Below are 56,223 nucleotides of genomic sequence, written 5' to 3'. Positions count from 1 at the left end.
CGACTCCGCGGCCCGTGACGCCGAAGGCCTGAACCGCTACGTCGAGACCGTGTTCGGCCTGGTGCCGGAATGGGTCGCCCTGGAAGAGAACGGCGTGAAGTTCGAAGCGCCGGTCATGGAAGGCCAGAAAACCGGCTGGTTCTACGACCACCGCATGAACCGCGCACGGCTGGCCCCGTACGCCAAGGGCAAGCGTGTACTGGACCTGTTCAGCTACATCGGCGGCTGGGGCGTGCAAGCCGCAGCGTTCGGCGCCAGCGAAGTGTTCTGCGTCGATGCCTCGGCCTTTGCCCTCGACGGTGTCGAGCGCAACGCGGCGTTGAACGGCTTCGCCGAGAAGCTGACCTGTATCGAAGGCGACGTGTTCGAAGCCCTGAAAGAGCTCAAGGCCAGCGACGAACGTTTCGACGTGATCGTGGCCGACCCACCCGCTTTCATCAAGCGCAAGAAAGACCTGAAAAACGGTGAAGGCGCCTATCGCCGCCTCAACGAACAAGCCATGCGCCTGCTCAGCAAGGACGGCATCCTGGTCAGCGCGTCGTGCTCGATGCACCTGCCCGAAGACGACCTGCAAAATATCCTGCTGACCAGCGCCCGCCACCTGGACCGCAACATTCAGCTGCTCGAACGCGGCGGCCAGGGCCCAGACCATCCGGTACACCCGGCCATTGCCGAAACCCGCTACATCAAGAGCATCACCTGCCGGTTGTTGCCCAACAGCTGAGGCCGGACGGGGCCAGGGCCGTAGCGCTGTGCCCCGCAGACTCCAATTGCATCCTGATCGCAGCCTTGGCTGCGATTTTTTTTGCGCGTTTGAATAAGTCTGTAGGAGCCTCCCCACGCAATTACCAGAGCCTTCCTACTCAATCTCCCCCGCGCCTGGCCGGCATGACGCATTAGGATTGAAAGCGACCCTCAGGTACGTCTTGGAACTGTTCGATGACTGATTCGCAAAACCACCTGGCCGCCCGTAAACCTGCCACCGTCGGCCTATTGCTGACCCTGACATTGCTCGGCGTCTTTCCAATCGACGTCGTGCTGCCTTCGTTCCCCGCCCTGTCCGAGCAGTTTGAACGTCCATCGTCGGACATTGCCCTGTCTGTCAGCCTGTACGCAGTGGGCATCGCCTTTTCGCAACTGCTGGTTGGCCCACTCTCCGACACCATGGGGCGAAAAAACCTGCTGCTGATCGGGATCGCCGTCGCAGCCATCGGCGCAACAGGTTGCGTGCTCGCCGACGATTACTGGTCCTTTCTGTTATTCCGTATCGTTCAAGCCTTGGGATGCGGTTGCTTCGTGCTGTCTCAAGCGCTGATCCAGGATCTGTTCACTGGCCGGGAACAGCAGCGACTGCGGATATTCCTGGTCACCTGCGGAGGGGTTTTCATTTCCGTTTCGCCCCTGGCCGGCACCGGGCTGCAAAGCTGGATGGGCTGGCGTGGCAGCTTCCTGGTGTTCATTGCCCTGGCCATGGGTGTATTCGCAAGCGCCTGTCTTTTACTTGAACGCTCCACGGCAGGTAGCCAACCCAGGCGCCTGAACTTCATCGCAGCCTATCGAACGGTCTGCGCGGACTTCAGTTTCATGGCCTATTGGCTAACCTCGGCGCTGGCTTTTTCCTGCCACTTCTCGTTCATCGTCATTTCACCATTGGTCTTGATCGACCAGTTGCACCTCTCACCCGAGGCTTTTTCACTGGCGCTGCTGGGCTATGGGCTGGCCTACATTGGCGGGGGCGCGGTGGCGTCCGTGCTGAGCAATAGAATCGACTCGCAGACACAAATCATCACGGGCCTGGTCCTGATCCTCGCGGCTGGAGTGCTGATGTTGGTGCTCTCCAAGCCCCTTGGCTTGTCGGTCACGTCCCTGCTGCTGCCCATGATCGTGTGCACCGCCGGAACGACCATTGCCCGCGCAGCCGCCCACACCCAAGCCATGAATAGTTTTCCCGAGCGGGCCGGCACATCGGCCTCGGCCGGTAGCGTGCTGATCTTTATCGTCGGCGGGCTGACCAGCGCCGCGATCAGCCTCACCCCGCTGGACTTGCAGCTCACCCTGGCCCTCTGCCTGGTCCTGCTCAGTCTGCTGGGGCTGGCACTCAATGCCCTGGTCCGGCATCGCTACCGCGGGTTGTTGACCGACTGAACCCTGCCAGTCGTCATCCCGCGCACGACATTGGCGTCCGATCAGCGCTTTGCGTCATTTCATCCTGGCGCCAGCGGTGTAGAATCGCGTCATTCATCGCCATTCATCCCCGGCGGGTTTATGAGCTCATGCTGAGGCGCGCAGCGATCCTGCAAAGTCATCAGCCACTTCCGGACACACGGCCAAACCCGGGTGTTCCAGACGTCGACAGAAGCTCACTTCCCCATTGATACCTGATAAGTACCTGATTAGCCGCCCGGAGTGCTCCATGCCTGATTACCGCTCGAAAACATCCACCCATGGCCGCAACATGGCCGGCGCTCGTGCCTTGTGGCGCGCCACGGGGATGAAGGATGACGACTTCAAGAAGCCGATCATCGCCATTGCCAACTCCTTCACCCAGTTCGTACCGGGTCACGTCCACCTCAAGGACCTCGGCCAGCTGGTTGCCCGGGAAATCGAGCGCGCCGGCGGCGTTGCCAAGGAATTCAACACCATCGCCGTGGACGACGGCATCGCCATGGGTCACGACGGCATGCTCTATTCGCTGCCGAGCCGCGAGATCATCGCCGACTCCGTCGAATACATGGTCAACGCCCACTGCGCCGACGCCATCGTGTGCATTTCCAACTGCGACAAGATCACCCCGGGCATGCTCATGGCCGCCCTGCGCCTGAACATCCCGGTGATCTTCGTCTCCGGCGGCCCGATGGAAGCCGGCAAGACCAAGCTCGCCAGCCACGGCCTCGACCTGGTCGACGCCATGGTCATCGCCGCCGACTCCAGCGCCTCTGACGAGAAGGTTGCCGAGTACGAGCGCAGCGCCTGCCCGACCTGCGGTTCGTGCTCCGGCATGTTCACCGCCAACTCGATGAACTGCCTGACCGAAGCCCTGGGCCTGGCCCTGCCGGGCAACGGTTCGACCCTCGCCACCCACAGCGATCGCGAACAGCTGTTCCTCCAGGCCGGCCGGACCATCGTCGAGCTGTGCAAGCGCTACTACGGTGAGAACGACGAGTCGGTGCTGCCGCGCAACATCGCCAACTTCAAGGCGTTCGAAAACGCCATGACCCTGGACATCGCCATGGGCGGTTCCACCAACACCATCCTGCACTTGCTGGCCGCTGCCCAGGAAGCCGAGATCGATTTCGACCTGCGCGACATCGACCGCCTGTCCCGTCACGTGCCGCAACTGTGCAAGGTCGCGCCGAACATCCAGAAGTACCATATGGAAGACGTGCACCGTGCCGGCGGGATCTTCAGCATCCTTGGCTCCCTGGCCCGTGGCGGCCTGTTGCACACCGACCTGCCGACCGTGCACAGCAAGACCATGGCCGAAGGCATCGCCAAGTGGGACATCACCCAGACCACCGACGAGGCCGTGCATCACTTCTTCAAGGCCGGCCCGGCGGGCATTCCGACGCAAACCGCGTTCAGCCAGTCGACCCGTTGGGAAACCCTGGACGACGACCGTGAAAACGGCTGCATCCGCAGCGTCGAACACGCGTATTCCAAGGAAGGTGGCCTGGCCGTGCTGTACGGCAACATCGCCCTGGATGGCTGCGTGGTGAAAACCGCCGGCGTCGACGAGTCGATCCATGTGTTCGAAGGCAACGCGAAGATTTTCGAAAGCCAGGACAGCGCCGTGCGCGGCATCCTCGCTGACGAAGTGAAGGCCGGCGACATCGTGATCATTCGCTACGAAGGCCCGAAAGGCGGCCCGGGCATGCAGGAAATGCTCTACCCAACCTCCTACCTGAAGTCCAAGGGCCTGGGCAAAGCCTGCGCCTTGCTGACCGATGGCCGGTTCTCCGGCGGCACCTCGGGCCTGTCCATCGGCCACGCTTCTCCGGAGGCAGCCGCTGGCGGCGCCATCGGTCTGGTGCGGGACGGTGACAAGGTCCTGATCGACATTCCGAACCGCTCGATCAACCTGTTGATCAGCGACGAAGAACTGGCCGGGCGCCGCGTCGAACAGGACAACAAGGGCTGGAAACCGGTGGAAGTTCGTCCACGCAAAGTCACCACGGCCCTCAAGGCCTACGCCCTGCTCGCCACCAGCGCCGACAAGGGCGCGGTGCGTAACAAGGCGATGCTCGACGGCTTGTAAGCGTCTACAGCGACAATAAAAATGCCCCGCCAAGTGCGGGGCATTTTTATTACGGGAAACACAGAACACCAACCACCACATGTGGGAGCGAGCTTGCTCGCGATGGCGGCGTATCAATCAACAGTGAGGTTGAATGTGACGCCCTCATCGCGAGCAAGCTCGCTCCCACAGGGGGGTGTGGGTCTTACTGGATGTCTTCGGGTTTGACGATCACCCAGTTTTTGTCCGCCGTCACCGGCAGTCCTTCCTTGGCTTGGGCCGCGGCGTGCTTGGCCATCATGCCGTTAATCTGGGTCATGTATTTGTCCTTGCGGTTGACCCACAGGTGGATGCCGCCCTTGGCTACATCCACATCGTGGAACAGCATGTAACCATCGCTGCTGGGTGTGTCGCCGCCCACCAGTACCGGTTTTTTCCATTCGTCGATGTACGTCAGGATCGCTGCGTGCTTGCCGGCCATCCAGGTCGCCGGGGTCCACAGGTAAGGCGTGTACTCCAGATCGAGGTTGGCCTTCTCGTCATATTTGCCGGCAGTGATCTGCTTGCGCGCGGTGGTCAGTTCGCCGGTCTTGCGGTCCTTGAGCAGGGTGGTCACGCCGATCACGTTCTGCGGCTTGAGGTTGTAGCCATACTTCGAGTCGGAGGCGACCATGCGCACCAGTTCTTCGGAAGCGGCGGTCATGACATAGACCTCGATGCCGTTTTCCATCAGCTTGTTGTACAGCTCGGCCTGGCCGGTAAAGACTTTCGGCGGGTTGACGTTGTACTGGACCACCTTGTCGCCGTCGTAATAGGTGGTCGGCACTGGCTTGCCGGACGCCATCAACTCGTCGACATAGCCCTTGAGCTCCTTGAGGGTAAAGCCGGAAAACACCTGGGCCACCCATGGGTAGCAGACCATGTCATCGACTTCGCACAGGCGGTAGTAGTAGCTGAACAGGCTTTCCTTGTGGTCGGCGGTGTCCTTGAACGGCATCAGCTTCAAGGACGGGTCCAGGGTTTCCCGGGTGATGAGGCCCTTGTTTTCCATGAACGGCAGCAACGATTCCTCAAGGTCGTAGCGGTAACTGGTGTTGTCCATGTCGAACACCGCGTAGTTACCCTTGTTGGCGTTGGCCGCGATCATCGTCTCCAGGGCCTTGGCTTGTTCCGCCGGCCAGTGTTTGAGATCGGTGGCGAGTGCCTGGCCGGCGAGACCAAGGCTCAAGGCGACAGCGAGAAAACGAGGTGCGAGTTTCATCGGCATTTCTCCCGGGTTCAAAAGAACTCGACGCTAACAAATGCTTGTGACAGTCCTCGCCTACCCGCGACCGCTTGCGTCTTGATTGCGCCAGCGACATATCCGTAAACGTCGCTGCCTTATTCCATAAACGACAATCTACATGCGTTTTTAGTATTAATTCATTAGTTATCAGGCTGTTAGGCTTCCCGGCTCACAGTCGCGGCTTCGGGCGACTGGCACGTCTTATCGGAGTCTCTTTTGATGAATCTGCCTTTGATCCTCAATCTTCTGGTGTTCCTCGCCTTGCTGTTCGGCCTGGCACAAACCCGTCACCGCACCTGGAGCCTGGCGAAAAAAGTGCTGCTGGCACTGGTGCTGGGCGTGGTGTTCGGTCTCGCTCTGCACACGATTTATGGCGCCGGCAACCCGGTGCTCAAGGCCTCGATCGGTTGGTTCGACCTGGTGGGCAACGGCTACGTGCAGTTGCTGCAAATGATCGTGATCCCGCTGGTCTTTGCCTCGATCCTCAGCGCCGTGGCCCGCCTGCATAACGCCTCGTCCCTGGGCAAGATCAGCTTCCTGACCATCGGCACGCTGCTGTTCACCACCGCCATCGCCGCGCTGATCGGCATTGGCCTGACCAACCTGTTCGGCCTCACCGCCGAAGGCCTGGTGGCCGGCACCCAGGAACTGGCGCGCCTGCAAGTGATCCAGAGCGACTACGCCGGCAAGGTCGCCGACCTGAACATCCCGCAATTACTGCTTTCATTCATCCCACAGAACCCCTTTGCCGACCTGGCGCGGGCCAAGCCGACCTCGATCATCAGCGTGGTGATCTTCGCCGCGTTCCTCGGGGTCGCGGCGTTGCAGTTGCTCAAGGACGACGTGGAGAAAGGCCAGAAAGTGATCAACGCCATCGACACCCTGCAAAGCTGGGTGACGCGCCTGGTGCGCCTGGTGATGAAGCTGACGCCGTACGGTGTGCTGGCGCTGATGACCAAGGTGGTGGCCGGTTCCAACCTGCAGGACATCATCAAGCTCGGCAGTTTTGTCGTGGTGTCGTACCTGGGGCTGGGCCTGATGCTCGTGGTCCATGGCCTGCTGGTGTCCGCTGCCGGGATCAACCCGTTGCGCTTTTTCCGCAAGATCTGGCCGGTGCTGACCTTCGCCTTCACCAGCCGCTCCAGCGCAGCCACTATCCCGTTGAGCATCGAAGCCCAGACCAGCCGCCTCGGCATTCCACGGGCGATTGCCAGCTTCAGCGCCTCGTTCGGCGCCACCATCGGCCAGAACGGTTGTGCCGGCCTTTATCCGGCCATGCTGGCGGTGATGGTCGCGCCGACTGTGGGCATCAACCCGTTGGATCCGGTGTGGATCGCGACGCTGGTGGCGATCGTGACGTTGAGTTCGGCCGGGGTGGCCGGGGTCGGTGGCGGCGCGACATTCGCCGCACTGATCGTGCTGCCGGCCATGGGCTTGCCGGTCTCGCTGGTGGCATTGCTGATTTCCGTCGAACCGCTGATCGACATGGGCCGTACGGCGTTGAACGTCAGCGGCTCGATCACCGCCGGGGCGATTACCAGCCAGGTGATGCAGCAGACCGACAAGGCGTTGCTCGATGCCGAGGAGCATGGGGAGTTGGTGCACGCTTGATTGCCCTGATACCTGTGGGAGCAAAGCTTGTGGGAGCAAGGCATTGCTCACACAGGGCTTACAGCTTCTCCCACACCTCAAAGCTATAGGCCGGTTTGTCCCCTTCGGCCGGATTCGGCTGGTTCGAGACCAGCGTCCACTGGCTCGCATCAAATGCCGGAAACCACGCATCCCCTTCCGGGCTCAGCGCCACGCGGGTCAGGTACAGTCGATCCGCCTGTTCCAGGGCCTGGGCGTACAGTTGGGCACCGCCGATCAACATCAACTCGTCGACGCCCTGCTCCAGTGCCCACGCCTCGGCCCTCGCCACCGCAGCTTCCAGGGTGGAGAACACTTGCGCGCCCTCCAACACCAGGCCCGACTGGCGGCTGACCACGATGTTCAGGCGTCCCGGCAGCGGTCGACCGAGGGAATCCCAGGTCTTGCGCCCCATGATGATCGGCTTGCCCAGAGTGGTGGCCTTGAAGTATTTGAAATCCCCCGGCAGGTGCCAGGGCATGCTGTTGTCGATGCCGATCACACGGTTTTCACCGAGGGCTGCGATCAGGCTTAAAGGGAGAGTTTTGTTCATGGCCGCGAGGATACCAGAGGCTCGGCGTACCCCGACAGGCATCACAGCGGTTATGCTCAACCCTCATTCGAGCAACGGAAGCACTCGTGACAGTACTGCAAAACCTCTGGTTGACCGAGACGATACGCCTGCGTGAAGAACACGCCGGCCCGCTCGAGGACCAGGAAGCCAATCGCCTGGCCCGTGCAGCCGGCGGCGACTTAGCCACTCGCATCCGCCACCGTGCCCGCTGGCTGGCCGAGCGCGATGGCCTCACCGAGGCCCTGCGCCATTGGCTGCAAGGGGCGCGCCTGGCGCTGATCGCATTGGCGCTGCTCGCCGTCATCAGCGGCGCCGGCCTGGGCTTTGCCGCACTTGGCAACGGGCAGGCACCGGTCAATGTGTTCTGGGCCTTGGGCAGTCTGCTGGGGCTGAACCTGATCCTGCTCATCGGCTGGGCCCTGGGCCTGATATTCGCTGGCGAGCAAGGTGCCACGCTGGCACGCCTGTGGTTGTGGCTCAGCGAAAAATTCGCCCGCGACGCCAAGGCCGCCCAACTGGCGCCGGCCCTGCTGCTGTTGCTGCAACGGCACAAACTCAATCGCTGGGCCCTCGGCGTGCTGGTCAATGGCCTGTGGCTGCTGGCGATGCTCAGCGCGCTGGTCATCGTTCTGCTGCTGATGGCGACCCGGCGCTATGGCTTCGTCTGGGAAACCACCATCCTCGGCGGCGAGACCTTCGTCGCCATGACCCAGGCCCTCGGCGCGCTGCCCGCCCTGCTGGGCTTCAGCGTGCCGACGGTGGAAATGATCCGCGCCAGTGGCGATGCCGCCCTGAACATCGAGAGCGCGCGCCAGGCCTGGGCTGGCTGGCTGATCGGTGTGCTGCTGGTCTATGGCCTGTTGCCGCGCCTGGGCCTGGCACTGCTGTGCCTGTGGCGCTGGCGTCGCGGCCGCGCCACCCTGCGCCTGGACCTGAACCTGCCGGGCTACGCCCAATTGCGTGAACGGCTGATGCCCAGCAGCGAGCGACTGGGCGTCAACGACGCTGCCCCCGCGCAATTGAATCCCATTGAAAGTGCTGTCAGTGCCATGAACAGCGACGGCGCGCTGCTGGTGGCAATCGAGTTGGACGATCGGCCCTGGCCGCCCAAGCTGCCCGAAACCGTGAAAAGCGCCGGCATTCTCGACAGCCGCGAATCGCGCCACAAACTCCTCGAACAACTGTCACGCTTTCCGCCGGCACGCCTGGCAATTGCCTGCGACCCACGCCGTTCACCGGACCGCGGCAGCCTGGCGCTGATCGCCGAGCTGGCCCGCAGCGCCAGCGCCACCCGCGTCTGGCTGTTGCAGGCGCCGCCCGGCGAAGCGCTGGACGCCGAGCGCCTGGGCGACTGGCACACCGCACTGCAACAGTTGCAGTTGCCCTTCGCCGACTGCATGCCCTTGAACTGGCTGGAGACCGGCCATGACTGAGCCCATTAAGCCGCTGAAGCTGGCCGTGGTCGGCCACACCAATGTAGGCAAGACCTCGCTGCTGCGTACCTTGACCCGCGACGTCGGCTTCGGCGAAGTGTCCCATCGCCCGAGCACCACCCGGCATGTCGAAGGTGCGCGCCTGTCGGTGGACGGCGAAGCGCTGCTGGAGCTGTACGACACGCCGGGCCTGGAGGACGCCATCGCCCTGCTTGATTACCTCGAGCGCCTTGAGCGACCTGGCGAACGCCTCGACGGTCCGGCGCGCCTGGCCCGCTTCCTCGAGGGCAGCGAGGCGCGGCAACGCTTCGAACAGGAAGCCAAAGTGCTGCGGCAACTGCTCGCCAGCGACGCCGGGCTTTATGTGATCGACGCCCGGGAGCCGGTGCTGGCCAAGTACCGCGATGAATTGGAAGTCCTTGCCAGTTGTGGCAAGCCGCTGCTGCCGGTGTTGAATTTCGTCAGCAGCGCCCACCATCGCGAGCTCGACTGGCGCGAAGCCTTGGCACGACTGGGGCTGCACGCCCTGGTACGTTTTGACAGCGTCGCCCCGCCCGAGGACGGCGAGCGACGTCTGTATGAGAGCCTCGCGCTGTTGCTGGAAAGCGCCCGTGGGCAACTGGAACGCCTGGTCGCCGATCAACAGGCCCAACGCCTGGCCCGCCAGCAGAGCGCGGCGCGCTTGATCGCCGAACTGCTGATCGACTGCGCCGCCTGCCGACGCAGCGTCGCCAGCGACGCCGAACTGGAACGCGAGGCCATCAGTGAACTGCGCAACGCGGTGCGTCAGCGCGAGCAGCGCTGCGTCGAGGCCCTGCTCAAGCTTTACGCTTTTCGTCCCCAGGACGCCGCCGCCAGCGATCTGCCGCTGCTCGACGGGCGCTGGGGCGATGACCTGTTCAACCCCGAGACCCTCAAGCAACTGGGCGTACGCGTCGGTGGCGGGATCGCGGCGGGCGCAGCAGCCGGGGCCGGCGTCGATTTGCTGGTGGGCGGCCTGACCCTTGGCGCCGCTGCCCTGGCCGGGGCCATTGTCGGCGGCACCCTGCAAACGGCCCGCAGCTATGGCAACCGGCTGATGGGCAAGCTCAAGGGGCAACGGGAATTGACGGTGGACGACAGCGTGCTGCGCCTGTTGGCTCTGCGCCAACGCCAACTGCTGCAAGCCCTCAACCAGCGCGGCCATGCGGCAATGGACAGCATCCGCATCGCCACGCCCCAGGACAAGACCTGGCGCGAGGGCAAGCTACCCGAAGCCTTGAACAAGGCGCGGGCGCATCCGCAATGGTCATCCCTGAATACTCAACCGCGATTGAGCCAGGCAGAACGCCAGGAGCTGATTGAGCAGTTGGCTGAGCAGCTATAACCCAGTAGCAAGCGATTTTGTGGGAGCAAGGCTTGCCCGCGATGAAATCGATGCGGTCCTTCAGAGACCGAGGCGTCTGTATCGCGGGCAAGCCTTGCTCCCACAGAGAGTTCCTTGCCGCTGAGAACTGCGCGGCTCAAGGTTACTCGTTGCTCAGGGCCTTGAGGGCCGCCGCCGCTTCAGGCAACTCCAACTCACTGAACACCTTCACGCCATGCCGCTTGAGCAACGCCGCCGTCACGCCTTCGCCGCTGACCTTCACACCCCTGAACGTTCCGTCATAGGTCAACAGGTTGCCGCACGACGGGCTGTTGGCCTTGAGCACGGCGATGCGGATGCCGTGTTCACGCACCCGTTCCAGCGCTTGATACGCGCCCGACAGGAACTGCGCACTCACATCCTCGCCGTCGGTGGTGATTACCGCCGCCTGACCGTCGAGCACTTGCCCGCCCTGCCCGCCAGGAATCTCCGCCGCCGCCCGAGGCGTGGGCAAGCCGCCGGCGACTTCCGGGCACAGCGGCACGATCCGACCTTCGTCGAGCCACTGCTGAAGTTGATTGAACGGCCCGCTGGCACTGCCGTCGTAACGCACGCGATGCCCGAGCAGGCAGCGACTGACCAGGATCTTTTCCATCTCAGAACAACTCGTTGCCGCGACGGCGGAACCAACCGGTCAAGGACAGGCGATCGCGCGTGGCCGGCAGTACTTCATGGGGAATGTCCCCCGACAGGAACACCACCAGGCAACCGCCAATGGGCACCACGTCCTGTTCGAGGCTTTCGTCCAGGTACATGCGCAACTGGCCGCCGTATTCCGGCAACCATTCGTCATTGAGGTAGAGCACCGCCGACACCATGCGCCGGTCGTCATCGCGGAAGCGGTCGACGTGCCTGAGGTAGAACGCGCCGGGTGGGTAGAGGGCAAAGTGACTTTCGAAGTCTTCCAGGCCCAGGAACAACCCGCGATTCATCGCCTCGCGCAGGCTGTCCATCAGCGCCAGGTAATGGTCGCAGGCTTGCGCCTGGCCGGGTTCGATCCATTGGATGTGATCTCCCCGGATCCCTTCGCGGATCTCCGAGAACGGCCCGCGCCCGACCGCTGCCGGGGCCAGTTCGCCCTCGGCGGCCCGCTGGCGGCATTCGGCCGCCAGGGCGCGGGTCAGCGCATCCGGCAGGAAGAGGTTCTGCTGCGACCAGCCGTGCTCGGCCAGGTCGTCGACGATACGTAACAGCAGCGAGTGATCAGAAGGTATTTGCATGGCGCGCATAGTATGCCTGTGCCTACAAAACCGACAGCGCCACGCAGCGGGTTCGCTGCGTCAAATAGCACCGCCGTACGAACTTGATACGAATTCTCGACAAGACCCCACACCCCACGGAGAATAGTCGGCTGCTGACAGGAGTCCCTATGCGCCGTTTGCTTTTCTCACTGTTGATGTTCTGCGTTTTGCCCGCCTGGGCAGACAGCTACGACCAGTTGTACAAGGTCGCCGGCTGGCCGGAACAGCGGGCGCATTTCAATGACGCCTTGAGCGCCGCCCAGCAGCGCTACCAGAGCAGCCTGCCGCCGGCGGTGTTCCAGGCCCTGGTGAACAACAGCAATCAACGTTTCGCCCCCCAGGCCATGGACCAGCGGGCCGAGACGCAGATGCGCAAGAATCTGCGTGACCCCAGCCCGGCCCTGAGCTTTTTCCAATCACCCCTGGGTCGCAAGGTCGTCGCGGCCGAGTTGCTGGCGACCCGGCGTGATCAATTGGCGAAAAACGCCAAGGGCCTGCCGAAGATGCCAGCCAGCGACAACCGCCTGTTGATCATCGGCCACCTGGCCCAGGCCCTGCCCGCCCGCGAGGCCGGCGCCGAAGTCAGCCTGGCGATCGCCGGCGTGGCGGCCGACAGCCTGAGTTCGATGATCCCGGGACTCTTGGGCGGTGGCCAGGCCCAGGGCATGCTCAACGGCCAGCGCCAGCGGTTAATGGAACAGATCGGCGCGGACCTGAACAACACGCTGCTGTACGTCTACCGTGACCTGACGGATACCGAGCTGGAAGAGTTCGCCACTTTCGCCGAATCGACCGAGGGCCAAGCTTATTATCAAGCAGCCCTGGCGGCGATTCGGGCGGGGTTGGCGGTGGGGCAGAATCTCGGACAGTAGTTCAGCGCCGCCATCGCGAGCAAGCTCGCTCCCACATTGGATCTAGCAGCTCAATACCCTGTGGGAGCGAGCTTGCTCGCGATAGCAATAACCCAGTCACCGCCGAACCCGGCTCATCCGCTTCGTCAGAAAACCAAACATCTCCTGCCGCAACGCCAGCGCCTCATTCGCCAAATGATGGTGTCCCTCGGGCAACATCAACACCTGCGGCCGATCGAACTTGCTGCGCAGCACTTGCAGGTTGTGCACCCAATCCACCGTCATGTCCGCCTGCCCCTGCACGATCAATGGCTGGCGCGGGCTGCTCGGGGCGGCTTCGATACGCTTGATCCATTGCCCCAATGCACCCACCCAGGCGGTGGGCAGGCGCAGGGGTTGCAGCGGGTCGGCTTGCAGGAAGGGCAGGAAGTCCGGGTCGGTGGAGTTCTCGCTGAAACGTCGGGCAATACCGCTCACGAAGGGCTTGAGCAGGTAATAACTCAGGCGCGACCAGCCCCAGGCACGCGGCCGCACCAGGGGCGACAGCAGGATGACCCGGCCCTGCGCCGGGCTCTGTGCGCCCTGGTTGAGCACGTGATCCACGACGATCGCCCCGCCGGTGCTTTGCCCGCACAGATGCCAGGGTTGCGGCAGGTCCAACGTACCGGCCTCGGCCAACAGGCCCTGCAAGGTGGCCTGGTACTCGGCAAAATCCCCGATGCTGGCGCGCTCGCCACTGGATAGCCCGTGGCCCGGCAGGTCGCAGGCGATCACCGCGAACTTCTGCTCCAGGGCCCACTCGATCAAATGGCGATACAGCCCCATGTGATCGTAGTAACCGTGGAACACAAACAAGGTCGCCACGGCCTTTTCCGGCCACCAGACCTGGCTGACCAGCTCATACCCAGCCACCTCGAAACGCCCCAACCCCTTGCGCACGCTGCGCTGGGGAAAGTCCAGGCCATAGAACCGCTGGTAGGCCTGGGCTTGCTCGGACAGGGCTTGCCACTGGGCCAGCGGTTGCAGGCTGGCACGCAGGAGATCGGGGTCGAAAGTGGCAGGCATCAAGATTTCCAGGCATAGGCGCATCGCGCGAAACAGACTTTGTAAGCCTGCGATATTCATCTGTCGCGGCAGGCATGGCAAGCTACGCGGCTTCAGAGGATCGACTCCATGCGCCCGTCCCACCGCACGACCTTGCTCGCCAGCCTGCTCGCCCTCGGATGCGCCGTCGTATTGTGGATGGCCTACGACTGGTTCCAGGGCCGTTTCCTGCGGGCTTTCAGCCAACACACCGCGGTGTTTTCCGGCGACCCTCTGCGCCTGCCTGCCGATCTGGCCGGACCCGGCGCAATACGCCTGGTGCATTTCTGGGACCCGGCGTGCCCGTGCAATGTCGGCAACCAGCAACACCTTGCCGAGCTGGTCGATAAATATGTACCGCAAGGCGTCGAGTTTTATGCGGTACAAAAAGCCGGCAGCCAAGGTCAACTGCCGGCCACATTGAGCCACTTGAAAAGCCTCCCGGCGCTCCCCGGTTCAAGCCAGATTCCTGCAAGCCCAGCCGTGGCGATCTGGGATCGCAGCGGCAAACTGGCGTACTTCGGCCCCTACAGCGAAGGCCTGACCTGCAACTCGAGCAACAGCTTCATCGAGCCGATTCTCGAGGCGTTGAGTGTCGGCAGGGAAGTTAGTGCGACTCACACGTTGGCGGTCGGCTGTTATTGCCCATGGTCGGTTTCAAACTGACGAATTAACTACAACACGTATTGTCAGCCGCCTCTAGGCTGACGCCACTAAGTTATGCCTAGTGTTTGTTTTTAGAGCTCTTGCTCAAAGTAAGGGCTTGGGCTGAACCGTTTGTCGGATCCAATTTTTCCAAACGGCGCCATTACCGATCCTTTTCGGCCTGTGCCCCATGCCAGACGGGTTGTGCAGGGCAATTGAGCTCCGTTGACCGTTTAGCTGAATCGATTAACAGCGGCCGTGCCAGCATGAACTTTTTTTTAATCTCTTCTCTAAACCTCGTGACCAGCAAAATGTTCATTACCAGTGCAGTCGCGCGGCGGCGCTAACTAGAGGAAGTTTCACACGCCTTTTCATCGTTCAACTTGTCGACCCTCCTAACCAAACAAGAAATGGAATCGTCAGTGATGCAAAAGCTGCTATGCGCTGCACTTTCCAATCCCTATAAAGAAGATGCCCTCAATCTTGAGGCGTTCGTCCAAAGCGTCGCTCCGCTCATGATCGACGTGTTGCTGCGCGGCGAGACGGGTACCGGTAAAGACACGCTGGCAGAAAAGATCCATCGCATGTCCGGCTGCTCCGGCAAGTTCGTTGCCATCAACTGCGCCGCCATTCCCGAAACCCTCGCCGAGAGCCAGCTTTTCGGGGCCAACACCGGCGCGTTTACCGGGGCCAACCAAAATCGCGCGGGGTTCGTCGAAGCCGCGCATAACGGCACGCTGTACCTGGACGAAATCGACAGCATGCCGTTGGGCCTGCAAGCCAAGCTGCTGCGAGTCCTGGAATCCAGGACGGTCCAGCGCCTGGGCTCGACCCAGAGCATCCCGGTGAACATGCGAGTGATCGCCTCCGCCCAATGCCCTCTGGGGGAAATGGTCGAACGTGGTGAGTTTCGCAGGGACCTTTATTTTCGCCTGAACATCATCAGCCTCAAGCTGCCTCCACTGCGCAGCCGCAAGGAGCGCATCGTGCCGCTGTTCCAGTCGCTGGTGCGCCGGGAGGCCCAGGTACTTGACCGGCCCTACGTCGCACCGTCGCCAGCGCTGTTGCGCCAACTGCTCGGCTACGCCTGGCCTGGCAACATCCGCGAGCTGCAATCCGCCGCCAAACGATACGTGCTCGGCTTGCCGGCACTGCCCCGCGCCGAGCAACTGGAACACAACAGCTCGACGCTCAAGTTGAAAGAGCACCTGCAGCAGTTCGAAAAAATCCTCATAGAGGACTGCATGCGCCGCCACCATCATTGCATCGACAAGGTCATCGCCGAACTGGGTATCGCCCGGCGCACGCTGTATTACCGGATGAAGTGCCTGCAAATATCGACGAGTTGAGTGGGATCGGTGGAACCGTTTACACAACGGTCGCCACTTAACCATCGAGACGTTCACGATCGTCTTGCCATTCCACAACCCGGAGATACGACTATGAGTTTTGGTGGAGCTTCTCTCGCCGCTTCCACGGCTGCCATGCAGCAGATGGATGCGACCTCGGCTGCGATGACAACCATGAAATCCCAATTCGACCAGAAAAAACTGGTCGCCGACACCATGAACGCAATCGCGGCAGGGTCGATGGACACCGCAACCAAAGCCATCACCGCCATGGGGGAGGCCTCGAAAAACATACGATTCTGACCCTCTCGCTTCAGCCCCGCTCCGGCGGGGTAACTTCAAGCGCGATGCGAGGAGGCCCCTATGCACATCGACTTGCCAGACAGCCTTCGTGCCCAGAGAGACCTGCCCCATGACGAGTCCACGCGGCGCCCCGCCCCGACCCCGCCGGGCCTGGCGAACGTGGTCGCCGAGCATCTGGCACTGCACGGGACCGGCGACCGATTGAGGGAGTCGCTCGTCCAGTGGGGCGCCGAACACGGTTCGACGGGCGGACAGTCGCGGTTCGGCTGGCCCAGCCCCCAGGACAGATTGGCCGCAGAGACCGACGACCCTTTGCGACTGGTCCTGGAAGACATCCTGGAGGAGATCAACGGTGGCACCGGTTCCAATCTCGACGTCGACATCGATGATGCCTATTCCAATGAAGACCTGTTCAACGATCTGGCGCAGATGTTCGCCCATCGCCGACAGCCCATCGGTGACAACGATGTCGACAGCCAAAGTGATTTCGGCAATGCCAACAACCCCTTCTGTGGCGCGCTGTTCGGCGCCTGGGAGATGGAGGGCGATCACGCCACGCGGCGCAGTCGTCATGACGCGAGCCTGTCGCTGCTGCTCAAGATAATCGCGGTCCTGGGCCGCAGGAAACTGCTGACGCTGCTGGACATCGAGGAAGGTGACGGCCAGGCGCGGTATGAACCAGACGACCAGGACCTGTTGTTCGAGATCGCCGCGTTCATGGACCAGCACCCGGCGCGCTATCCCCCACCGACGCCCCCCGACGCAGAACGCTGGACATGGACCGAACGCATTGCCCGCGGCACAGCGCTGGATGCTCGCGAAACCCGGTTGTTCCAGCTTGCCCTGGAAGAGCTGGACTTCGCCCTTGCCCGCCTGGCCGGCCAGCAGCCCCCGCTGCGCCAGCGTGCCCGGCGCAACCGGGAGGAAATCGAGTTTCACCTGAGCGTCACCGGTAGCGCTCGCAACGTCTTGAGGCTGATGTGCGCCTGAAGGCACCCGCCCTTTGAAACTGACACTTTGAAGCAAGCCTTTGAAACAGGAGAAACGCCATGGACGTACAAGCCATCGACCCCAGCAACCTCGCCTCCACCGCTGCCAAAACCAGCGCCAAGCCACACGCGAGCGCCGAGACCAGCGATGTCAGTTGGTTCAACGCGCAAATGCGCGACAAAGCCCCCGCCCCGGACAGTGAAAACAATGTCGCCGCAAGAATCATCGATTCGTTGTCGAGCCGCTCCGGCGAATTGCAGCGACTGGATGATCGCGCCAACCGGGACATGCTCAAGGCCATCCGCACCGCCGACCCGAAAGACATGCTGCAGTCGAACCGCTCGTTGTCATCCTTTCACCTGGAAAGCCTGATGACCGCGAAAATCGTCAGCAAGGGCTCCCAGGCAATCGAGAAGCTCACCAATCTTCAGTAAAGGGAAAGCCGGTCATGTCCATGCGCGCATTCTCAACACTGTTGCTGTGTCTGCTGCTCACCGGTTGCGATGAACGGACGGCGCTGCACAGCCATCTTTCCGAGCAGGATGCCAACGAAGTGATCGCCGAATTGGCGAACAAGAACGTGGAAGCGAGCAAGCAGGTCGATAAAGACGGGCTGACCGTACTGGTCGAGCCTGCCGACATGAACAGCGCCGTCCAGGTACTTGAAGCCGCCGGCCTGCCGCGTCGCTCACGCTCCAGCCTGGGGGAGATCTTCCGCAAGGAAGGGGTCATTTCCACGCCGATGGAAGAGCGTGCCCGCTACATCTATGCGCTGTCCCAGGAACTCGAGTCGACGCTTTCACAGATCGATGGCGTGGTGCTCGCCCGGGTCCATGTGGTCCTGCCGGAGCGGGTGGCCCCGGGTGAGCCGGTCCAACCCGCATCGGCCTCGGTGTTTATCAAGCACACCAATGCCCTGGACCCCGACAGCATTACCCCACGCGTGCGCAACCTGGTCGCCAGCGGGATCCCCGGCATGGCCGATGCTACCCAGAACCCGACCAAATTATCGGTGGTCTTCGTTCCCGCCGCACCGTATCAGGAGCGGCGCAAGATGGCGTATTTCGGCCCGTTCCTCATGCAAGCCGACGACATCGGCTATTGGCGGGCGGTGACCGTGACGGCAAGCATCACCTTGCTTGCCATCCTGATGGGCGTCTTGTATGGCCTCTACCGGCTATGGCGCCAAGGCGTGTTAGTGCTGCCACGACTTCTCGATCGCAAGTTCAGCAAACCAGCCAGGACGCCCGCCGCCCCCCAAAGCAGCGCGACACCTGGGCTGTTCGCCGTGAAAAACCCGGGGACCAAACCCGACAGTAACGGGACCGCCGCATGACGGCGGAAATTGCATGGGTTCGCTGGTGGAACCTCGCGTGGCGCGAAGCAGACCGGGGCTGGTATTCGCCGGCGCTTGGCCTGCTGACCGCGCCACAGATCGAAGTCCTCGCCCGAGGGCAACATGCCGCGCTTGCCCACAGCTTCGGTATGACGCCATGCACGCCACCACCACCCAGCCCGGCGCTGCAATCGCTGTTCTGCGGCACGCCCCGGACCTTGGCCCTTGCCTGCGAATTGGTGGCGAGCACTTGCGCACCGTTAACGGCAACACAGGCACTTTCGGTGCAGGACCGGGCCTGGTGCGAGCGCACCGCCAAAGCCCTGCGCCCGGGGCACTGGCTCGAACAAGACCAGGATCCACTCGCCCTGCTGCGCGCATGGCTGGACGAACGGGCCTGGGAACGCGCGCGCCTGGCGTTCCCACGCGACAGAATCATCGCCATCGAATCGGCGCCAGCCCCTCAACCGCCAGCCGCCAAGCTGAACACGCTTTGGCAGTCCGCCTGCTGGAAAGCTGAGCAAAGCCTGGCACCCTCGGCCCCTATCCAAACGGAGAGACACGATGCTCGCTCGGCGTTCGCTTGAACTGCGCCCCGATGGCCAGGGCCTGTCGCAGCCCTACATCGCGCGCGAAACCCTGGTTGATTGTGCCCGCGCACAGGTCGTCCTCGAACAGGCCCAGGCGCAGGCGGGGCAATTGCTTGAACGCGCCAACGCAGAGGCGGACGCGACCGTGCTCGAGGCTCAAGCGCAATTCTGGGAAAAGGCCGAAACCTTGCTCGCCGCATGGGACACCCAGCGTCAAGCCATGTGGGAGCGGATCGAGAGCAGTGCTGCACATTTGGTCAACGAGGCCCTGGGGACGCTGTTGAACGAGGTCCCGCAGCAGGCACGCATCGATGCGCTCGTCCGCCAACTGGCGTCGCGTCAGGACGACCCGATCAGCGCCACCCTTCGCTGTCATCCTGAAGACCTGGCAAGCCTGACCCGGAGCCTGGGCACCGACAGCCGACGCCCCTGGACGCCAGTGGCCGATGCCGACATGGAACGACATCAACTGAAGCTGGAAACACCAGGCGGTACATACCAGCTCGACTGGCCCACCGCCGTCGAGGCCCTGCGCCTGCCCGAACCACAAAACATCACCGCAAGCTGACCCTCCGCCATCGCGAGCAAGCTCGCTCCCACAGGGGATTTGGGGTGACTGCGATGCCTGTGAACAACCCGGAAAAAACTGTGGGAGCGAGCAAGCTCGCTCCCACAAATGGATCGAAGTACGACCGGGAGAACCAGGTCGGCTGTCAGGCCGCCTCGCGAGCAAGCTTTACTCCCACAAATCTGATGGGTGTACGACCGGGAGAGCCAGGTCGGCTACTAGGCCGCCTCGCGGCGGACGTTGATCTCGGCGCCCCGTTAACCACGATGGCCGAACGCAGGCATTGCGTAGTGGGCACCTCGGCATGGATGCCGAGGTAGCCGCGGGCCATGGATGGCCCTTCGCGGCGGGCCCACGGAGCAATGCCTTCGTTCGGGCATGCCGAGCCTAGGCGAGGCACCGAGTGGTGGGGCAAAGCCTTTTTGGTTACTTTTTTGGCGTCTGAAAAAAGTGACCCGCCGTAAGGGCGGAACCCTAAGCAGCCGTTACCGCAGCAACGGATATGTACCCGGTCAAAGAAATCCTGTCCGGATACTAAGGCCACCATCACCCCGTCAGTTTTTTTCCTCATCCGCGCGGAACCGCCAACGGCATACCCACCACTCACACCGTGAACATGCCTAGCCCAGAGGAACCGCCCATGTCTTCCGCCGATGCCGTCCAGCGCCGCCTCGACACCTACTTCCAACGCGCGACCGACAACGTCAACAACGCTGCGATGAACGCAGCAGAAAGTCAGTCACTCGACGACATGCACTCATTCGTGACCAGCATGAACGGCATGTCCGTCGCAGTGAACGCCGCCACTCAACAGACCACGGCCCATCACAACCTCGCCAAGGCGATCATCGATGCAATGCCATGAGCTGCGCACACAGCTCACCCGCTGGAGCGCCATCGTCGATGGCCCGGAGCACTTCACCGTTGTCATCGACGATGGCGACGCAACGTTCAGCAAGCTCGAAGAGGGCCTGCTGGTATCGGTCGAGCTGAGCGTCCCGGCGACACGCGAGGTGGCTCTGGAAGACCTGCTTCGGCTGGCGCACCCAAGCCTCTCGCGATTTCCCGGCGCGCTGGCCCGTTCGCCACAAGACGGCCGGTTGTGGCTACTGGCGCAACTGCCGCCGGACAGGCACATCGACGACTTGATCGAGGTGCTCGAAGCACTGCTCAACCAGCGTGACACCTGGCAATCGATTCTCAATAAAGACCAACGAGCCGTTGCCGCGCCAGTGGCGCGACGCCTCTCGCACTCTCACTTGCTCGGAACAGGAATCCGTCATGCCTAACAGGTGGCTTGCACCGTACCGCTTGATGACCGCAGGCAAAGTACACCTTCGCCAGTTGATCGCACACCGCTGGACGGGACCTTCGCTGATCGCACTGGCGCTGACCGGTGCCCTGGGTGCGAGCCTGCCGGCACAGGCGGCAGTCCCGACCGACTGGAAGAATACGCCTTACGCCTATGACGCCCAAAACACGCCGCTGGCCAAGGTACTCGGCGACTTCGCCAATACCTTCGCGGTGCAACTGGTGATCGATGGCGCCGTGAAGGGCACCGTCGACGGCCGGATGCGCGCCGAAAGTCCCCAGGCGTTCCTCGACAGGCTCGGCCTGGAAAATCGCTTCCAGTGGTTCATGTACGGCAACACCTTGTACGTCAGCCCCTTGCAGAACCAGGACTCCACGCGCCTGGAAGTATCCGCCGATGCCGTGCCGGACATGAAGCAGGCCTTGACCGACATCGGCCTGCTGGACCCGCGTTTCGGCTGGGGTGAATTGCCCGACGAAGGCGTGGTCCTGGTCTCTGGCCCGGAGCGCTACGTGCGCCTGGTGGCGCAGTTTGCCGAAGTGCGCAAGACACCCGAAGAGAAGCAGGAAGTGATCAGCTTCCCGCTGCGCTATGCCACCGCCGCCGACCGCAACGTCAAGTACCGCGGAGAAACGCTGGTCATTCCCGGGGTCGCCAGCATCCTGAAAGGTTTGCTGGAAAGTCGCAGCGCCGTGTCGGGGGGCATGCAGACAGCCTCGCCCCAGGCGTCGTTCCAGAACATGCAGAACCAGCAGTCCATGACCATGGGCAATATCGAACAGTTGGCAATGAACGGCATGGGTCGTCCAAACACCAGCCGCGTACCGTCCGGCGCGAACAGCGGTGGCGGCGGTCGGGGCAAGATCCGCGTCGAAGCCGACGTGCGCAACAACGCGGTGCTCATCTACGACGCGCCCAAGCGACGGGAAATCTACACGCCGCTGATTCGCGATGTGGACGTGCCGCGCAAGCTGGTGGAGATCGATGCGATCATCCTCGACATCGACCGCACCCAACTGGCCGAGCTGGCCTCGAACTGGAACGTCGAGAGCGGCGACCTGATCGGCGGCGCCTCGATGATTCGACCTGGCGCCAGCTCGACGGTGTTCATTCAGGACTACGGCGATTTTTCCGCGCAACTGCGGGCCCTGGAGGGCCGTGGCCTGGCCTCGGTGGTGGCGAACCCGTCGGTACTGACCCTGGAGAACCAGCCGGCGGTCATCGACTTCAGCCGGACCGAGTACATCTCGGCCATCGGCGAGCGTGTAGCCACTGTCGAACCCATCACGGCAGGCACCAGCTTGCAGGTCGTGCCCCATGCCATCGAGACCGGGGGCCGCAACCAGATCCAGATGTCCCTGGACATCGAGGACGGCCGTATCGAACCCTCGGAGGTCGGCCAGCAGACGCCCAGCGTGCGCCGGGGCGTAGTCAGCACTCAGGCTGTCATGGGGGAAAGCCGGTCATTGGTGGTAGGCGGTTTTCATACCGAAGAGACCGGCGACAACCTCGAACGGGTGCCATGGCTGGGTCGCATCCCGCTGATCGGGCCGCTGCTGTTTTCCTCGACCACCCGCGAAACCAGTCGCCGCGAGCGGGTGTTCATCCTGACGCCGCGCCTGATCGGTGACCAGGTCGACCCGGCCCGCTACATCTCCGCCCTTGACCGCGAACAGGTCGACAGCGCCATGGCCCGCCTGGAAGAGCGTCGCAACGGCACCCGCCCCGTCGGTCGTATCGAGGTCAGCGACGTGCTCGCCCAACTCGCCGACGGCAACATTCCGGCCACGTTCAAGCAAGCCCCATCGATTCCCTATTCGCCCGACACATTGTGCGCGTTGCAACCCGGGCTATCGCTGGACGCCGCCCGGGCCCAATGGTTCGCCGGCCCCGATTACGGCATCGCCGTGGGCGTGATACGCAACGACGATCAGCGGCGCTTGCGTTTCGACGAGGCAAGCTGCGGCAGTCGCTGGACCCTGGCCACCTCCGCCTGGCCGAAGGTGTGGCTTGAGCCCGGCGAGGAAACGGAAGTGTTCGTGGTCATGAAACAACCCACGCGCACGCCAGGCGGCGAGCGCCCTTCTCTTCTGCAAACCAGCGCGAGGACCCTGCCATGAGTCGCACGCCACTGCTGCTCGTTTTATTGCTGAGCCTGCCGGTGTTCGCCGGCTGCGCGAACCGCTCGGGTTGCCAGGGCGATGCCTGCAGCCGCGCCGAACCGGACAACGGTCGGCTGGTGATCTGGTGGTCACCCGGTATGCGCGGCGGCCTTGGCTCCCCCGAACACCCACTGGACCATTCGGTCGTCCCATTGGAGAACTGAAACGCTATGTCTTTTTCGGTACACAGCGTAAGCACTCGCCAGGCCTTCCAGAAGAACATCATCGCCGGCATCGCAACGTATTGGGAAATAGCCCCAGGCATTGAGTTCTGTCTGCGACGCGAGCCTCACAGCGTGGGGCTCGCCTTACAAATACAAAGCCAGGCGCTGCGTGCAAACCAGATCCAGCATGCCCTCGAACGGCGTTTCGCCCACCCGACCGACTACGCGCAGTTGTTCGTATTTCTTGATCCGCAGCGAGCACTCGTGGTCTGGCAGGCGCTGCCGGACTCGTCGATATCCATTGAACTGCTCGATGAAATCCAATCCCGGCAATTGTCACTGCTGGGCCTGGAAGACCTCGACGACTACTCAGCCACGTATTGAGGAAAACACAGTGATTCATACAGGCTTTATTCAGGGAGGTTTTCCATGACCGTCGCACCGCTTGCCCAGCGCTTGATCTCGGCCCTCGCGGAACATTTGCATGCGGACTTGCAGTTGGAAGGTGGCGTGTGCGCGCTGTATGACGCGAGCAACCGCGAAGCCGTGGTCATCGAGCTGCCCGATCACGGCGATGTCGCCATCCTCCATAGCTCGATCGATGTACCTGCCCACGCGCCCGGTTTGCACAAGCGCTTGCTGGAACTCAACTTTCGCTTGGATCTGCTCGGCGGCAGCTGGCTGGCCCTGGACGATAAGGGCAGCGTTCGCCTGTGTGCCCACTGTCCGCTGGCGATGCTTGACGAGGCGCGGTTCTGCCATTGGGTCGTCGGCTTCATCGCCCAGGTCGGCGACGTTCGGGCGCGCTTGGCGGTGCCTGCAACGCCGGGCGGTCCGCGTCCGGCGTCGCTCAACATGAGCCGCACCCGATTGGGATAGGCACTCGTGGCCTGGAATTACTACCGCGGGACTCTGTAGGAGCTGGCGAAGCCTGCGATCTTTTGATCTTTCGCTTGAGATTCAAGTGTCTTTGAAAAGATCGCAGCCTCGTTGCACTCGACAGCTCCTACACAGGGTTATGCAGGCTCATCGCTTTATCGAAGCTTCATCGCCTCGCCACCCTCCTGCATGACTTTCCTTGCGCTGTCCATGAAGCCCTTGGTGACCTCCGTCACCGTATCGCTCATCAGCTTGGCCATGTCGGCGGAGCTTTTAACGAGCAACATGGCGCTCTGGCGTTCCTCCATGCCCATTTGCAGCTGGAACTGCTTTTCCATCAACTGCTTCTGACGGGTTTCCATCTCGCTCATGAAAGAGTCCGGTGTGCGGCTGGGCGTTTGCGCGTCATCCAGCGGTTGCGTGTCATTCGGTGCCGCCGTGTGGTTGGTGTCTCGCGTTCGGGTGCGGCCGCGCTGATGCACCGCCGGTGGTGTCGAGGAAGAACGTCCCCGATCATGCAGGCTCTGGGTGCCTTGGCGCTGCTGCGCCTCACGGGGTCGTTGGCTCAGCGAGGGTGAGCGCGATGGCGATAAGCTGTCGGTACCCCGCAGGGCACCTGTGCCCCCTAAGGGGCTCGTCAGGGGTCTGGGTTCGGGCATGGGAATCCTCCACGAGTCGATGTCTGTGTGGTGGGCACTGTCGGCAGGCCGGTATCCTCCGGACGAGCCTGGCTCATTCCCTGAGTGGCAAGCGCATGTGCATCGGTTCCATCGACCTCAACGCTGGTTCAACTCCGGAATCTCGATGACCTCGCCCTTGGCCTCGTCATCCAGTTCGCGCAACACCCGATAAATGTGGGCAACCGCCTGGAGCGTTTCCCGAGGGATATAAGCGCCGACGTCTTCACGGTAGATCGTGCGCGCCAGCCAGATGCACTGGATGACCGGAACCCGCGCCGCCTTGGCCCGCTCGATCAGCGCCCGGGCCTCGGCATCGACACCTTTGACGATCAACTGCGGCAGCGGCGTTTCCTCGGGGCGATACAACAGCGCGACGGCAAAGTGGGTGGGGTTGACCACCAGCATGTCGGCGTCTTCCACCGGTTTGGTCTCTTTGTTGACGGGCTGGTCGACCAATTGCCGGGCCAAGCTGCGGCGATGCATTTTTACGTGGGGGTCGCCTTCCATTTCCTTGAACTCCTTGCGCACCTCTTCCTCGCTCATGCGCAGGCGCTTGGCAAAGAAATATTTCTGCAGGCCGAAGTCGAGAAGCGCCAGCACCAGCAACACGCCCAGGCAGATGTGCATGATGTGCCGAAACAGGCTGGCCAGCCCGCGCCAATAGCTGTTCAGGTCGCCGTTGACCAGATTGATCAACGACCCGAGTGCAGGCAGGGTCACCAGATAAATCACGGTGCCGATAAACACGGCCTTGACCAGCCCCATGAACAGGTTGATCAGCGCCTGGCCGGAGAACATCTGCTTGGCCTGGTTCATCGGGTTCAAGCGGTTCGGGTCGGGCTGAAGGGCCTCGGGGGCAAACAGGAAACCGAACTGTATCCAACCGGCCACCAGGCGCGTGACGATCGCCAACCCCACGGTCATCAAGGTGAAATTGAGCAACACGCCACCGGCATGAGCCAAGGTCTCCTCGAAGGCACGCACGAAATCGACATCCAGCCGATGCAGCGGGAATGTCACCATGTCTCCCAAGGCCTGCATGCTGTCGTCGGCCTGGGTCAACGCCACTTCGGTGATCGCCGCAAGCACCAGCAGGCTGCTCAAGTCCTGGCTTTGGCCGACCTGGCCCTTGTTGCGCGCGTCGCGAATCTTCTTCGGCGTCGCCCGCTTGGTCTTTTCTCCACTGTCTTCGCTCATGCCCGAAGCCCTCCTTCAGGGTGACGGCAACAACAGGTGCAGCAGATGCCGGATTTCGCCATAGCGACCAAGACGGCCGGTCATCGCATCCCACAGCGTGGGCAGGTAGAACAGCAGGAAGCCCAGGCCGATCAGACTCTTGGCCGGCATGGCGAGGACGAACACCTGCAATTGCGGGCTGTACAGGCTGAGCAACGCCAGGCTGAACTCCACCAGCAACAGCAAGCCGATAAAGGGCGCCGCGTAGAGCATCATGTGCATGAACATTTCGCCGAGCAGCCCAAGAAACACGCCGAAGCCGTCCGCGCCAGGCAATGGAAACCAAACGGTGGGCGACCACACCAGGTAGCTGTCCCAGATCACCTGGGTCAAAGTGCCAATGCCCAGGGTGGTGACCAGCAGCAAGATCGTCATCTCCTTGAACAGCAGGCCCAGGGGCGTGGTGTCGCTGCCGAGCGCCGGGTTCAACTGGCCACCAATGAGCGCACCGCGCTGGTTGTCCAGCAAGGCACCCACCGACTCGTACAACCAGAACGGCATCGCCAGCAGCACCCCGAGCAAGAAGCCCAGCACCAGCTCCTTGAACATCAACCCGGCCAGCGACAGCCAATTGACCTGGGCGTCGATCAGCGCCTGGCGAATACCCGGCGCCGGCAACATGCCCAGGGCAAACACGACAGCATGGCGCGGCAAGCCTCGCAGGTGCTGGAAGCAAAATACCGGGACCAGGTATGCGACCGGGTAAATGCGCGCCATGCCAAGCGCGATCGACAGCAGCAAGTCGAAATACGGGCCGAAAGCCTGGGCCGTCATCAGGTGTTGGCCATCATTTCGAATGCCCGGCGCAGCAGTCCCAGCAACTCCACGCCGATCCAGCGCCCCGTGACCAGCAAGGTCAGCCCGACCGCCACCAGCTTGATGCCGAAGGGCAAGGTCTGGTCCTGGATCTGCATCAAGGCCTGCACCAGGGAGGTCAGTACACCGACGATCACCGCCACGATCAAGGGCGGCGCGGAGAGCAGGACCACCAGCAACATGCCTTCCTTAAACAACGTCAGCGCGTCCATCGCACATCCTCAAAGATAGGAATAGAAGAGGCTGTCGAGCAATTGCGTCCAGCCCTGCACGAGGACAAAAATCAGCAGCTTGAGCGGCAACGAAATGGTCATGGGCGCGACCATCTGCATGCCGAGCGCCAGCAGCAGGTTGGACACGATCAGGTCGATGACAATGAACGGGATATAGATCAGGAATCCCATCTGGAAGCCGGCCTCGAGCTCCGACAGCATGAAGGCCGGGATGAGCAGCATCAGGTCATCGCGGCTGGCCTGCTCGGCGCGTTCCTTGGGCCACATCCGCTGGGTGTTCTCCAGCAAGTGGGCGAGGATGTCCGGGTTGGTATTGCGCGACATGAAGGCCTGCAACGGTTTTATCGCGTTCAAGGCAGAACCTTGCAACGCCTCGGTATTGCTGAAATCCAACGGCCGTTCTTTCAGCTGTTCGGCGATGTTGTGGCCCACCGGCGCCATGATGAACAGCGTCGCGGCCAGGGCAATGGCATACAAGGCCATATTGGGTGGCACCTGCTGCACGCCGATGGCGTTACGGGTGATGGTCAACACGATGGCTATCTTGAGAAAGGCGCTGCAGATGATCAGCAGCAAGGGGACCAACGAAATCCCACCAATGAACAGCGCCAGCAGAAAGGGGTCGACCCCCTGGAAGCTCATCCAGCCACATCCACGTGAGCGATTTGCAGGCCCAACCGGCCATCGACCTCGACCAGCTCGCCATGGGCCAGGGCACGTTCGCCATAGAACAGCGCCGCTGTCCCCGGTGCCACGCCTTGCACTTGCAGCACCGCGCCGGGTGCCAGATTGCGCAGCTCGCCCAAGGTCAGCTGCAAATGACCGCAGCGTATCGTCAGCGCCAGCGGCAGGTCGTCGAAGCGCTCGGGGACTTCGGCCGCGACCGGCTCCGTCATCGGCGCTTCCTCGGTGTCAGCGGCAGCATAGGCCGACTCCGGGTGCTCGGCCGCCTCGGCGGCTTGGGCGTCAGGTTCGTAGCCGGTGCTATCGTCCCAGTCCGGCGTCAGGATGTCGGTGTCGGCGGTGGTGCTCATAACGGTCTCCTCCAGAGCGAGCAAGGTCAGGCGCAACGGCGCGGCACGGCTGTGAACCCGCACCTGCAAACAATGCCGGCCCAGGCGAATCAGCCCTTGGCCGGATGAATCGAACAGAGCGGTTTGCGGCACCAACACATCACCGGGGCGCAACGTCGCCAACTGCCCGGCGGCCAGCGCCAGGTGTCCCAGTTCCAACGGAACATGCAGCACGAAGCCCGCGATCCCTGGCGCTGCCGGCCGCTGCCAAGGCGTAGCGCGAAGCAGCCCCAGCAGGGTCGCACCGGTCATTTCCAGATGGCTCGTGACGCGGGCCGCGCCCACCCTCACGTCGAGCCGGCAGGCAATGCCCTGCACCGCGGGCCCGGCCGCTGGTTTGATAAAACCGAATGCCTGGCGCAGGGGCTCGCCCAGGGTTTGCTGGAACAGCGACCAGAACCACGCGTCATCCGGTCCGGGTTCGGCAGGCAGGACCACCGGGCATTCACCGAACAGACTGAGCACCGCGCCGGGCTCGTCCAGGGTAAAGACACCATGGGCACACGCCAGCACACACGGCGTCCCCCCAGCGGTGCCACCCGGGGTCAGTTCCAGCAGGCCCGCCTCGCCCGCCACCTCGAAGGGCAACCGGACGCCAATTCCCAATAGTCGCCGGGCGGTGGCGTCCTCGCTGCCTACAGTCGGCAGCGCCAATGCATGGACTGTCATGTCGCGCTAACCTCTTCTTCCCGCGCCACACGCACGCTCACCGGCTGGCCCAGGCTTTGGGTCAGTGCCTCTTCGAGACGCCCGGATCGACTCGACAGCCGCGCCTGTACGTCGGCACTTTCGCTGCTCAGGCCGATGTCCCACCCGCACGCCTCGCCTAGCCGCCGGGCGGATACCTTTATGCGGCCCAGGTTGGGAAGATGCAGCAACAGGTCCAATTGCTGGTCGAGCGTGGCACGCAAGCGTGGCGTGAGCTGGTCGACAAACGCCTCCTCTTCACCGCCCGGAAGATTCACCAGGCCCGACAGCGAACCGGTGCCGGCGCTGTCATCCTGCGTGCCGCCCCGTGGCGCATCGACCCATTGGCGGAACCAGTAACCGTCACTGCTTCCTGCCGTCATGTCGGGGTCACGCCCGGTGGCAGGGGCGGACTCGCGTGCCGCCGGACGGCTTGCCCGGCTCACCTGGGCAGGCGGTTGCTCATACGCCCGCGGCGGATGCCGGACGGGGGTCGCCGAGGGATTGCCGTGCGGTGTCGGCGCACCGCGCACGCTGCGTTCATTCATCGCTGGGGGTCTCCACCAGGCACTCCATCATTGCGTTGAGCTTTTCCAGATCTCGCCGACGCCCTTGTAGCTGCTGCTGGGCAGCGGCCGTGTGCTGTGCCTGTTGCGCCTGTTCATCGTCCAGTGCCTGCACTGCCCGCGCTTGCTCGGCCAGCTCGCCGATCAAACGACGTTCCTGGGTACTCCAGGCGTTCAGTTCGCACACGCTCAACGCCCGGCCACGGTGCTCGCCGTACAACGCCTCGCGCTGCACCACCTGCTGCTCACGAGTCGCCTGCATCTGCGCGCGCGCGGCGGCAACCGCGGCTTCACGCTCACGCAAAAGCTCACGCTGCTGGCGCCACGCCCGCTCGGCTTGCGCTTCGCGGTGGCGGCGTATCGGCGCCAGGGCGTCCAGATCAGCCCGGGACATAAGCGGTCAACTGCTGCAGGTGGGCGAGCGTGGACGCAAACGGCTCCGGCTCACGCAGGTCCTGGCGCAGAAAGGCGTCCAGGGCCCCTCGCGACTCCACCGCCAGGTCGGTCAAGGGGTCGGCGCCGGCCTGGTATTCGCCCAGGCGCAACATCAATTCGATTTGCTCATAGGCCGACAGCAATCGACGCAGATTGATGCCCGCCCGCAGGTGCTCCGCCTCGGCCACGTTGGCCAGGGTTCGCGACAGGCTGGCCAGCACATCGATTGCCGGGTAGTGGCCGCGTTCCGCGAGCTTGCGTGACAGCACGATGTGACCGTCGAGCAGCGAACGCACTTCATCCGCCACGGGATCGTTCATGGAGTCCTGCTCGATGAGCACCGTATAAAAAGCGGTGATAGCGCCCTCGTTGGTCAGGCCGGCCCGCTCGACCAGACGCGGCAGCAAGCCGTAGACCGACGGCGGCAAGCCACCGCGCCCCAACGGCTCGCCAGCGGCCAGGCCGATCTCACGCTGGGCCCGGGCGAATCGGGTCAGCGAATCGATGAGCAGCAGCACGCGTTGGCCCCGGGCCCGGAAACCCTCGGCCAATGCCGTGGCGGTGAATGCCGCGCGGGCGCGTTCCATGCTGGAGCGGTCAGAGGTGGCGCACACCAGCACCGCGCGGGCCCGCAGTTCATCATCCAGCTCATGATCGAGAAATTCGCGCAGTTCGCGCCCACGCTCGCCGATCAGGCCGAACACGATGACATCGCAGTCAACGTTCCGGGCAATCTCCGCCAACAGCGTGGTCTTGCCACAACCGGCGCCGGCGAACAGCCCCACACGCTGGCCTTCACCGAGCGTCAGCGGGCCGTCGATGGCCCGTACGCCGGTCATCAAGGGCCGTTGGATACGCGGTCGTGCGGTGGGTGCAGGCGCCTCGCCAATCACTTCCGAGGCATGCAGTACATGCGGGCCGGCGAACGCCCCCGTCCCGCCGTCCAACAGGGGCCGGCCGAAGCCATCCAGCACCTGACCCAGCAGCTCCGGTCCCACGCACACCCGATGCGGCATGCCCAGCGGCTCCACCGCCGCACCGACCCGGATCCCCTCCAGGCCGCCCAGGGCGCTGAGCAGGGCATCGTGCTGGTCGAAGCCGACAATCTCGGCGAGCAGCGGCTCGCGTGTGTCGCGCTCGACCCGGCAGAGGTCGCCGATCTGCGCCCCCGGCAGTCGGCACTGCAGCAAGATGCCGCTGACCCGCTGCACCCGCCCGCGCACCATGACCGGCGCGAAGCGACGCAAGTGCGCCAATTGCCCGGCCTCCCAGGCCTCCAGTCGCGCGATGGCCGCCTGCGTCATCACCAAGTGACCTCGTAGCGTTGGTCGCCCTCGAAGGTGACTTTGCCGCTGTCGATGGCAGTCAAGCGCAGGCCATCGATCTGGTCACCCAGGAACAACCGACGTCCATCGGCCGTGACCACATGACCATGCTTGCCGCCCACGATCTGGGCGATCTGAAACGGCAGCTTCGTCAGCCGTTCCTTGACGTTGGCCGTGATCCCGACCGGCGTTTCGTAGCGGTCGTGGAAGCGCTCGATCAGCCGTTCGACCATCGCCAGGCGTTGACGCGGCAACTCGCCCACCAGGACCAGCCGGTCGCCCTGGCTCTCGACCCGCACACCGGCGCCCAAATCACGTTCCTGGAGCATGCGATCAAGCTCCAGGCGGACCGCCTCGACATTGTCCAAGGCCACCTTGCTCTGCTTGAGCTGCTGGGCCGGGCTGCGCGCCACGGTTTGCGCCGGCTGGCTGGTAAAGGCCCAGGCGCTGGAGGCAACGGTGATCACCGCTGCGGCAATGGCCAGGCGCTTGGGCCACGACGGCCGTGTCGCGGGCTTCAGGGTTTCCCGTTCCGCCGCCAAGTGCGCGGCGTCATCCAGCGCCGCCTCTTCGGGCCAAGGCTGATCGGCCGGGGCCAGGCACAGCCAGACGCCTGCCACGGCAAATGGGGCATTGCTCTGCAAGGGCTCGGCCGCAGCCCAGGGCTGGCCTTGTCCATCGCAAACCGTGCCCTCCAGCAGTTCCAGCAGCCACTGGCCCTGCACCTGCCGCAGGCCCACGTGACGCCCACAGATGCCCGGATCGTAAAGCGCCAGGTCGGCATCCTCGGCCGCCCCGACCACCCATTGCTCGCCAACCAGCGGCAACGCCGCACCTCGGTGCAGACCACTCAAGACTCGCAGTTCGAACATGGTCAATTCCTCAAGGGGCGACAGATGCTCGCCCACGGTCCGGTTGTACGACGGGGCACCGGCGGCCCCCGTCCTCTGTCACAGCCAGGCCATCGAACGCACCTGGATTTGCATCGTTACGTGGAGACACCGCTGCTGGCGTGCCAAGACAAGCCCCTCACGCGGCATCCTCCATCCGTAGTTTTTCCTGCTCGAGGTCAAAGCGCCCCAGCACGGTGACCTGGGCGTTGCTGTGCAACTCGCTGAAGGCGAGTACAGGCACGTGATTGAACTCGTCGCGCAACAGATCGCGCAGCGGCGCCCGCAAGTCTTGCGCCACCAACAGCACGGCCACGCGCTTGGCGCGCAACGGGAAACCTTCGCGCAACTGCATCACCAGGGCGCGGGTATGCAGGCTTTCCAGGGCAAAGAAGGTTTCCGTCTGGGTCTGGCGCAACGCGTCGCGCAGCAGGCCTTCGGTTTCCGGCGTCAACAACCACACGTGCAGGCCGTTTTCGTCGCGGTACTGGTGATAGATCTGCGACTTCAGGGCGATGCGCGCGTAGTCGGTCAGCGCACCGACGTCACGCTCATGCTGCCCATGCTCGATCAACGACTCGGCGATCAGGCGCACTGCACGCAGCGGGACGCCTTCGCCGGCCAGGCGCTGGAGCACGGCGGCAAACCGCGCCAGTGGCATGGTCCGCTGCAGCTCCTGCACCAGCTCTGGCTGACCTGCTTCGAGCCAACTGAGAATCGACTTGCTTTCCTGAAGCCCCAAGAATTGCGGGCCCGTGGCGAACATGGCGCGGCTCATCCGCTCCACCAGCAACTCGGCAGCCGGCACCGCCTCCACGCGTTCGTCCGCCAGCAGCGGATCGTCAGGCGTCAGCCATAGCCACTGCTGCTCGTCACGCACCTCGTCGCCGACCAGCCCGTCGCGCGGTTCGAACGGCAGCGGTCCGCGCGCCACGGCCACACGTTCGCCGAAAGTGGCCCGCAACATCGGCACCTCGTGCACACAGAAGCGGAACTCGTCGTCTTCCAGCAGCACGCTGTATTCGATCTCGAAGGGCGGCAAGGTCAGGCCAAAGCCGGCCACCAGCGCGTTACGCTTCTTGCGGATCGCCTGGATGACTTCCTCGGCGGCCGTGTTGCCTTCCATGGCTTTGGAAAACTGCAAAAGATAGGCGCGGGTCGGGTCGAAGCTGCGCAGGTCTTCAGCGCCGTTCTGTGCCGGGGCCACGACCTCCGCTGGCTGGTCGCCCTGGCGTGCCTGCCGGGCGAGCGAGTACAGCTGAACGATGCCGGCGGTGCCGGTGATCAACGCGATGACGATGAATACCAGCGTGGGCATGCCGGGCAAGGCCGCGAAACCGAGCATCCCCACCGAAGCGATCACCCAGGCCTTGGGTTCGGCGGTCAACTGCTGAGCGATTTCCTTGCCAACGCTACTGCCCGCTGGCTGCCCTTCCGGCGACACCCGGGTGATGATCATGCCCGCAGTGAGGGAAATCAGCAGTGCCGGAATCTGCGCGATCAGACCGTCACCGATGGTCAATACGGCATACAAGTGCATCGATTCGGACGCGCCCATATCGTGCTGCATCATGCCGACCGTAAAACCGCCGATGAGGTTGATCACCACGATCACCAAGCCCGCGATGGCATCGCCCTTGACGAATTTCATCGCCCCGTCCATCGCACCGAACAGCTGGCTTTCCTTGTTCAACTCCTCGCGGCGCCGCCGAGCTTCAGTGACATCGATCAGGTTGGCGCGCAGGTCGCTGTCGATGGACATCTGCTTGCCCGGCAGTGCGTCCAGCGTGAATCGCGCCGCCACTTCGGCGACCCGCTCCGAGCCCTTGGTGATCACCAGGAAGTTGACCACCGTCAGAATGAGGAAGATGACCAACCCAACCGCCAGGTTGCCTCCCACCACAAAATTACCGAACGCCTGGACGATATGACCGGCGTCGCCCTGGAGCAGGATCAATCGGGTGGTCGCCACCGACAATGCCAACCGGAACAGCGTGGTCAGCAGCAGCACCGCCGGAAATGAGGAAAATGCCAGCGGCCGCGGCAGGTACAGCGAGATCACGATCAGCAGGCAGGAGATGCAGATGTTGATCGCGATCAGCGCATCGACCACCGAGGTCGGCAAGGGCAGGATCAGCATGAACACGATGCCGAGCACCACGAACGCCCCGACCACCTCGATGCGCCGCACCGCTTCGTTGGCGACTTTGTTCAACAGGGCGATCATGAGCGCGCTCCAATCACCGGGGCAGCGGTCTGGCTTCGGGGCTCGCCACGGGAGCGCTCATCGAGCAGCACCAACAGGTTCTTCAGCGCGGTCTGGCGACTTTTGCTATCGCGCCAGAGGGGCAGCGGCAAACGCTTGAGCAAGGGGTACAGGCCATTCAGGGAGACCAGTTGGTCCCGCTCCTCTTCTCCACCCAATTCACGCCCGATACGCCGTACTTCCGCCGCCGACAGGCCACTGCTGACAAACCCCAGCATGCGCTGGAGCAACAGCACCGCCGTGAGCTGGCTGGCCGGGCAACTGTAGGCCAGTTGCTCGAGCAAACCGCGGCAGCTGTGCAGGACACTGCCCAGTTGCGTCGAGGCGGCCAGGCCGATCAACAACGTGCGCAACAAGGCGGTAGGACGTGATGGTGTGTGCGCAGCGATGTCGTCAGCCAGTGCCCGGCGCATCATGTCCAGCCCCGGCACGAACGCCGCCTCGCCGAACAGGCCAAGCAACGCCTGCATCATGGTGGGCAACGACTGCTTGAGCACCACGGTGTCGTAATAGAGTCGCCGTACCGCCTGGCGCAGTTCGGGATCGCCCCCCGCAGCGCGCAAGGCCTCGGCGATGTTCATGCCCGCCTGGATCTGCGCGCCATAACGCTCGCGCAACAGCTGCAGGTAGTCGCGAGCACGCTTGGCCTCGACAAGACGACCTTGCACTTCGGCCTCGCGCAACGCTTGCTGCAGGATCAGGTCGGTACGGGCCGGGTCACCACCGGTGGACTGCACCACCTCTTCAAGCACTGGCTCGCCACACAGCAACAAACCAGCCTGGGCGGCCATTGCCCCCAGGCTCTGCTTGCCTGGGTGGCCAAGTTGGTCGTACCACTCCTCCAATTGCTCACGCGTCTCGACCCGCGTCTGACCCACTTCGCTACGAGCATTGCGGATGCGCCGCTGGCTCAGCGCCTTGGTATTGCGCTCCACGTGATGGCTGAAGGTCATGCCGACCTCCTCCATCGAATTGGACTGCACGGCCTGGAACGACTCGACAGGCGTGCCTATGCCCACGACGGCCGAAACGGCCTGGGCAAGGTTGGCGGCAATATGCGCATTTGTCGGGGCTTCTACTTTCATGATGGCCGTGAGCGTGGTTTCGGACGCTCAGTGGGTGGTGGCGATTCAGCATTCAGTTCCATCACGGTGATGACCTTTTCTGGCCGATTCCAGTGGGTTGGCCACAGGCCTCTTCCCGAGCGTTTGCTCGGTGCAATTTCATGCAGTGGGACTTGGGACGCCTGTGCATGACCTTGCACAAATAGAGCAAAAGCACTAGATAAAAATGCTTGTTTATCAACAAGATAACTCGTTAAACGGGCTTGGCACAGGTCCTGCTGATGGGAGGAACGTCGACATGTGGATCGACGCTATGGAACCTACCCAGAGGGATTTATTGATGAACAGCCTGAATCTCATGGCCCCACCGCAAACCTCCCCGGCACCCACCGGTGCGCCAGGCATCTGCTTCGGCGAGGAACGCAAGCTGCGTCTGTTTGTGCAAAAACGTGTACTCAATCAAGACGACGCCGATGACATCATCCAGCTCACGTACCTGGAAGCCTGGCGCAACCAGCAGAAGTTCAAAGGGCTGGCAAAGCAGGACACCTGGTTGTGTGGCATCGCCCTGAACCTGATCCGCAACCACTTCCGCCGCTTCTATGCACAGCCGCCGCTGAGCACGTTCGATGAAAGCGAGTTCAGCGAGTCCAGTGACGACATTGACCTGAGTGAACTGTGCGACAACCGTCGGCTGTTGGACCGTACGCTGTTAGCCATGGACGCGCTGTCCAAGGACATGCGCGATACCCTGTGGACCGCCGTGGATACCGAGAGCAGCTACCGCGATGCCGCCGAACGTCTGGGCGTCCCCATTGGCACCGTGCGCTCAAGGTTGTTTCGCGCGCGTGAACAACTCAAACGAAGCGTCTATGGAGAAGCCCGGCCATGACCAATAATCGCTTGAACAGCCGGCCCGACCTGCCACGTGGCGTGCGCCGCTACACCCCCGACGACTTGCCGGTGATGACAGATATCTTCAACGAAAGCGCTCTGGGAGGTACCAGCTCCCCCGTGCTCAGAGCGTTTTCCCTGAAGGAAATGACGTTTTTCGTCGACTGTTTCGTCAAGGAGGGTGATCCGATCTACGTGCTCGAACGCGCTGGCGAAGTCGTTGCCTGGTTGATCGTCAACCGCTTCTGTTGGGGCGCCCAGGCCTGCCGATTGACCGGTGAAGTATCGATCTACGTACGCGGCGACCACATTGGCAGTGGCGTCGGCATCCGCCTTGGCCAAGCCGCGGTGGTGTTGGCCAGGCAGTATGGTTTCGAGACGCTGGTGGCCTGGATCATCGAGCACAACGAGGCCAGCAAACGCGGCGTACAAGGGCTTGGTGCGACCCAATGGGGACGCTTCCCAGGGATTGCCCGGTTCGCTGATAACCGGGCGGATGTCGTGCTCTATGGGCTGCACCTGACGCCAGGCGACACGGCATCCTCCACCCTTTCAGCGCCGGCGCAAAACGAGGAGGCCAGCCTGGCGTAACTCCACGGCTCGTCCGGCTGGACAGTCGGGCGAGCCGCCTTTTTTTTCGGCATGGGCCTGCGCTCATTCGAGCCGATGCCATTTTTTGCACAGCCCTCACAGCCCCTGCTGTTCAATCGATAAACCCGTGGCGAGGGAGCTTGCTCCCGCAGGGCTGCGCAGCAGCCCCTTTTTCATGAACACCTCAGCCCACCGACCAACACACCGGCAACGCCTCCGGCCCCCTGAAGTTGGGCACATAGCGCCAGCGTATCGCGCCGGGATCGACCGCCAATTGCAGCCCAGGGCAGCACCGAAGAAGTGTGTTCAATGCAATTTCCAATTCCTGCCGGGCCAACGAGGCGCCCAGGCAATAGTGCGTGCCTTTGCCGAACGACATGTGCGGGCAGGCCGGGCGGGTGATGTCGAGCGTGTCAGGATTAGCACACAGCGCTTCGTCACGATTGGCCGAACCCACCACCGCCATCAGCAGTTGCCCACGCAGCAAACGTTGTCCCGCCAGTTCGGTGTCCCGGGTAACGAAGCGAACCATGGCCCGCTCCACCGAGGAGTCATAGCGCAGAAACTCCTCGACCGCGCCAGGCATCAATGCCGGTTCGTCACGCAATCGCGCCAGCGCCTTCGGATGCTGCACGAGCATGTGCACCGCATTGCCGATCATCGATGCCGACGTTTCGTGCCCGGCGATGATCAGCAGCGCGATCATGCTGCACAGCTCACTTTGGCTGAGCATGCTGCCCTCTTCCTCGACCTGCGCCAGCGCCGAAACCAGGTCATCGCCCGGCTGTGCTCGACGCTGGTCGATCAGCGCGAGCATGTAGCCCGCGAATTCGTTGTAGCAACGCTGCAACTCGCTCAGGTCGTGCCCCACCTGCTGGACGATCATGTGGGACCAACGGCGGAAATCGTCACGATCTTGTGCGGGGACGCCGAGCAGCTCAGCGATGACGGTGATCGATAAGGGGAATGCATATTGGCCCACCACGTCCATTTGCCCGCTCGACCGCACGGGCTCCAGCAAGGTCTCGGCGATCTGTTCGATACGCGGCCGCAGGGCGTTCACCGCCTTCAAGGTGAACGCCTTGTTGACCAGGCGACGCAAGCGGCGATGACTGTCGCCATCGCGGTTGAGCATGTGGTCGTTAAGAAACGCGATGGATTGCTCGCCGCCGAGCATCGCAGCGAACTGCGCATCGATCCGCGACGGGTCACGGGCGAAGCGCTCGTTGTCCAGCAGCACCTCCTCGACTTCCCGAGCGCCGGTGACGTACCACATCGGTAGCTGCCCTTCGGCCTGGCTGAAGAACACCGGAGACGCCTGGCGCAGCGCCGCATAATGCCGGTAAGCCTCGCCGCGAAACGCGTCGCTATTCAAATCAAGGGTACGTTCGTAAGCCATGAACACTCTCCAGGGGCATCAATCATTGCTCCTGAGTGGCAGGGCTCGCCAAAAAAGATCCCGTGGGAGCGAGCTTGCCCGCGATGGCGGGGTATCAGTCACTTCAATGTTGGCTGACGTACCGCTATCGCGAGCAAGCTCGCTCCCACATGGGGTCTACCTGTCGGTGAACCGTTTGCACGGCCACGGTCACTCAAAGGAAACACCAACCCGTATGTGGAGCTGACATGACGCGTGCACTTGCTATCCATGGCCAATGCGACACCCGTTTCGAACCGGTCAAAGCGGCGTTTATCCAGCTGATGCAAAGCCCCTTCGAACGCGGCGCCGCCCTTTGCATCCAGATTGACGGCGAAATCGTTATCGACCTGTGGGCCGGCATTGCCGGGCCGGAGCCGGACAGCCATTGGCAGCGCGACACGCTGCTCAATCTGTTTTCCTGCACCAAGCCCTTCACGGCGGTGGCGATCATGCAACTGGTCGGCGAAGGACGCCTGGACCTGGATGCGCCGGTCTGCCACTACTGGCCCGAATTCGCCAACGCCGGCAAAGCATCCATCACGGTGCGCCAGGTGCTTTGCCACCGCGCCGGACTGCCGGCGCTGCGCACGCCCCTGGCACCGGAAACCCTCTACGACTGGCACACCATGACCGACCTGATCGCCGAGGAAACCCCCTGGGCCGCGGCCGGAGAACAGCAGACCTATTCACCCTTGCTGTTCGGCTGGATTCTCGGCGAACTGCTTCGCCGGGTGGATGGCCTGACGCCGGCGCAAAGCATTCACCAGCGAGTGGCGGTGCCGCTCGGGCTGGACTTCCACCTCGGCCTGGACGACGCGACTATCGCGCGCTGCGCCTACATGGCACGGACCAAAGACGAGATCGACGACGAAGCGTTTGGCCGGGTACTGACGGACGTGCTCAACGAGCCGACCGCCATGAGCACACTGGCCTTCGCCAACCCACCCATGGTGCTGGGGCGCAGTAACGAGGCGGGCTGGAAACGCATGACCCAACCGGCGGCCAACGGACACGGCAATGCCCGCAGCCTGGCGGCGTTCTACGCCGGTCTGCTCGACGGGCAACTGCTGGAGTCGCCGCTGCTCAACGAAATGCTGCGCGAGCACAGCGCCGAATACGACCCGACCATCCAGACCCCAACACGTTTCGGCCTGGGCATCATGCTCAACCAGCCGGACGTGGCGAACGGCAGTTATGGCATGGGTAACGAGGCGTTCGGCCACATGGGCGCCGGTGGCACCATCGGCTTCGCCGACCCTGAACGCGGCGTGGCGTTCGGCTTCGCCTGCAACACCATTGGTTCCTACGTCTTGATGGACCCACGCGCACGCAGCCTGGCCAATGTCGCGATGGGCTGCCTGTAGGCCCTGGATGATCAGCTCAATGCTATTCACTTAAGCGAAAGATCAGGTTGTAGGGAGTTGTGGAAGATCGTTCCTCACGCTCCGCGTGGGAGTGCCGCCAGGGACGCTCCGCGTTCCGCTTCTGGAAGCAACCGGCTCACACCCCTGGCGGCACTACCACCTCCGCCACCTGCGGCTCGACCGTATCGGTATCGGTATCGGGTGAGGCAACCACTTGTTCTTCGCTACCGGCCACGCGGGGCAGCGCGGCCTTGGCGATCATGTCCGGCTGGGCCAGCAACCTGTGCGACGCATCCAGGGGCATCAGCAAGCGTCCCCTGGCCCGGCCACGCACAGCAGGGTTGAGCATGCGCAACTCTCGCTCATGAACACCGGACAACTGTGCCAGGTGCGCCAGGTCCACGGGCTGCGCCAAGGCGACCATCTGGAAATACGGCTGGTCGGCGATGGGCGCCAGGCTCACGCCATAGTCGGCGGGCGTATTCACCAACTGCGACAGCGCCAGCAGCCGCGGCACATAGTTCTGGGTCTCGCCGGGCAACGACAGGTTCCAATAGTTGGTCGCCAGGCCGCGGGCGCGATTGCGCGTGATCGCGTCGCGTACGCGCCCCTCCCCGGCGTTGTAGGCGGCCAGCGCCAGCAGCCAGTCGCCGTCGAAGTAATCGTGCAGGTAGGACAAATAATCCAGGGCGGCCCGCGTCGATGACGGAATGTCCCGGCGCTCGTCATAGTCCCCCCGCTGCTGCAATTGATAACGGCGCCCCGTGGCGGGAATGAATTGCCAGAGGCCCAGGGCCTGGGCAGGCGATTGGGCGTTCGGATTGAACCCGCTCTCGATGGCTGGCAACAGCGCCAGTTCCAGCGGCATGTTGCGCTTGTTCAGTTCACCCACGATGAAGTGCAAGTAACGGCTGCCGGCGCGCCCGGTCTGGGTGAGAAAAGCCGGGCGATCCATCAGCCAGCGGCGCTGCTCATCGATGCGCGCCACACCCTGGGTCTTGGCCTGCAAGGAAAAACCCTGGCGCATGCGCGTCCACAGGCTGCCGCCACCGTTTTGCGGGGATGACTCGCTGATCTGGATGATCGTGTCCGTAGGCGCCGGTTCAAGCCAGCGCAGTTGCGAGCGGTAAGGCTCGTTGGCGAACGGATCGCCGATGGTCAACTGCGGTTCGAGGTGCTGGCAGCCATACAGCAAGGTCCCCATGGCCAGCATGGACAACCCTTTAGGGACGAATCGAAGGGCCGGCAAAGGTGCAAGTGATCGGGGCATGGGCGGTCAACCTTGAATGAGGTGGCGCCATTGGGTGGCAGATCACCGGACAGCGGTTCCACGCCGATCACCTCGATCATCGCCATCGGACGGCAGCGGCGTGCAGTTGGAACCGAAATGCCGCAGGTGTCACTCACCATGGGCAGCAGGCGCTCGTCGGCGCCTGGATGACAATGCGAGGTCACTCATGGCGTCACCCACCTATTGCAAGCTGATCGATCAGCTCTGCGAACTCACAATGATTCCTACCCCGTCAGCGTTCTACGAGCAGGCGAACCTGTCGGTCAAGGATGTGGACTTTTCCCTGAAGCACACCCCTGGCGTGGGTGAGGGAGACGTCTTTATCTACTGCAGCTTCGGGCCATTGCCGGTGGCGAATCGGGAAGCGGTCCTGCAACGGCTGCTGGAAACCAACCTGTACCTGCTGAGCGGCGCGTTCTGCCCTTCCCTGTCCTACAACCGCGACAGCGAACAGGTGATCCTGATCGGCCACGTCCCCCTGGAAACCCTCACGGCCGAGCGCCTGCTCGGGCTGATGGGCGGTGCCGCCGACATGGCGTTGATTTGGCGAGAGGGCTACTTCTTCGACGGCGCCAGCCCAAACGGCACCGCCAAGACCACCCAGCACAAACCCACCCCCCGCAGCACCGGGCTCAACAGTGCCCTGTCAATCTAGGAGAGCACGACATGCAAGATTTATCGGTAGGACGAAGCACCAGCGCGGCGGCGTTGCGTCAGCAACAGGACGATCAGATCACGCCGGTGGGAACCAGCCTCTCGGGGCAGGTTCGGCCCTCCACGAATCCCCTGGTGCCTTATCACTTCGAAGGAAAACCGACCGAGCAGACCCAGCAAACGCTCAAGACCAGGCAACATCGCCTGACGGGACAGCTCAGAAACCTCAGTGACATAAACCCCAACAGCGACCCCATTGGCTACGCACGAGCGCATATGAGCCTGGAAGGTACAGTCTTGGACTTCGCGCCAGGCACAAGCTATCAAGACGTACAGAAGCACCTGACCGAACTCGGCGGCACGCCTCACCCGATGCTGTCGGGCCACGAAGAAACCGAAGCATTCGTCAAGGACTTCAACGAGTACCTGGGCAAGAACGAGGACGCCAGGAAAGAGGACGGCGGTTTCAAAGCCGTCTGGGACAAACACTGCGAGCGCATGGGTAATACCCTTGGCGCCTATCATTCGTTGTGCCAGGAAGTCATCGATAGCACCACGGAAGAGAAGGACCTTGCGCCTCTGCAAAACAGCCATGAAGCCTTCCGCGGTTATGCCAAAGGCATCATGCAAGCTATGACGCAAGACATGCCCACGCGCTTGAATACCTTCATGGAAAGCCGAATCGAGCATGCGCGCAGTGCAATGACCAATCAGAGCCTTTCCCAGCCCGAACGAGACCAGGCGACTGCTGAACTGAACCAACTGATCACGGTTCAGGAGGAGTTTGACGATTTCCAGGAACAGGAAGACAACAGCCCTAGCGAACTGGCAAAGGCGACGAAGAAAAACGACACTTTGGACACCGCGCTGAAGAACGTCGGACGCCAGGACTATGTCGCTGACCTCAAGACCCACAGTGGATTCCTGACGGGCCTGGCGGTATTTGCCGACGCAGGCATCCCGCAGGGCCTCGCTTCCTCGGCTCACTTCGGTGCCGCCACCGCGGCGATCGACGAGAAGCTGGCGGGTACGCACCTCGCCGGACATGCTGCAGGAACATCGGCGGTCCTGGGTGCAGCCCATAAGGTGGTCAGCGACAGCGCCCGTCCCATAATCCAGACCATCGTCGACAAAACCATCGGCAGTGGCCTGGAGAAGGTTGATCCGCTGTCGGTATACCCCAAGGCCCTGCAGGACATTACGGTGGGTGGACGTCGGGTCGCTAATCCTCAACGCGCGGCCATCGACAAGACGCAGGAAGACAAGCGCACCGGTTTCCTGCTTAAACAGAATGCCAATAACTTTGGCACCATCAGCGGCGACTTCACCGGTTACCTGGCTTTCGGCGCGGCTCACGCGGTACGAGAGACCCTGAATCAGTTCACGAGCGTGAGTGCCTCGGGCATCGGCGCTCGCAGCCTCGCCTCCGCCGTCGGTGGCGCCTTCATGGCCGGCGGCCAGGCAGTGGCCAAATACTCTCAAACCCACGGTGACGAGAAGATTCCAACCTATCGGGTCAAAAACGAAACACGCGAATGGAAGGAGCTGCTGCCCAAGGCGCTGGCCGAATCAAGCAAAGTGCTACCGACCAACATGACCAATATCAGTGACTATGCCAACCGGATCGTTGGCGTAAGCGCAGGTATTACCATGCGTACCGCAGTGGGAGACGCCGCCGCGGTAGGGGAAGATGCCGAGACGCTGGAAAAAATGCAGCAGATCATCACGACCTTCTTCTCCTCGGGCCTGACGCTGCTTCCGTTCTTCGCCAACAGCGTGGCGGCACCGCTGGAAAACAAAGCGCTGAACGACGGCAAGGACGACCTGACCGCACGCGCAAACGTACCGTGGCAGAACATCACCAATCCAAACCGGGACAGCCTGCCCCATACCCAACCCCCAGGTGTGAGACGCGCTGGCGAGAACCTCTATACCGCCGCTCGCGGCGCTAGCCAGCTGGCTACGCAAGCCACTGTCGCGGGGCTCAACGTAGGAGCCGAGTGGATTCAGAGCTTGGCCACGAGGCCTAAAGACCCTGGCGCTGGCGACAATATGGAGCTGGCGGAACGCGGCGAAGCGCGGCCCCAGGGCGGACCGTCCAACGAACCTGCACCCACTACCCGGCCAAGCTGACGAAACCGCCGGGCCATCGTTCGATGGCTTGACGATCACCGGTTGAAACGCCCTCCTACGCCGGTCGCAGGAACCTCCTGTGGCCGGCCCTCGCGACACACGCCGACTCATATCCCTTTGCGCTTCGACGACGGCCGACGTGATTGCCGTGCCGATCGACGATAGCCTTCCGATTCAAGGCGCCGGCCTCCAAAGCCCAGCCACTGCCCGAGATCGTCCACCGCCTATACTCCCGCCCGCGAAGCGACTTGGAGAAAATCCCTCCGACGGACGATGCACCGGGAAGCAGCCATATGCTAAACAGGGAATCAACAGCGGGACCATGGAGCCGCTGTCACCAGAATAAGGAATCACCATGAAACGCACCCTCATCGCCTTCCTGTCATTGATCGTCACCGCGATCATCGTCGCGGGCGGCTACCTCTACAGCAAGCAGCCCACCCGCCAGGGCACGGTGCAGCTGCAAGGGCTGCATGGCTCGGTGACGGTGCGCTACGACGAGCGCGGTGTGCCGCATATCCGTGCCGAGAACGAAACCGACCTGTACCGCGCCCTCGGTTACGTCCATGCCCAGGATCGGCTGTTCCAGATGGAGATCATGCGCCGCCTCGCCCGTGGTGAACTGGCCGAGGTGCTGGGGCCGAAACTGCTCGACACCGACAAGCTGATGCGCAGCCTGCGGATCCGCGAGCGTGCCGCGGCCTACGTGACCGAGCAAGACCCGCAATCCCCGGCCTGGATCGCCATGCAAGCCTATCTGGACGGCATCAACGCCTATCAGGACAGCCACACCCGCCCCGTGGAATTCGATGTGCTGGGCATTCCCAAGCGCCCCTTCACCGCCGAAGACACCGTGAGCATTACCGGCTACATGGCCTACAGCTTCGCCGCGGCCTTTCGCACCGAACCCCTGCTGACCTACGTGCGCGATGTGCTGGGTGCCAACTACCTGAACATTTTCGACCTCGACTGGCAGCCTCAGGGCGTGCTGGCCGAAGGTCGCAAGGGCGGCCTGCCGCTGGCGGCCGCCGACTGGAAAGACCTCAATGCCCTGGCCCGCCTGAGCGAGCAGGCCCTGGCTGATAACGGCCTGCCGCAGTTCGAGGGCAGCAATGCCTGGGCGGTTTCCGGCAGCCGCACCCACAGCGGCAAGCCGTTGCTGGCGGGTGACCCGCACATCCGTTTTTCCACACCTTCGGTGTGGTACGAGGCGCACTTGTCTGCCCCGGGGTTCGAACTCTACGGGCAGTACCAGGCGCTGCTGCCCTTCGCGACGCTGGGCATGAACCGGGATTTTGGCTGGAGCATCACCATGTTCCAGAACGACGACCTGGACCTGATCGCCGAGAAGGTCAACCCGGACAATCCCGAACAGGTCTGGTATCGCGACAAATGGGTGGACATGACCCGCAGCGAACAGCAGATCGCGGTCAAGGGCCAGGCGCCAGTGACGCTGGTGCTGCGCCAGTCGCCCCACGGTCCGATCGTCAACGACGCCCTCGGCGCGAATGCCGGCAAGACCCCGGTCGCCATGTGGTGGGGGTTCCTGGAAAGCCGCAACCCGATCCTCGAGGCTTTTTACCAACTCAACCGCGCGGACACCCTCGCCAAGGCCCGTGGCGCTTCGGCCAAGATCCACGCACCGGGGCTGAACGTAGTGTGGGCCAACGCCAAGGGGGACATCGGCTGGTGGGCCGCCGCGCAACTGCCCAAGCGGCCGGCCGGCGTGAAGCCCGGCTTTATTCTCGATGGCAGCAGCCCGGAGGCGGAAAAGGAAGGCTTCTATCCGTTCACCAGCAACCCGCAGGAAGAGAACCCGGCGCGGGGCTACATCGTCTCGGCCAATTTCCAGCCGGTGCCGGCCAGCGGCATCGAGATCCCGGGTTACTACAACCTCGCCGACCGCGGCCAGCAACTCAACCACCAACTCAGCGACAAGCAGGCGAAGTGGGACATCGAAACCACCCAGAAACTGCAACTGGGCACCACCACCGCCTACGGCCCTCGCCTGCTCGCGCCTTTGCTGCCGGTGCTGCGTGAAGTGGTCAGCGACCCACAGGAACAAAAATGGGTGGAACAACTGGCTCAATGGCCGGGCGATTACCCCCTGGAATCCACCAGTGCCACGCTGTTCAACCAGTTCCTGTTCAATCTGGCCGACACGGCCCTGCACGATGAACTGGGCGATGGCCTCTTCGAAACCGCGCTGTCGACCCGGGTGATCGACGCAGCCCTTCCACGCCTGGCGGCTTCAAAGGATTCACCGTGGTGGGATGACCGCACAACCCTTGGCCCGGAGACCCGTGCCGATACCGTGAAAAAGGCCTGGGACAAGAGCCTGGCGCACCTGAAGGTCACCTTCGGCGACGATGCCACGCAATGGCAATGGGGCAAGGCCCACACCCTGACCCACGGCCACCCGCTGGGCCTGCAAAAGCCGCTGGACCGGATCTTCAACGTCGGCCCGTTCGCCGCACCGGGTACCCACGAGGTGCCCAACAACCTCTCCGCCAAAATCGGTCCGGCGCCCTGGCCGGTGACCTACGGGCCTTCGACGCGGCGCATCATCGACTTCGCCGACCCGACCCACAGCGTCACCATCAACCCCGTCGGCCAGAGCGGCGTGCCGTTCGACAAGCATTACGAGGACCAGGCCGAGGCGTACATAGAGGGGCTGTATCACCAGGCGCACCTGGCCGAGGAAGAAGTGACGGCCAATACCCATGGCACCTTGAAACTGTTGCCGGCCCGGGCGCCCTGAAGCGGGCGCAAGTCTTTTTTCATCGCCACACGGGCTTGATCGTCATTGATGGTCAAGACTACAAGGGCGCAATCCCGCCTTTCCCACTAGGAGTCAACGCTATGTTCAATAACTGGTCCGAGCTGCTGCCTACCATCAAGAGCGCCTTTGGCGCCCTGGGCAAAAGCAATCCGAAGATGGTCAAGGCCTACATGGCCCTGGACGAAGCCGCGGCTGAAAACGACGTGCTCGATGCCAAGACCCGTGAGCTGATCTCCATCGCCGTCGCCATCACCACGCGCTGTGACGGTTGCATCGGCGTACACACCGACGCCGCCATCAAGGCCGGCGCCACCCGCGAAGAAATCGCCGCCACCCTCGCCACCGCGGTGTCCCTGAACGCGGGCGCGGCCTACATCTACTCCCTGCGCGCGCTGGAGGCCCATGACGCGTTGAAGAAGTGAGAGGCCAATAACCTGCCGGCCGCTATCGCGAGCAAGCTCGCTCCCACAATGGGATCTGCGTTTGGCCGCGGATTTATAGGCGCCCCAAAAAACTGTGGGAGCTGAGCTTGCTCGCGATGGCGGCCTGGCATTCAACCTCTTCATTGACTGCCACACCGCTATCGCGAGCAGGCTCGCTCCCACAATGGGATCTGCGGTTGGCCGCAGATTTATAGGCGCCCCAAAAAACTGTGGGAGCCGAGCTTGCTCGCGATGGCGCACGGGCATTCAACCTCTTCGTCGACTGCCACACCGCTATCGCGAGCAAGCTCGCTCCCACAATGGGATCGGCGTTTGGCCGCGGATTTATAGGCGCCCCAAAAAACTGTGGGAGCCGAGCTTGCTCGCGATGGCGGACGGGCATTCAACCTCTTCATTGACTGCCACACCGCTATCGCGAGCAAGCTCGCTCCCACAATGGGATCGGCGTTTGGCCGCGGATTTATAGGCGCCCCAAAAAAACTGTGGGAGCCGAGCTTGCTCGCGATGACGGACTGGCATTCAACCTCTTCATTGACTGCCACACCGCTATCGCGAGCAGGCTCGCTCCCACAATGGGATCTGCGGTTGGCCGCAGATTTATAGGCGCCCCAAAAAACTGTGGGAGCCGAGCTTGCTCGCGATGGCGCACGGGCATTCAACCTCTTCGTCGACTGCCACACCGCTATCGCGAGCAAGCTCGCTCCCACAATGGGATCGGCGTTTGGCCGCGGATTTATAGGCGCCCCAAAAAAACTGTGGGAGCTGAGCCTGCTCGCGATGGCGGCCTGGCATTCAACCTCTTCGTCGATTGCCACACCGCTTTCGCGAGCAAGCTCGCTCCCACAGATTTAGACCGGCGCGGTCTCTGCCCGGCGTACTTCCGGTTGTTTCCAGGAGTCGGCGGCGCTTTCTTCGATGGCTTGCTGGATCGCCCGCTTACGGCTTTCTTCGGCGCGGCGGCTGAAGAACCAGACCAGGAAAGTCACCAGCGACACCGCCAGCAGAATCAGGCTCGCCACGGCGTTGATTTCCGGTTTTACCCCCAGGCGCACCGCCGAGAACACTTCCATCGGCAAGGTCGTCGAGCCGGGGCCGGAGACGAAGCTCGCCAGCACCAGGTCATCCAGGGACAGCGCGAACGACATCATGCCCCCCGCTGCCAGTGACGGCGCGATCATTGGGATGGTGATCAAAAAGAACACCTTCCACGGCCGCGCACCGAGGTCCATCGCCGCTTCTTCGATGGACAGGTCCAGCTCACGCAAGCGCGCCGAGACCACCACCGCCACATAGGCCGCGCAGAACGTGGTGTGGGCGATCCAGATCGTGACGATGCCACGCTCCTGAGGCCAGCCAATCATCTGGGCCATGGCCACGAACAGCAGCAACAGCGACAGGCCAGTGATGACTTCCGGCATCACCAACGGCGCGGTGACCAGGCCGCCGAACAGCGTGCGCCCCTTGAAGTGGGTGATGCGGGTCAGCACGAAAGCCGCCAGCGTACCCAGGGCCACCGCGGCAATCGCCGTGTAGCAGGCGATTTCCAGCGAGCGCATCACCGAGCCCATCAACTGGCTGTTGTCCAGCAGGCCGACGTACCACTTGATCGACCAACCGCCCCACACCGTCACCAGTTTCGAGGCGTTGAACGAGTAGATCACCAGGATCAGCATCGGTGCGTAGATGAACAGCAAACCCAGCACCAGCATCAGGCTTGAAAAACTGAAGCGCTTCATTCCTTGCCCTCCATTTCTTTGGCCTGACTGCGGTTGAACAGGATGATGGGCACGATCAGGATCGCCAGCATCACCACCGCCAGGGCGGATGCCACCGGCCAGTCACGGTTGTTGAAGAATTCCTGCCACAGCACTTTGCCGATCATCAGGGTTTCCGGGCCACCCAGCAGTTCCGGGATCACGAACTCGCCCACCACGGGGATGAACACCAGCATGCAACCGGCGACGATGCCGTTCTTGGACAGCGGCACGGTGATTTTCCAGAAACTGTTGAAGGTGCTCGAACCCAGGTCCGACGCGGCTTCCAACAGGCTGGGGTCATGCTTCACCAGGTTGGCGTACAACGGCAGGATCATGAACGGCAGATAGGAGTAGACGACCCCGATATACACCGCCAGGTTGGTGTTGAGGATTTGCAGCGGCTCGTTGATCCAACCCATGCTCAGCAAAAAGCCGTTGAGCAAGCCGTTGTTGCTGAGGATGCCCATCCACGCGTAGACGCGGATCAGGATCGCGGTCCAGGTCGGCATCATGATCAGCAGCACCAGCACTGTCTGCATCTCTTTGCGGGCATTGGCGATGCCATAGGCCATCGGATAACCGATCAGCAGGCACAAGACGGTGCTGATCAGCGCCATCTTCAGCGAGCCAAGGTAGGCGGCAATGTACAGCTCGTCCTCGCTCAGCATCGCGTAGTTGGCGAGGTTGAGCAGCACCTGCAGCTTCTGGTCGACGTAGCTGTAGATCTCGGTGTACGGCGGGATGGCCACGTCGGCTTCGGCGAAGCTGATCTTCAGGACAATGAAGAACGGCAACATGAAGAACAGGAACAGCCAGATGAAGGGCACCCCGATGACCAGTTGGCGGCCACCGGGCGTTATTCGATCGAGTCGGCGTTTGAGTTTGCGCAGGTTCATGAGCGAAGCACCACGCCGCTGTCGTCTTCCCACCAGACGAATACCTGGTCGCCCCAAGTCGGACGCTGGCCGCGGCGTTCGGCGTTGGCGACGAAGGACTGCACCAGCTTGCCGCTCGGCAACTCGACGTAGAACACCGAGTGGCCACCCAGGTACGCGATGTCATGGACCTTGCCGCTGGACCAGTTGTTCTCGCAGGTCGGTTGTTCGGCGGTGACCAGCAGTTTTTCCGGGCGGATGGCGTAGGTCACCGACTTGTCCTGCACCGAGGTGCTGATGCCGTGGCCCACGTAGATGTTGCGGTCCAGGTCCTTGCAGGTCAGCACCGCGTGGCCTTCGGCGTCGTCCACCACTTCAGTCTCGAAGATGTTGACGTTGCCGATGAACTCGCAGACCAGCCGGCTGGTCGGGGTTTCGTAGATGTCGATCGGGCTGCCGATCTGGGCGATCCAGCCCAGGTGCATGATCGCGATGCGCTCGGCCATGGTCATGGCCTCTTCCTGATCGTGGGTCACCATGACGCAAGTCACGCCAACCCGCTCGATGATCTCCACCAGCTCAAGTTGCATTTGCGAGCGCAGCTTCTTGTCCAGGGCCCCCATCGGCTCGTCGAGCAACAACAGCTTCGGCCGCTTGGCCAGGGAACGGGCCAGGGCCACGCGCTGGCGCTGGCCGCCGGAGAGCTGGTGTGGCTTGCGCTTGGCGTACTGGCTCATCTGCACCAGCTTGAGCATTTCAGCCACGCGGGCATCGACCTCGGCTTTCGGGATCTTGTCCTGCTGCAAGCCGAAGGCAATGTTCTGCGCCACGGTCATGTGGGGGAACAAGGCGTAGGACTGGAACATCATGTTGATCGGCCGCTCGTAGGGCGGCATGTCGGTGATGTCCACGCCATCGAGGAAAATCCGTCCCTCGGTGGGCCGCTCGAAACCGGCCAGCATGCGCAGCAAGGTGGATTTGCCCGATCCCGAACCGCCGAGCAAGGCGAAGATCTCGCCTTTCTTGATTTCCAGGGACACATCGTCCACGGCAATCGTCTCGTCGAACTTCTTCGTGACCCGGTCGATTTTGACCAACACCTGCTTGGGTGTCTGGTCGCCCTCGAGGGCTTTCTTATAGGCGCCGGAGGCAACTGCCATTTACGAAACTCCCACAGAATTTGCAGTTCGCCCCACGCGGACGAACCTAAGAGTGTTGACGTTATTTACCCGACTTGACCTTGGTCCAGCTGCGGGTCATGAGTCGTTGGATCTTGGGCGGCAACTCGGAGTTGACGTAGAGCTTGTCGACGACCGCTTGCGGTGGGTAAACCGCTTCGTCGGTGCGTACTTTCTGATCCATCAGCTCGCCAGCCTTGGGGTTCGGGTTGGCATAACCGACGGTGTCGCTGACCTGTGCGATGACTTCAGGCTTGAGCACATAGTTGATAAAAGCATGCGCTTGTTTGATGTTGGTGGCGTCGCGCGGGATCGCCAGCATGTCGAACCAGAGGTTGCCGCCTTCCTTGGGAATCACGTAGGCGATATTGACGCCCTTGCCGGCTTCACTGGCACGGGCGCGGGCCTGGAAGATGTCGCCGGAGAAACCGGCGGCCACGCAGATCTCGCCGTTGGCCAGATCGGAGATGTACTTGGAGGAGTTGAAGTAGGTCACGTAAGGCCGGATCTTGAGGAGCTGAGCCTCGGCCTTCTTGTAGTCTTCAGGGTCTTCGCTGTTGGGGTTCAGGCCCAGGTAATTGAGCATCGCCGGGATCATCTCGTCGCCCGAGTCGAGGAACGAAACACCGCAACTGGACAGCTTCTTGATGTTTTCCGGCTCGAACAGCATGGCCCACGAATCGATCTTCTCGACACCCAGGACCGCCTTGATCTTCTCGACGTTGTAGCCGATGCCGTTGGTGCCCCACAGGTAAGGCACGGCGTACTGGTTGCCTGGGTCGTTCTTTTCCAGGCGTTTGAGCAGCGCAGGGTCGAGGTTGGCGTAGTTGGGCAACTGCGCCTTGTCGAGCTTCTGGAACGCCCCGGCCTTGATCTGCTTGCCCAGGAAGTGGTTGGACGGCACCACCACGTCGTAACCGGTACGCCCGGCCAGCAACTTGCCTTCCAGGGTTTCGTTGGAATCGAACACGTCATACACCGGCTTGATGCCAGTGGCTTTTTCGAAATCCGCCAGGGTGGTCTCGCCGATGTAGTCCGACCAATTATAAATATGCACGGTGGAGGCGGCCTGGACGCTGACGGCGAGCGTCAGGCCGGCGCCGACCAGCAAGGCGTTACGTAACAAAGAAAAGACTGGCACGTGGAGGTCCTCTTAAATAGTTGGGCCCAAGTTGCCCCCGTTACTTGGCCAAGAGAGGCCCTGCAACAAAACCGGCGCGCAACTTACCCTCGATAAACCGATCCAGCAAAACTTTTAGTTATTTAATTGCTCCTGTTGCCGCCGCCGCGATGGCAGCGACAACAGGAAGACGCTTCAGGCCGGCTTATTTACCGGATTTGATCTTGGTCCAGCTGCGGGTCATGATCCGCTGGGTCGCGGCTGGCAGGTCGGCAATCGCGTAAAGCTTGGCTTGCACGTCTGCCGGCGGGTAGATGCCCGGGTCGCTGGTGATTTCCTTGTTGACCAGCGGCGTAGAGGCCGCGTTGCCGTTCGGGAAGCTCACGGTATCGGTGATTTCAGCCATGATTTCCGGTTTCTGCAGGAAGGTCATGAACTTGTAGGCACCCTCGACGTTCTCGGCATCCTTGGGGATGGCGACCATGTCGAAGAAGCTGCCAGCACCTTCCTTCGGAATGTTGTAGCTGACTTTAACCTTGCCGCCGGCTTCGGCCGCACGGGACTTGGCCTGGTAGATGTCGCCCGAGTAGCCGACCGCTACGCAGATGTTGCCGTTGGCCAGGTCGGAGATGTACTTGGAGGAGTGGAAGTAGCCGATCGAAGGACGGATCTTGAGGAACAGCGCCTCGGCTTCAGCCAGTTGTTTCTTGTCCTGGCTGTCGGTCGGGTAGCCCAGGTAGTGCAGTGCCACCGGGATCATCTCGGTCGGCGAGTCGAGGAAGCTGATACCGCAGGATTTCAGCTTGGCCGCGTTTTCCGGCTTGAACAGCAGGTCCCACGAGTTGGTCGGCGCGTCGGCACCCAGGGCCGCCTTGACCTTCTCGGCGTTGAAACCAATGCCGATCGAACCCCACATGTACGGGAAGGCGTGCTCGTTGCCCGGGTCGCTCACGGAAACGGCCTTGAGCAGGTCGGTGTTCAGGTTTTTCCAGTTGGGCAACTTGGACTTGTCGAGTTTCTGGTAGACCCCGGCCTTGATCTGCTTGGCCAGGAAGTTGTTCGACGGCACCACGATGTCATAACCGGACTTGCCGGCCAGCAACTTGGCTTCCAGGGTTTCGTTGCTGTCGAACACGTCGTAGACGACTTTGATCCCCGATTCTTTCTCGAACTTGGCGACGGTATCCGGCGCAATGTAGTCGGACCAGTTATAGACGTGCAGCACTTTGTCGTCCGCCTGAACAGCGCCCGCCATCACGCCCATCAGGGACATGGCGAGGAGGGTCTTGCCAGCTATCTTCATACCTAATGCCTTCATGAAAAAATGCTCCAGTTATTCTTCTTAGCCACAGTTCAGTAGCCGGCTCGCGGGCAACTTGAACAGCCGGTAGTCTGGCAAGTTACAGGCCAGGCTTTCAACACAAGCCCAGCCTTTTATTCTCGCTGGGCGAGGCCCTTGCAGGCACCTCGCTCAGAGCCTAGCACTTAGCCTTGCAACGCACTGAGCGTCAGGTCCAGGCACTGCCGCGCCTTGGTCACCAATTCATCGATCTCGGCCTTGCTGATCACCAGCGGCGGCGCAATGATCATTGTGTCGCCCACCGCGCGCATGATCAGCCCGTTATCGAAGCAGAACTGCCGGCAGATCATGCCCACACCCTTGCCTTCGTAGCGCTTGCGCGTGGCCTTGTCCTGAACCAGCTCGATCGCCCCCAGCAAACCGACACCGCGCACTTCACCCACCAGCGGATGATCGTTCAGTTCCCGCAAACGTTTCTGCAAATAGGGTGCCGTTTCAGCATGGACGCGCTCGATGATCTTTTCGTCGCGCAGGATGCGGATGTTTTCCAGGGCCACTGCCGCGGCTACCGGATGACCGGAATAGGTAAACCCGTGGTTGAAGTCGCCGCCTTCGTTGAGCACCGCGACCACGTCGTCACGCACGATCAGCCCGCCCATGGGGATGTAGCCGGAGGTCAGGCCCTTGGCGATGGTCATCATGTGCGGTTTCAACCCGTAATAGTCGGTACCGAACCACTCACCGGTACGACCGAAGCCACAGATCACTTCGTCGGCCACGAACAGGATGTCGTACTTGGCGAGGATTTCCTTCATGCGCGGCCAGTAGCTGTCCGGCGGCACGATCACACCACCGGCGCCCTGGATCGGCTCGGCGATGAAGGCGCCGACGTTGTCCACGCCGAGCTCCAGGATCTTTTCTTCCAACTGGTTGGCCGCCCACACACCGAACTCTTCGGGGCTCATGTCGCCGCCTTCACCGAACCAATAAGGTTGGGCGATGTGGACAATGCCCGGGATCGGCAGGTCGCCTTGCTCGTGCATATAGGTCATGCCGCCCAGGCTCGCGCCGGCCACGGTCGAACCGTGATAACCGTTCTTGCGGCTGATGATGACTTTCTTGTTCGGCTGGCCCTTGATCGCCCAATAGTGGCGGACCATCCGCAGCATGGTGTCGTTGCCCTCGGAGCCGGAACCGGTGAAGAACACGTGGTTCATGCCTTCAGGGGCGATGTCGGCGATGGCTTTGGACAATTCCAGCACCGGCGGGTGGGCGGTCTGGAAGAACAGGTTGTAGTACGGCAGCTCGCGCATCTGTTGGCTGGCGGCATCGGCCAGTTCCTCGCGGCCATAACCGACGGCCACACACCAGAGGCCGGCCATGCCGTCGAGGATCTTGTTGCCTTCACTGTCCCAGAGGTAGACACCCTTGGCGTGGGTGATGATGCGCGGGCCTTTCTCTTTGAGCTGCTTGAAGTCACTGAACGGCGCCAGGTGGTGATCGTTGCTCAGGGCCTGCCATTCACGGGTTTGCGGGTTGTTGCGGGTCATGCCAATTCTCCTTTTATCGGTGAGGGCGAAGCTGCCTGAAGCAGCCTCGCCCGGCGCTTCAGACGGCAAAGAGCAGGAATTCCCGCTCCCACGAACTGATGACGCGCTTGAAGTTTTCATGCTCGGCCCGCTTGACCGCGACGTAGCCTGTGATGAATTTCTTGCCCAGGTATTTCTCGATGGTGGTGCTGTTTTCCATGCGTTCCAGGGCGTCTTCGATGGTCAGCGGCAAACGCAGGTTGCGGCGTTCGTAGCCTCGGCCCACCACCGGCGCGCTCGGGTTGATGCCTTCGACCATGCCGATGAAGCCACACAGCAGGCTGGCGGCAATCGCCAGGTACGGGTTGGCATCGGCGCCCGGCAAGCGGTTTTCCACCCGCCGGTTCTGCGGCCCGGCATCCGGCACGCGCAGGCCCACGGTGCGGTTCTCTTCGCCCCACTCCACGTTCACCGGCGCCGACGTGTCCGGCAGGAAGCGACGGAACGAGTTGACGTTGGGGGCGAACAGCGGCAACAGCTCGGGGATGAATTTCTGCAGGCCACCGATGTGATGCAGGAACAGATCGCTCATGGTCCCGTCTTCATTGGAGAAGACGTTCTTGCCAGTTTCCTTGTCGATGATGCTCTGGTGCAGGTGCATCGCACTGCCCGGCTCGCCGGTCATGGGCTTGGCCATGAAGGTGGCAGCCACGTCGTGCTTGAGTGCCGCTTCGCGCATGGTGCGCTTGAATACCAGGATCTGGTCGGCCAGGGACAGGGCATCGCCATGACGGAAATTGATTTCCATCTGCGCCGTGCCGTCCTCGTGGATCAGGGTATCGAGGTCCAGTTCCTGCAGTTCGCACCAGTCGTAGACGTCTTCGAACAGCGGATCGAATTCGTTGGCCGCTTCGATCGAGAATGACTGGCGGCCGGTTTCCGGGCGTCCGGAGCGGCCAATAGGCGGTTGCAGCGGAAAGTCCGGGTCGTCGCTGCGCTTGGTCAGGTAGAACTCCATTTCCGGCGCGACGATCGGCTGCCAACCCTTGTCGGCGTAGAGCTTGAGTACTTTCTTGAGCACGTTGCGCGGCGACAGCTCGATGGGGTTGCCCTGCTTGTCGTAGGCGTCGTGGATGACCTGGGCAGTGGGCTCGATGGCCCAGGGCACAAGGAAGACTGCGTTCTCGTCCGGGCGACAGATCATGTCGATGTCGGCGGGGTCGAGCAGTTCGTAATAGATGTCGTCTTCGACATAGTCGCCCGTAACGGTCTGGAGCAGAACGCTCTCGGGCAGGCGCATGCCTTTCTCGGCAATGAACTTGTTGGTCGGCGAGATCTTGCCCCGGGTGATACCGGTGAGGTCGCCAATCATGCATTCGACTTCTGTGATCTTGTGGTCTTTCAACCAATCGGTGAGCTGGTCGAGGTTGTTACTCATAAATGCCTCTAGGCGTGAGTTTCCTGACTGCTATTAGTCGTCAGGCGTTGTTTGACGCATCGGCGTCGCGTTGTATTGCCCTTGCTCGGCAGGCATCGCCAAATGCCTGGAAAATCGCAAGGTAGTGCGGGTTAGAGCTTACCTCCCATT

55 protein-coding genes (2 of these 55 only partly in view) are annotated in these 56,223 nt (G+C 62.5%); 28 read left to right on the top strand and 27 right to left on the bottom strand.

Annotated elements, in window-relative coordinates; translation table 11 throughout:
- From KGA89_RS17390 to ilvD, 3 genes are all read left to right on the top strand, one after another.
- A protein-coding gene (locus KGA89_RS17390) for a class I SAM-dependent rRNA methyltransferase (protein ID WP_223472128.1) crosses the window boundary here: on the top strand, positions 1-724 show its 3' portion. It extends 473 nt beyond the left edge of the window; 724 of the gene's 1,197 nt are visible here — the last part of the coding sequence; the start codon falls outside the window, past its left edge; it ends in the stop codon at positions 722-724.
- Between the two features lie 215 nt (positions 725-939).
- Positions 940-2,145 carry an MFS transporter gene (locus KGA89_RS17385; RefSeq protein WP_223472127.1) on the top strand — a complete coding sequence of 402 codons (1,206 nt, stop codon included), beginning with the start codon at positions 940-942 and terminating at the stop codon, positions 2,143-2,145.
- 268 nt (positions 2,146-2,413) lie between these two features.
- Positions 2,414-4,255 carry a dihydroxy-acid dehydratase gene (ilvD, locus tag KGA89_RS17380; RefSeq protein WP_223472126.1) on the top strand — a complete coding sequence of 614 codons (1,842 nt, stop codon included), beginning with the start codon at positions 2,414-2,416 and terminating at the stop codon, positions 4,253-4,255.
- 184 nt (positions 4,256-4,439) lie between these two features.
- Here ilvD and KGA89_RS17375 read toward each other — a convergent pair whose 3' ends face one another.
- A complete protein-coding gene (locus KGA89_RS17375; RefSeq protein WP_223472125.1) occupies positions 4,440-5,495 on the bottom strand; it encodes a haloacid dehalogenase-like hydrolase in 1,056 nt (351 codons plus the stop codon).
- 243 nt (positions 5,496-5,738) lie between these two features.
- On the opposite strand from KGA89_RS17375, the gene KGA89_RS17370 reads away from it, so the two are divergent.
- Entirely contained in the window at positions 5,739-7,130 is a 1,392-nt protein-coding gene (locus KGA89_RS17370; protein ID WP_223472124.1) for an L-cystine transporter, read from the top strand.
- Positions 7,131-7,188: 58 nt separating this feature from the next.
- On the opposite strand, the gene KGA89_RS17365 is transcribed toward KGA89_RS17370, so the two are convergent.
- On the bottom strand, positions 7,189-7,701 hold the full coding sequence (locus tag KGA89_RS17365) for a dihydrofolate reductase (protein ID WP_003206554.1): 513 nt from the start codon (positions 7,699-7,701) through the stop codon (positions 7,189-7,191).
- Positions 7,702-7,787: 86 nt separating this feature from the next.
- Here KGA89_RS17365 and KGA89_RS17360 point away from each other — a divergent pair, with 86 nt between their 5' ends.
- Positions 7,788-9,155 (top strand): DUF2868 domain-containing protein, encoded by a 1,368-nt coding sequence (locus KGA89_RS17360; RefSeq protein WP_223472123.1) that lies wholly within the window; start codon positions 7,788-7,790, stop codon positions 9,153-9,155.
- Positions 9,148-10,521 (top strand): GTPase/DUF3482 domain-containing protein, encoded by a 1,374-nt coding sequence (locus tag KGA89_RS17355; protein ID WP_223472122.1) that lies wholly within the window; start codon positions 9,148-9,150, stop codon positions 10,519-10,521. Before KGA89_RS17360 ends, KGA89_RS17355 begins: the two co-directional genes overlap by 8 nt.
- A gap of 142 nt (positions 10,522-10,663) precedes the next feature.
- Here the strand turns inward: KGA89_RS17355 and KGA89_RS17350 are convergent, their stop codons facing one another.
- Positions 10,664-11,155 (bottom strand): DUF523 domain-containing protein, encoded by a 492-nt coding sequence (locus KGA89_RS17350; RefSeq protein ID WP_223472121.1) that lies wholly within the window; start codon positions 11,153-11,155, stop codon positions 10,664-10,666.
- A 1-nt stretch (position 11,156) separates the two neighbouring features.
- A complete protein-coding gene (locus KGA89_RS17345; protein WP_223472120.1) occupies positions 11,157-11,789 on the bottom strand; it encodes a 2OG-Fe(II) oxygenase in 633 nt (210 codons plus the stop codon).
- A 140-nt stretch (positions 11,790-11,929) separates the two neighbouring features.
- On the opposite strand from KGA89_RS17345, the gene KGA89_RS17340 reads away from it, so the two are divergent.
- On the top strand, positions 11,930-12,673 hold the full coding sequence (locus KGA89_RS17340; RefSeq protein WP_223472119.1) for a hypothetical protein: 744 nt from the start codon (positions 11,930-11,932) through the stop codon (positions 12,671-12,673).
- 96 nt (positions 12,674-12,769) lie between these two features.
- On the opposite strand, the gene KGA89_RS17335 is transcribed toward KGA89_RS17340, so the two are convergent.
- Positions 12,770-13,717: an alpha/beta hydrolase gene (locus tag KGA89_RS17335; RefSeq protein ID WP_223472118.1), complete on the bottom strand. Its 948-nt coding sequence runs from the start codon at positions 13,715-13,717 to the stop codon at positions 12,770-12,772.
- Between the two features lie 108 nt (positions 13,718-13,825).
- Here KGA89_RS17335 and KGA89_RS17330 point away from each other — a divergent pair, with 108 nt between their 5' ends.
- The 14 genes from KGA89_RS17330 (at position 13,826) to KGA89_RS17265 (ending at position 24,033) form a co-directional block, all read left to right on the top strand.
- Positions 13,826-14,401, top strand: a complete 576-nt coding sequence (locus KGA89_RS17330) for a DUF6436 domain-containing protein (RefSeq protein WP_223472117.1) — start codon at positions 13,826-13,828, stop codon at positions 14,399-14,401.
- Positions 14,402-14,805: 404 nt separating this feature from the next.
- Positions 14,806-15,729, top strand: coding sequence for a sigma 54-interacting transcriptional regulator (locus KGA89_RS17325; protein ID WP_223472116.1), 924 nt, complete (start codon positions 14,806-14,808; stop codon positions 15,727-15,729).
- Positions 15,730-15,822: 93 nt separating this feature from the next.
- The gene (locus tag KGA89_RS17320) at positions 15,823-16,032 is read left to right on the top strand and encodes a hypothetical protein (RefSeq protein WP_003206573.1); all 210 of its coding nucleotides are present in this window, start codon (positions 15,823-15,825) and stop codon (positions 16,030-16,032) included.
- 60 nt (positions 16,033-16,092) lie between these two features.
- On the top strand, positions 16,093-17,022 hold the full coding sequence (locus KGA89_RS17315; RefSeq protein WP_223472115.1) for a type III secretion protein: 930 nt from the start codon (positions 16,093-16,095) through the stop codon (positions 17,020-17,022).
- Positions 17,023-17,081: 59 nt separating this feature from the next.
- Positions 17,082-17,456 (top strand): type III secretion system inner rod subunit SctI, encoded by a 375-nt coding sequence (gene sctI, locus KGA89_RS17310; RefSeq protein WP_003206577.1) that lies wholly within the window; start codon positions 17,082-17,084, stop codon positions 17,454-17,456.
- Between the two features lie 14 nt (positions 17,457-17,470).
- Positions 17,471-18,358 (top strand): type III secretion system inner membrane ring lipoprotein SctJ, encoded by an 888-nt coding sequence (sctJ, locus tag KGA89_RS17305; protein ID WP_013694482.1) that lies wholly within the window; start codon positions 17,471-17,473, stop codon positions 18,356-18,358.
- Complete coding sequence (locus KGA89_RS17300; RefSeq protein ID WP_223472114.1) at positions 18,355-18,945, top strand: hypothetical protein; 591 nt, start codon at positions 18,355-18,357, stop codon at positions 18,943-18,945. Before sctJ ends, KGA89_RS17300 begins: the two co-directional genes overlap by 4 nt.
- Positions 18,923-19,516 carry a type III secretion system stator protein SctL gene (gene sctL / locus KGA89_RS17295; protein WP_003206583.1) on the top strand — a complete coding sequence of 198 codons (594 nt, stop codon included), beginning with the start codon at positions 18,923-18,925 and terminating at the stop codon, positions 19,514-19,516. The genes KGA89_RS17300 and sctL overlap by 23 nt, the downstream gene beginning before the upstream one ends.
- A gap of 640 nt (positions 19,517-20,156) precedes the next feature.
- Positions 20,157-20,381, top strand: coding sequence for a type III secretion protein (locus KGA89_RS17290; RefSeq protein WP_003206585.1), 225 nt, complete (start codon positions 20,157-20,159; stop codon positions 20,379-20,381).
- Positions 20,368-20,805 (top strand): type III secretion system chaperone, encoded by a 438-nt coding sequence (locus KGA89_RS17285; protein WP_223472113.1) that lies wholly within the window; start codon positions 20,368-20,370, stop codon positions 20,803-20,805. The genes KGA89_RS17290 and KGA89_RS17285 overlap by 14 nt, the downstream gene beginning before the upstream one ends.
- The gene (sctC, locus tag KGA89_RS17280; protein WP_223472112.1) at positions 20,798-22,948 is read left to right on the top strand and encodes a type III secretion system outer membrane ring subunit SctC; all 2,151 of its coding nucleotides are present in this window, start codon (positions 20,798-20,800) and stop codon (positions 22,946-22,948) included. The genes KGA89_RS17285 and sctC overlap by 8 nt, the downstream gene beginning before the upstream one ends.
- Positions 22,945-23,154, top strand: coding sequence for an HrpT family type III secretion system protein (hrpT, locus tag KGA89_RS17275; protein ID WP_003206591.1), 210 nt, complete (start codon positions 22,945-22,947; stop codon positions 23,152-23,154). Before sctC ends, hrpT begins: the two co-directional genes overlap by 4 nt.
- A gap of 6 nt (positions 23,155-23,160) precedes the next feature.
- Positions 23,161-23,538 (top strand): hypothetical protein, encoded by a 378-nt coding sequence (locus KGA89_RS17270; RefSeq protein WP_003206593.1) that lies wholly within the window; start codon positions 23,161-23,163, stop codon positions 23,536-23,538.
- Positions 23,539-23,583: 45 nt separating this feature from the next.
- A complete protein-coding gene (locus KGA89_RS17265; protein ID WP_223472111.1) occupies positions 23,584-24,033 on the top strand; it encodes a type III secretion system chaperone in 450 nt (149 codons plus the stop codon).
- 155 nt (positions 24,034-24,188) lie between these two features.
- Here KGA89_RS17265 and KGA89_RS17260 read toward each other — a convergent pair whose 3' ends face one another.
- The 12 genes from KGA89_RS17260 to KGA89_RS17205 form a co-directional block, all read right to left on the bottom strand.
- A complete protein-coding gene (locus KGA89_RS17260; RefSeq protein WP_223472110.1) occupies positions 24,189-24,692 on the bottom strand; it encodes a type III effector in 504 nt (167 codons plus the stop codon).
- 117 nt (positions 24,693-24,809) lie between these two features.
- Positions 24,810-25,910, bottom strand: a complete 1,101-nt coding sequence (gene sctU, locus KGA89_RS17255) for a type III secretion system export apparatus subunit SctU (RefSeq protein ID WP_027912905.1) — start codon at positions 25,908-25,910, stop codon at positions 24,810-24,812.
- Between the two features lie 15 nt (positions 25,911-25,925).
- Positions 25,926-26,723, bottom strand: a complete 798-nt coding sequence (gene sctT, locus KGA89_RS17250; RefSeq protein WP_003206600.1) for a type III secretion system export apparatus subunit SctT — start codon at positions 26,721-26,723, stop codon at positions 25,926-25,928.
- Positions 26,723-26,977: a type III secretion system export apparatus subunit SctS gene (sctS, locus tag KGA89_RS17245; protein ID WP_003206603.1), complete on the bottom strand. Its 255-nt coding sequence runs from the start codon at positions 26,975-26,977 to the stop codon at positions 26,723-26,725. The genes sctT and sctS overlap by 1 nt, the downstream gene beginning before the upstream one ends.
- A 9-nt stretch (positions 26,978-26,986) precedes the next feature.
- Positions 26,987-27,640: a type III secretion system export apparatus subunit SctR gene (gene sctR, locus KGA89_RS17240; protein ID WP_014340722.1), complete on the bottom strand. Its 654-nt coding sequence runs from the start codon at positions 27,638-27,640 to the stop codon at positions 26,987-26,989.
- Positions 27,637-28,740: a type III secretion system cytoplasmic ring protein SctQ gene (sctQ, locus tag KGA89_RS17235; protein ID WP_003206607.1), complete on the bottom strand. Its 1,104-nt coding sequence runs from the start codon at positions 28,738-28,740 to the stop codon at positions 27,637-27,639. Before sctQ ends, sctR begins: the two co-directional genes overlap by 4 nt.
- Positions 28,737-29,306, bottom strand: coding sequence for a type III secretion protein (locus KGA89_RS17230; protein ID WP_223472109.1), 570 nt, complete (start codon positions 29,304-29,306; stop codon positions 28,737-28,739). The genes sctQ and KGA89_RS17230 overlap by 4 nt, the downstream gene beginning before the upstream one ends.
- The gene (locus KGA89_RS17225; RefSeq protein WP_038859698.1) at positions 29,299-29,718 is read right to left on the bottom strand and encodes a YscO family type III secretion system apparatus protein; all 420 of its coding nucleotides are present in this window, start codon (positions 29,716-29,718) and stop codon (positions 29,299-29,301) included. The genes KGA89_RS17230 and KGA89_RS17225 overlap by 8 nt, the downstream gene beginning before the upstream one ends.
- The gene (locus KGA89_RS17220) at positions 29,705-31,063 is read right to left on the bottom strand and encodes a FliI/YscN family ATPase (protein ID WP_013694489.1); all 1,359 of its coding nucleotides are present in this window, start codon (positions 31,061-31,063) and stop codon (positions 29,705-29,707) included. The genes KGA89_RS17225 and KGA89_RS17220 overlap by 14 nt, the downstream gene beginning before the upstream one ends.
- Positions 31,063-31,956: an FHA domain-containing protein gene (locus tag KGA89_RS17215; protein ID WP_003206613.1), complete on the bottom strand. Its 894-nt coding sequence runs from the start codon at positions 31,954-31,956 to the stop codon at positions 31,063-31,065. Before KGA89_RS17215 ends, KGA89_RS17220 begins: the two co-directional genes overlap by 1 nt.
- A 157-nt stretch (positions 31,957-32,113) precedes the next feature.
- Complete coding sequence (gene sctV / locus KGA89_RS17210; protein WP_223472108.1) at positions 32,114-34,201, bottom strand: type III secretion system export apparatus subunit SctV; 2,088 nt, start codon at positions 34,199-34,201, stop codon at positions 32,114-32,116.
- Positions 34,198-35,325, bottom strand: coding sequence for a TyeA family type III secretion system gatekeeper subunit (locus tag KGA89_RS17205; protein WP_223472107.1), 1,128 nt, complete (start codon positions 35,323-35,325; stop codon positions 34,198-34,200). Before KGA89_RS17205 ends, sctV begins: the two co-directional genes overlap by 4 nt.
- A 319-nt stretch (positions 35,326-35,644) precedes the next feature.
- Here KGA89_RS17205 and KGA89_RS17200 point away from each other — a divergent pair, with 319 nt between their 5' ends.
- Together KGA89_RS17200 and KGA89_RS17195 are read left to right on the top strand one after the other, a co-directional pair.
- Entirely contained in the window at positions 35,645-36,196 is a 552-nt protein-coding gene (locus tag KGA89_RS17200; protein ID WP_223472106.1) for an RNA polymerase sigma factor, read from the top strand.
- On the top strand, positions 36,193-36,789 hold the full coding sequence (locus KGA89_RS17195; protein ID WP_223472105.1) for a GNAT family N-acetyltransferase: 597 nt from the start codon (positions 36,193-36,195) through the stop codon (positions 36,787-36,789). The genes KGA89_RS17200 and KGA89_RS17195 overlap by 4 nt, the downstream gene beginning before the upstream one ends.
- Before the next feature lie 184 nt (positions 36,790-36,973).
- Here the strand turns inward: KGA89_RS17195 and KGA89_RS17190 are convergent, their stop codons facing one another.
- On the bottom strand, positions 36,974-38,188 hold the full coding sequence (locus KGA89_RS17190) for a cytochrome P450 family protein (protein WP_223472104.1): 1,215 nt from the start codon (positions 38,186-38,188) through the stop codon (positions 36,974-36,976).
- A gap of 227 nt (positions 38,189-38,415) precedes the next feature.
- Here KGA89_RS17190 and KGA89_RS17185 point away from each other — a divergent pair, with 227 nt between their 5' ends.
- Positions 38,416-39,573 carry a serine hydrolase domain-containing protein gene (locus tag KGA89_RS17185; protein ID WP_223472103.1) on the top strand — a complete coding sequence of 386 codons (1,158 nt, stop codon included), beginning with the start codon at positions 38,416-38,418 and terminating at the stop codon, positions 39,571-39,573.
- 136 nt (positions 39,574-39,709) lie between these two features.
- On the opposite strand, the gene KGA89_RS17180 is transcribed toward KGA89_RS17185, so the two are convergent.
- A complete protein-coding gene (locus KGA89_RS17180) occupies positions 39,710-40,843 on the bottom strand; it encodes a transglycosylase SLT domain-containing protein (protein ID WP_223472102.1) in 1,134 nt (377 codons plus the stop codon).
- 187 nt (positions 40,844-41,030) lie between these two features.
- On the opposite strand from KGA89_RS17180, the gene KGA89_RS17175 reads away from it, so the two are divergent.
- The 4 genes from KGA89_RS17175 (at position 41,031) to KGA89_RS17160 (ending at position 46,855) form a co-directional block, all read left to right on the top strand.
- Entirely contained in the window at positions 41,031-41,519 is a 489-nt protein-coding gene (locus KGA89_RS17175; protein WP_223472101.1) for a CesT family type III secretion system chaperone, read from the top strand.
- A gap of 11 nt (positions 41,520-41,530) precedes the next feature.
- A complete protein-coding gene (locus tag KGA89_RS17170) occupies positions 41,531-43,651 on the top strand; it encodes a type III effector (RefSeq protein WP_223472100.1) in 2,121 nt (706 codons plus the stop codon).
- 355 nt (positions 43,652-44,006) lie between these two features.
- Positions 44,007-46,412, top strand: a complete 2,406-nt coding sequence (locus KGA89_RS17165) for a penicillin acylase family protein (RefSeq protein WP_223472099.1) — start codon at positions 44,007-44,009, stop codon at positions 46,410-46,412.
- Between the two features lie 101 nt (positions 46,413-46,513).
- Positions 46,514-46,855: a carboxymuconolactone decarboxylase family protein gene (locus tag KGA89_RS17160; protein WP_003206631.1), complete on the top strand. Its 342-nt coding sequence runs from the start codon at positions 46,514-46,516 to the stop codon at positions 46,853-46,855.
- Between the two features lie 869 nt (positions 46,856-47,724).
- Here KGA89_RS17160 and KGA89_RS17155 read toward each other — a convergent pair.
- From KGA89_RS17155 to KGA89_RS17120, 8 genes are all read right to left on the bottom strand, one after another.
- Positions 47,725-48,612 carry an ABC transporter permease subunit gene (locus KGA89_RS17155; protein WP_214510032.1) on the bottom strand — a complete coding sequence of 296 codons (888 nt, stop codon included), beginning with the start codon at positions 48,610-48,612 and terminating at the stop codon, positions 47,725-47,727.
- On the bottom strand, positions 48,609-49,529 hold the full coding sequence (locus KGA89_RS17150) for an ABC transporter permease subunit (protein WP_223472098.1): 921 nt from the start codon (positions 49,527-49,529) through the stop codon (positions 48,609-48,611). Before KGA89_RS17150 ends, KGA89_RS17155 begins: the two co-directional genes overlap by 4 nt.
- On the bottom strand, positions 49,526-50,668 hold the full coding sequence (locus KGA89_RS17145) for an ABC transporter ATP-binding protein (RefSeq protein WP_003177402.1): 1,143 nt from the start codon (positions 50,666-50,668) through the stop codon (positions 49,526-49,528). The genes KGA89_RS17150 and KGA89_RS17145 overlap by 4 nt, the downstream gene beginning before the upstream one ends.
- Before the next feature lie 61 nt (positions 50,669-50,729).
- Positions 50,730-51,827 (bottom strand): polyamine ABC transporter substrate-binding protein, encoded by a 1,098-nt coding sequence (locus KGA89_RS17140; protein WP_223472097.1) that lies wholly within the window; start codon positions 51,825-51,827, stop codon positions 50,730-50,732.
- A gap of 184 nt (positions 51,828-52,011) precedes the next feature.
- Positions 52,012-53,109 (bottom strand): polyamine ABC transporter substrate-binding protein, encoded by a 1,098-nt coding sequence (locus tag KGA89_RS17135; protein WP_013694498.1) that lies wholly within the window; start codon positions 53,107-53,109, stop codon positions 52,012-52,014.
- A gap of 182 nt (positions 53,110-53,291) precedes the next feature.
- Positions 53,292-54,656: an aspartate aminotransferase family protein gene (locus tag KGA89_RS17130; RefSeq protein WP_013694499.1), complete on the bottom strand. Its 1,365-nt coding sequence runs from the start codon at positions 54,654-54,656 to the stop codon at positions 53,292-53,294.
- Positions 54,657-54,714: 58 nt separating this feature from the next.
- Positions 54,715-56,073 carry a glutamine synthetase family protein gene (locus KGA89_RS17125; RefSeq protein ID WP_003206640.1) on the bottom strand — a complete coding sequence of 453 codons (1,359 nt, stop codon included), beginning with the start codon at positions 56,071-56,073 and terminating at the stop codon, positions 54,715-54,717.
- 40 nt (positions 56,074-56,113) lie between these two features.
- On the bottom strand, positions 56,114-56,223 hold the 3' end of the coding sequence (locus KGA89_RS17120; RefSeq protein WP_223472096.1) for a gamma-glutamyl-gamma-aminobutyrate hydrolase family protein. It continues 667 nt past the right edge of the window; the window shows 110 of its 777 coding nt (coding positions 668-777); the start codon falls outside the window, past its right edge; it ends in the stop codon at positions 56,114-56,116.

The sequence above is a fragment of the Pseudomonas sp. A-RE-22 genome, assembly GCF_019956035.1.
Lineage (GTDB): Bacteria > Pseudomonadota > Gammaproteobacteria > Pseudomonadales > Pseudomonadaceae > Aquipseudomonas > Aquipseudomonas brassicacearum.
Note: the sequence above shows the minus strand (reverse complement) of the source record. Positions and strands in the feature narration are given on the sequence as shown.

Bases quoted from the DNA above. Each gene is read 5' to 3' on its own strand.
- KGA89_RS17180 (WP_223472102.1), bottom strand. From the start codon at position 40,843: ATGCCCCGATCACTTGCACCTTTGCCGGCCCTTCGATTCGTCCCTAAA.
- KGA89_RS17315 (WP_223472115.1), top strand. From the start codon at position 16,093: ATGCACATCGACTTGCCAGACAGCCTTCGTGCCCAGAGAGACCTGCCC.
- sctU (WP_027912905.1), bottom strand. From the start codon at position 25,910: ATGAGCGAAGACAGTGGAGAAAAGACCAAGCGGGCGACGCCGAAGAAG.
- KGA89_RS17370 (WP_223472124.1), top strand. From the start codon at position 5,739: ATGAATCTGCCTTTGATCCTCAATCTTCTGGTGTTCCTCGCCTTGCTG.
- KGA89_RS17365 (WP_003206554.1), bottom strand. From the start codon at position 7,701: ATGAACAAAACTCTCCCTTTAAGCCTGATCGCAGCCCTCGGTGAAAAC.
- sctS (WP_003206603.1), bottom strand. From the start codon at position 26,977: ATGGACGCGCTGACGTTGTTTAAGGAAGGCATGTTGCTGGTGGTCCTG.
- sctQ (WP_003206607.1), bottom strand. From the start codon at position 28,740: ATGACAGTCCATGCATTGGCGCTGCCGACTGTAGGCAGCGAGGACGCC.
- KGA89_RS17355 (WP_223472122.1), top strand. From the start codon at position 9,148: ATGACTGAGCCCATTAAGCCGCTGAAGCTGGCCGTGGTCGGCCACACC.
- KGA89_RS17125 (WP_003206640.1), bottom strand. From the start codon at position 56,073: ATGAGTAACAACCTCGACCAGCTCACCGATTGGTTGAAAGACCACAAG.
- sctL (WP_003206583.1), top strand. From the start codon at position 18,923: ATGCTCGCTCGGCGTTCGCTTGAACTGCGCCCCGATGGCCAGGGCCTG.
- KGA89_RS17385 (WP_223472127.1), top strand. From the start codon at position 940: ATGACTGATTCGCAAAACCACCTGGCCGCCCGTAAACCTGCCACCGTC.
- KGA89_RS17135 (WP_013694498.1), bottom strand. From the start codon at position 53,109: ATGAAGATAGCTGGCAAGACCCTCCTCGCCATGTCCCTGATGGGCGTG.
- sctT (WP_003206600.1), bottom strand. From the start codon at position 26,723: ATGACGGCCCAGGCTTTCGGCCCGTATTTCGACTTGCTGCTGTCGATC.
- KGA89_RS17150 (WP_223472098.1), bottom strand. From the start codon at position 49,529: ATGAACCTGCGCAAACTCAAACGCCGACTCGATCGAATAACGCCCGGT.
- KGA89_RS17350 (WP_223472121.1), bottom strand. From the start codon at position 11,155: ATGGAAAAGATCCTGGTCAGTCGCTGCCTGCTCGGGCATCGCGTGCGT.
- KGA89_RS17330 (WP_223472117.1), top strand. From the start codon at position 13,826: ATGCGCCCGTCCCACCGCACGACCTTGCTCGCCAGCCTGCTCGCCCTC.
- KGA89_RS17155 (WP_214510032.1), bottom strand. From the start codon at position 48,612: ATGAAGCGCTTCAGTTTTTCAAGCCTGATGCTGGTGCTGGGTTTGCTG.
- ilvD (WP_223472126.1), top strand. From the start codon at position 2,414: ATGCCTGATTACCGCTCGAAAACATCCACCCATGGCCGCAACATGGCC.
- KGA89_RS17320 (WP_003206573.1), top strand. From the start codon at position 15,823: ATGAGTTTTGGTGGAGCTTCTCTCGCCGCTTCCACGGCTGCCATGCAG.
- KGA89_RS17200 (WP_223472106.1), top strand. From the start codon at position 35,645: ATGAACAGCCTGAATCTCATGGCCCCACCGCAAACCTCCCCGGCACCC.
- KGA89_RS17345 (WP_223472120.1), bottom strand. From the start codon at position 11,789: ATGCGCGCCATGCAAATACCTTCTGATCACTCGCTGCTGTTACGTATC.
- KGA89_RS17205 (WP_223472107.1), bottom strand. From the start codon at position 35,325: ATGAAAGTAGAAGCCCCGACAAATGCGCATATTGCCGCCAACCTTGCC.
- sctJ (WP_013694482.1), top strand. From the start codon at position 17,471: ATGTCCATGCGCGCATTCTCAACACTGTTGCTGTGTCTGCTGCTCACC.
- KGA89_RS17215 (WP_003206613.1), bottom strand. From the start codon at position 31,956: ATGTTCGAACTGCGAGTCTTGAGTGGTCTGCACCGAGGTGCGGCGTTG.
- KGA89_RS17335 (WP_223472118.1), bottom strand. From the start codon at position 13,717: ATGCCTGCCACTTTCGACCCCGATCTCCTGCGTGCCAGCCTGCAACCG.
- KGA89_RS17220 (WP_013694489.1), bottom strand. From the start codon at position 31,063: ATGACGCAGGCGGCCATCGCGCGACTGGAGGCCTGGGAGGCCGGGCAA.
- KGA89_RS17340 (WP_223472119.1), top strand. From the start codon at position 11,930: ATGCGCCGTTTGCTTTTCTCACTGTTGATGTTCTGCGTTTTGCCCGCC.
- KGA89_RS17175 (WP_223472101.1), top strand. From the start codon at position 41,031: ATGGCGTCACCCACCTATTGCAAGCTGATCGATCAGCTCTGCGAACTC.
- sctC (WP_223472112.1), top strand. From the start codon at position 20,798: ATGCCTAACAGGTGGCTTGCACCGTACCGCTTGATGACCGCAGGCAAA.
- KGA89_RS17165 (WP_223472099.1), top strand. From the start codon at position 44,007: ATGAAACGCACCCTCATCGCCTTCCTGTCATTGATCGTCACCGCGATC.
- KGA89_RS17375 (WP_223472125.1), bottom strand. From the start codon at position 5,495: ATGAAACTCGCACCTCGTTTTCTCGCTGTCGCCTTGAGCCTTGGTCTC.
- sctR (WP_014340722.1), bottom strand. From the start codon at position 27,640: ATGAGCTTCCAGGGGGTCGACCCCTTTCTGCTGGCGCTGTTCATTGGT.
- KGA89_RS17285 (WP_223472113.1), top strand. From the start codon at position 20,368: ATGCAATGCCATGAGCTGCGCACACAGCTCACCCGCTGGAGCGCCATC.
- sctV (WP_223472108.1), bottom strand. From the start codon at position 34,201: ATGATCGCCCTGTTGAACAAAGTCGCCAACGAAGCGGTGCGGCGCATC.
- KGA89_RS17160 (WP_003206631.1), top strand. From the start codon at position 46,514: ATGTTCAATAACTGGTCCGAGCTGCTGCCTACCATCAAGAGCGCCTTT.
- KGA89_RS17260 (WP_223472110.1), bottom strand. From the start codon at position 24,692: ATGCCCGAACCCAGACCCCTGACGAGCCCCTTAGGGGGCACAGGTGCC.
- sctI (WP_003206577.1), top strand. From the start codon at position 17,082: ATGGACGTACAAGCCATCGACCCCAGCAACCTCGCCTCCACCGCTGCC.
- KGA89_RS17195 (WP_223472105.1), top strand. From the start codon at position 36,193: ATGACCAATAATCGCTTGAACAGCCGGCCCGACCTGCCACGTGGCGTG.
- KGA89_RS17185 (WP_223472103.1), top strand. From the start codon at position 38,416: ATGACGCGTGCACTTGCTATCCATGGCCAATGCGACACCCGTTTCGAA.
- KGA89_RS17290 (WP_003206585.1), top strand. From the start codon at position 20,157: ATGTCTTCCGCCGATGCCGTCCAGCGCCGCCTCGACACCTACTTCCAA.
- KGA89_RS17230 (WP_223472109.1), bottom strand. From the start codon at position 29,306: ATGAATGAACGCAGCGTGCGCGGTGCGCCGACACCGCACGGCAATCCC.
- KGA89_RS17270 (WP_003206593.1), top strand. From the start codon at position 23,161: ATGTCTTTTTCGGTACACAGCGTAAGCACTCGCCAGGCCTTCCAGAAG.
- KGA89_RS17325 (WP_223472116.1), top strand. From the start codon at position 14,806: ATGCAAAAGCTGCTATGCGCTGCACTTTCCAATCCCTATAAAGAAGAT.
- KGA89_RS17265 (WP_223472111.1), top strand. From the start codon at position 23,584: ATGACCGTCGCACCGCTTGCCCAGCGCTTGATCTCGGCCCTCGCGGAA.
- KGA89_RS17225 (WP_038859698.1), bottom strand. From the start codon at position 29,718: ATGTCCCGGGCTGATCTGGACGCCCTGGCGCCGATACGCCGCCACCGC.
- hrpT (WP_003206591.1), top strand. From the start codon at position 22,945: ATGAGTCGCACGCCACTGCTGCTCGTTTTATTGCTGAGCCTGCCGGTG.
- KGA89_RS17145 (WP_003177402.1), bottom strand. From the start codon at position 50,668: ATGGCAGTTGCCTCCGGCGCCTATAAGAAAGCCCTCGAGGGCGACCAG.
- KGA89_RS17300 (WP_223472114.1), top strand. From the start codon at position 18,355: ATGACGGCGGAAATTGCATGGGTTCGCTGGTGGAACCTCGCGTGGCGC.
- KGA89_RS17130 (WP_013694499.1), bottom strand. From the start codon at position 54,656: ATGACCCGCAACAACCCGCAAACCCGTGAATGGCAGGCCCTGAGCAAC.
- KGA89_RS17170 (WP_223472100.1), top strand. From the start codon at position 41,531: ATGCAAGATTTATCGGTAGGACGAAGCACCAGCGCGGCGGCGTTGCGT.
- KGA89_RS17190 (WP_223472104.1), bottom strand. From the start codon at position 38,188: ATGGCTTACGAACGTACCCTTGATTTGAATAGCGACGCGTTTCGCGGC.